Source organism: Lederbergia citrea (assembly GCF_018343525.1).
Lineage (GTDB): Bacteria > Bacillota > Bacilli > Bacillales > Bacillaceae_C > Lederbergia > Lederbergia citrea.
This window is the reverse complement of record NZ_JAGYPH010000004.1, coordinates 288,356-346,026: the sequence shown is the minus strand read 5'-3', so window position 1 is coordinate 346,026 and position 57,671 is coordinate 288,356. Positions and strand designations below refer to the sequence as shown.

General features: G+C 38.1%; 54 protein-coding genes (2 of these 54 running past the window's edge). 48 read left to right on the top strand and 6 right to left on the bottom strand.

What is annotated here, in order from left to right; all coding sequences use genetic code 11:
- Window positions 1–182: the beginning of a hypothetical protein gene (locus KHA88_RS18800; protein WP_249306240.1), read on the bottom strand. It extends 223 nt beyond the left edge of the window; the window shows 182 of its 405 coding nt (coding positions 1–182); it begins with the start codon at window positions 180–182; its stop codon lies beyond the left edge, outside the window.
- A gap of 169 nt (window positions 183–351) precedes the next feature.
- On the opposite strand from KHA88_RS18800, the gene KHA88_RS18795 reads away from it, so the two are divergent.
- From KHA88_RS18795 to KHA88_RS18760, 9 genes are all read left to right on the top strand, one after another.
- Window positions 352–960 (top strand): methyltransferase, encoded by a 609-nt coding sequence (locus KHA88_RS18795; protein WP_213099523.1) that lies wholly within the window; start codon window positions 352–354, stop codon window positions 958–960.
- Window positions 961–1,035: 75 nt separating this feature from the next.
- Window positions 1,036–2,262, top strand: a complete 1,227-nt coding sequence (locus tag KHA88_RS18790) for an amidohydrolase (RefSeq protein WP_213099524.1) — start codon at window positions 1,036–1,038, stop codon at window positions 2,260–2,262.
- Between the two features lie 367 nt (window positions 2,263–2,629).
- A complete protein-coding gene (locus KHA88_RS18785; RefSeq protein WP_213099525.1) occupies window positions 2,630–3,406 on the top strand; it encodes an amino acid ABC transporter substrate-binding protein in 777 nt (258 codons plus the stop codon).
- Between the two features lie 73 nt (window positions 3,407–3,479).
- Complete coding sequence (locus KHA88_RS18780) at window positions 3,480–4,139, top strand: amino acid ABC transporter permease (RefSeq protein ID WP_213099526.1); 660 nt, start codon at window positions 3,480–3,482, stop codon at window positions 4,137–4,139.
- A 15-nt stretch (window positions 4,140–4,154) separates the two neighbouring features.
- Window positions 4,155–4,895 (top strand): amino acid ABC transporter ATP-binding protein, encoded by a 741-nt coding sequence (locus tag KHA88_RS18775; protein ID WP_249306290.1) that lies wholly within the window; start codon window positions 4,155–4,157, stop codon window positions 4,893–4,895.
- 309 nt (window positions 4,896–5,204) lie between these two features.
- The gene (locus KHA88_RS18770) at window positions 5,205–6,152 is read left to right on the top strand and encodes an alpha/beta fold hydrolase (protein ID WP_213099527.1); all 948 of its coding nucleotides are present in this window, start codon (window positions 5,205–5,207) and stop codon (window positions 6,150–6,152) included.
- A 79-nt stretch (window positions 6,153–6,231) separates the two neighbouring features.
- Window positions 6,232–6,414 (top strand): hypothetical protein, encoded by a 183-nt coding sequence (locus tag KHA88_RS18765; protein ID WP_213099528.1) that lies wholly within the window; start codon window positions 6,232–6,234, stop codon window positions 6,412–6,414.
- Between the two features lie 44 nt (window positions 6,415–6,458).
- On the top strand, window positions 6,459–6,587 hold the full coding sequence (locus KHA88_RS21075; protein ID WP_249306236.1) for a DUF6254 family protein: 129 nt from the start codon (window positions 6,459–6,461) through the stop codon (window positions 6,585–6,587).
- 46 nt (window positions 6,588–6,633) lie between these two features.
- Window positions 6,634–6,948: a DUF3892 domain-containing protein gene (locus KHA88_RS18760; RefSeq protein WP_213099529.1), complete on the top strand. Its 315-nt coding sequence runs from the start codon at window positions 6,634–6,636 to the stop codon at window positions 6,946–6,948.
- Between the two features lie 44 nt (window positions 6,949–6,992).
- Here the strand turns inward: KHA88_RS18760 and KHA88_RS18755 are convergent, their stop codons facing one another.
- Window positions 6,993–7,157 carry a hypothetical protein gene (locus KHA88_RS18755; protein WP_213099852.1) on the bottom strand — a complete coding sequence of 55 codons (165 nt, stop codon included), beginning with the start codon at window positions 7,155–7,157 and terminating at the stop codon, window positions 6,993–6,995.
- Window positions 7,158–7,275: 118 nt separating this feature from the next.
- On the opposite strand from KHA88_RS18755, the gene KHA88_RS18750 reads away from it, so the two are divergent.
- Window positions 7,276–8,127 (top strand): mechanosensitive ion channel family protein, encoded by an 852-nt coding sequence (locus KHA88_RS18750; RefSeq protein WP_213099530.1) that lies wholly within the window; start codon window positions 7,276–7,278, stop codon window positions 8,125–8,127.
- Window positions 8,128–8,146: 19 nt separating this feature from the next.
- On the opposite strand, the gene KHA88_RS18745 is transcribed toward KHA88_RS18750, so the two are convergent.
- Window positions 8,147–8,551: a YuzC family spore coat inner layer protein gene (locus KHA88_RS18745; RefSeq protein ID WP_213099531.1), complete on the bottom strand. Its 405-nt coding sequence runs from the start codon at window positions 8,549–8,551 to the stop codon at window positions 8,147–8,149.
- A 277-nt stretch (window positions 8,552–8,828) separates the two neighbouring features.
- Here KHA88_RS18745 and deoR point away from each other — a divergent pair, with 277 nt between their 5' ends.
- The 9 genes from deoR (at window position 8,829) to KHA88_RS18700 (ending at window position 19,007) form a co-directional block, all read left to right on the top strand.
- Window positions 8,829–9,770 carry a DNA-binding transcriptional repressor DeoR gene (gene deoR / locus KHA88_RS18740; RefSeq protein ID WP_213099532.1) on the top strand — a complete coding sequence of 314 codons (942 nt, stop codon included), beginning with the start codon at window positions 8,829–8,831 and terminating at the stop codon, window positions 9,768–9,770.
- Window positions 9,771–10,006: 236 nt separating this feature from the next.
- Window positions 10,007–11,188 (top strand): NupC/NupG family nucleoside CNT transporter, encoded by a 1,182-nt coding sequence (locus KHA88_RS18735; RefSeq protein ID WP_213099533.1) that lies wholly within the window; start codon window positions 10,007–10,009, stop codon window positions 11,186–11,188.
- A 40-nt stretch (window positions 11,189–11,228) separates the two neighbouring features.
- Window positions 11,229–12,533 (top strand): pyrimidine-nucleoside phosphorylase, encoded by a 1,305-nt coding sequence (locus KHA88_RS18730; RefSeq protein ID WP_213099534.1) that lies wholly within the window; start codon window positions 11,229–11,231, stop codon window positions 12,531–12,533.
- Between the two features lie 15 nt (window positions 12,534–12,548).
- On the top strand, window positions 12,549–13,211 hold the full coding sequence (deoC, locus tag KHA88_RS18725) for a deoxyribose-phosphate aldolase (protein WP_213099535.1): 663 nt from the start codon (window positions 12,549–12,551) through the stop codon (window positions 13,209–13,211).
- Window positions 13,212–13,358: 147 nt separating this feature from the next.
- Window positions 13,359–13,610 (top strand): DUF3949 domain-containing protein, encoded by a 252-nt coding sequence (locus KHA88_RS18720; protein WP_213099536.1) that lies wholly within the window; start codon window positions 13,359–13,361, stop codon window positions 13,608–13,610.
- A 156-nt stretch (window positions 13,611–13,766) separates the two neighbouring features.
- Window positions 13,767–15,266: an amidase gene (locus KHA88_RS18715; RefSeq protein WP_213099537.1), complete on the top strand. Its 1,500-nt coding sequence runs from the start codon at window positions 13,767–13,769 to the stop codon at window positions 15,264–15,266.
- 158 nt (window positions 15,267–15,424) lie between these two features.
- Window positions 15,425–16,738 (top strand): branched-chain amino acid transport system II carrier protein, encoded by a 1,314-nt coding sequence (brnQ, locus tag KHA88_RS18710; RefSeq protein WP_283247457.1) that lies wholly within the window; start codon window positions 15,425–15,427, stop codon window positions 16,736–16,738.
- 263 nt (window positions 16,739–17,001) lie between these two features.
- Window positions 17,002–17,814 (top strand): ABC transporter ATP-binding protein, encoded by an 813-nt coding sequence (locus tag KHA88_RS18705; RefSeq protein ID WP_213099538.1) that lies wholly within the window; start codon window positions 17,002–17,004, stop codon window positions 17,812–17,814.
- Between the two features lie 8 nt (window positions 17,815–17,822).
- A complete protein-coding gene (locus KHA88_RS18700) occupies window positions 17,823–19,007 on the top strand; it encodes an MFS transporter (RefSeq protein ID WP_213099539.1) in 1,185 nt (394 codons plus the stop codon).
- Window positions 19,008–19,108: 101 nt separating this feature from the next.
- Here KHA88_RS18700 and KHA88_RS18695 read toward each other — a convergent pair whose 3' ends face one another.
- On the bottom strand, window positions 19,109–19,726 hold the full coding sequence (locus KHA88_RS18695) for a YktB family protein (RefSeq protein ID WP_213099540.1): 618 nt from the start codon (window positions 19,724–19,726) through the stop codon (window positions 19,109–19,111).
- 157 nt (window positions 19,727–19,883) lie between these two features.
- Here KHA88_RS18695 and KHA88_RS18690 point away from each other — a divergent pair, with 157 nt between their 5' ends.
- The 4 genes from KHA88_RS18690 (at window position 19,884) to KHA88_RS18675 (ending at window position 26,309) form a co-directional block, all read left to right on the top strand.
- Window positions 19,884–22,151 (top strand): UvrD-helicase domain-containing protein, encoded by a 2,268-nt coding sequence (locus tag KHA88_RS18690; protein WP_213099541.1) that lies wholly within the window; start codon window positions 19,884–19,886, stop codon window positions 22,149–22,151.
- 153 nt (window positions 22,152–22,304) lie between these two features.
- Complete coding sequence (locus KHA88_RS18685; RefSeq protein ID WP_213099542.1) at window positions 22,305–23,270, top strand: 2-hydroxyacid dehydrogenase; 966 nt, start codon at window positions 22,305–22,307, stop codon at window positions 23,268–23,270.
- 21 nt (window positions 23,271–23,291) lie between these two features.
- On the top strand, window positions 23,292–24,743 hold the full coding sequence (locus tag KHA88_RS18680) for a PstS family phosphate ABC transporter substrate-binding protein (RefSeq protein WP_213099543.1): 1,452 nt from the start codon (window positions 23,292–23,294) through the stop codon (window positions 24,741–24,743).
- A 168-nt stretch (window positions 24,744–24,911) separates the two neighbouring features.
- Window positions 24,912–26,309 (top strand): HEAT repeat domain-containing protein, encoded by a 1,398-nt coding sequence (locus KHA88_RS18675; RefSeq protein WP_213099544.1) that lies wholly within the window; start codon window positions 24,912–24,914, stop codon window positions 26,307–26,309.
- 45 nt (window positions 26,310–26,354) lie between these two features.
- Here the strand turns inward: KHA88_RS18675 and KHA88_RS18670 are convergent, their stop codons facing one another.
- Window positions 26,355–27,188, bottom strand: coding sequence for an AraC family transcriptional regulator (locus KHA88_RS18670; RefSeq protein ID WP_213099545.1), 834 nt, complete (start codon window positions 27,186–27,188; stop codon window positions 26,355–26,357).
- Window positions 27,189–27,462: 274 nt separating this feature from the next.
- Here KHA88_RS18670 and KHA88_RS18665 point away from each other — a divergent pair, with 274 nt between their 5' ends.
- Window positions 27,463–28,293 (top strand): amidohydrolase family protein, encoded by an 831-nt coding sequence (locus KHA88_RS18665; protein WP_213099546.1) that lies wholly within the window; start codon window positions 27,463–27,465, stop codon window positions 28,291–28,293.
- 19 nt (window positions 28,294–28,312) lie between these two features.
- Here the strand turns inward: KHA88_RS18665 and KHA88_RS18660 are convergent, their stop codons facing one another.
- On the bottom strand, window positions 28,313–29,353 hold the full coding sequence (locus KHA88_RS18660) for a LacI family DNA-binding transcriptional regulator (protein WP_213099547.1): 1,041 nt from the start codon (window positions 29,351–29,353) through the stop codon (window positions 28,313–28,315).
- 270 nt (window positions 29,354–29,623) lie between these two features.
- On the opposite strand from KHA88_RS18660, the gene KHA88_RS18655 reads away from it, so the two are divergent.
- From KHA88_RS18655 to KHA88_RS18540, 24 genes are all read left to right on the top strand, one after another.
- Complete coding sequence (locus tag KHA88_RS18655) at window positions 29,624–30,892, top strand: ABC transporter substrate-binding protein (RefSeq protein ID WP_213099548.1); 1,269 nt, start codon at window positions 29,624–29,626, stop codon at window positions 30,890–30,892.
- A 61-nt stretch (window positions 30,893–30,953) separates the two neighbouring features.
- A complete protein-coding gene (locus KHA88_RS18650) occupies window positions 30,954–31,904 on the top strand; it encodes a carbohydrate ABC transporter permease (protein ID WP_213099549.1) in 951 nt (316 codons plus the stop codon).
- Window positions 31,905–31,918: 14 nt separating this feature from the next.
- Entirely contained in the window at window positions 31,919–32,773 is an 855-nt protein-coding gene (locus KHA88_RS18645; protein ID WP_213099550.1) for a carbohydrate ABC transporter permease, read from the top strand.
- A 91-nt stretch (window positions 32,774–32,864) separates the two neighbouring features.
- Window positions 32,865–34,184 carry an alpha-L-fucosidase gene (locus KHA88_RS18640; protein ID WP_213099551.1) on the top strand — a complete coding sequence of 440 codons (1,320 nt, stop codon included), beginning with the start codon at window positions 32,865–32,867 and terminating at the stop codon, window positions 34,182–34,184.
- A 117-nt stretch (window positions 34,185–34,301) separates the two neighbouring features.
- Entirely contained in the window at window positions 34,302–35,177 is an 876-nt protein-coding gene (locus KHA88_RS18635; RefSeq protein ID WP_213099552.1) for a sugar phosphate isomerase/epimerase family protein, read from the top strand.
- A gap of 252 nt (window positions 35,178–35,429) precedes the next feature.
- Window positions 35,430–35,768 (top strand): UxaA family hydrolase, encoded by a 339-nt coding sequence (locus KHA88_RS18630; RefSeq protein ID WP_213099553.1) that lies wholly within the window; start codon window positions 35,430–35,432, stop codon window positions 35,766–35,768.
- A complete protein-coding gene (locus KHA88_RS18625; RefSeq protein WP_213099554.1) occupies window positions 35,755–36,915 on the top strand; it encodes a UxaA family hydrolase in 1,161 nt (386 codons plus the stop codon). The genes KHA88_RS18630 and KHA88_RS18625 overlap by 14 nt, the downstream gene beginning before the upstream one ends.
- A gap of 14 nt (window positions 36,916–36,929) precedes the next feature.
- The gene (locus KHA88_RS18620) at window positions 36,930–37,745 is read left to right on the top strand and encodes an SDR family NAD(P)-dependent oxidoreductase (protein ID WP_213099555.1); all 816 of its coding nucleotides are present in this window, start codon (window positions 36,930–36,932) and stop codon (window positions 37,743–37,745) included.
- The gene (locus KHA88_RS18615) at window positions 37,742–38,515 is read left to right on the top strand and encodes an SDR family NAD(P)-dependent oxidoreductase (RefSeq protein ID WP_213099556.1); all 774 of its coding nucleotides are present in this window, start codon (window positions 37,742–37,744) and stop codon (window positions 38,513–38,515) included. The genes KHA88_RS18620 and KHA88_RS18615 overlap by 4 nt, the downstream gene beginning before the upstream one ends.
- Before the next feature lie 30 nt (window positions 38,516–38,545).
- Window positions 38,546–39,439, top strand: a complete 894-nt coding sequence (locus KHA88_RS18610) for a fumarylacetoacetate hydrolase family protein (protein ID WP_213099557.1) — start codon at window positions 38,546–38,548, stop codon at window positions 39,437–39,439.
- 6 nt (window positions 39,440–39,445) lie between these two features.
- Window positions 39,446–39,868 (top strand): L-fucose mutarotase, encoded by a 423-nt coding sequence (fucU, locus tag KHA88_RS18605; protein ID WP_213099558.1) that lies wholly within the window; start codon window positions 39,446–39,448, stop codon window positions 39,866–39,868.
- Between the two features lie 26 nt (window positions 39,869–39,894).
- Entirely contained in the window at window positions 39,895–41,139 is a 1,245-nt protein-coding gene (locus tag KHA88_RS18600; RefSeq protein WP_213099559.1) for an alpha-L-fucosidase, read from the top strand.
- Between the two features lie 160 nt (window positions 41,140–41,299).
- Window positions 41,300–42,565, top strand: a complete 1,266-nt coding sequence (locus KHA88_RS18595) for a Gfo/Idh/MocA family protein (protein ID WP_213099560.1) — start codon at window positions 41,300–41,302, stop codon at window positions 42,563–42,565.
- A 57-nt stretch (window positions 42,566–42,622) separates the two neighbouring features.
- Window positions 42,623–43,342 carry a GntR family transcriptional regulator gene (locus KHA88_RS18590; protein WP_213099561.1) on the top strand — a complete coding sequence of 240 codons (720 nt, stop codon included), beginning with the start codon at window positions 42,623–42,625 and terminating at the stop codon, window positions 43,340–43,342.
- Between the two features lie 75 nt (window positions 43,343–43,417).
- Window positions 43,418–44,581 carry an SIS domain-containing protein gene (locus tag KHA88_RS18585; RefSeq protein ID WP_213099562.1) on the top strand — a complete coding sequence of 388 codons (1,164 nt, stop codon included), beginning with the start codon at window positions 43,418–43,420 and terminating at the stop codon, window positions 44,579–44,581.
- A gap of 1 nt (window position 44,582) precedes the next feature.
- Window positions 44,583–45,434 carry a tagatose-bisphosphate aldolase subunit GatY gene (locus KHA88_RS18580; protein WP_213099563.1) on the top strand — a complete coding sequence of 284 codons (852 nt, stop codon included), beginning with the start codon at window positions 44,583–44,585 and terminating at the stop codon, window positions 45,432–45,434.
- Between the two features lie 9 nt (window positions 45,435–45,443).
- Window positions 45,444–46,373, top strand: coding sequence for a 1-phosphofructokinase (gene pfkB / locus KHA88_RS18575; protein WP_213099564.1), 930 nt, complete (start codon window positions 45,444–45,446; stop codon window positions 46,371–46,373).
- 28 nt (window positions 46,374–46,401) lie between these two features.
- Entirely contained in the window at window positions 46,402–47,322 is a 921-nt protein-coding gene (locus tag KHA88_RS18570; RefSeq protein ID WP_213099565.1) for an ROK family protein, read from the top strand.
- A gap of 122 nt (window positions 47,323–47,444) precedes the next feature.
- Window positions 47,445–49,742, top strand: a complete 2,298-nt coding sequence (locus KHA88_RS18565; RefSeq protein WP_213099566.1) for a helix-turn-helix domain-containing protein — start codon at window positions 47,445–47,447, stop codon at window positions 49,740–49,742.
- Window positions 49,743–49,971: 229 nt separating this feature from the next.
- Window positions 49,972–50,943, top strand: a complete 972-nt coding sequence (locus KHA88_RS18560; RefSeq protein ID WP_213099567.1) for an ABC transporter permease — start codon at window positions 49,972–49,974, stop codon at window positions 50,941–50,943.
- An 11-nt stretch (window positions 50,944–50,954) separates the two neighbouring features.
- Complete coding sequence (locus KHA88_RS18555) at window positions 50,955–51,851, top strand: carbohydrate ABC transporter permease (protein ID WP_249308731.1); 897 nt, start codon at window positions 50,955–50,957, stop codon at window positions 51,849–51,851.
- Between the two features lie 78 nt (window positions 51,852–51,929).
- Complete coding sequence (locus KHA88_RS18550; protein ID WP_213099568.1) at window positions 51,930–53,585, top strand: extracellular solute-binding protein; 1,656 nt, start codon at window positions 51,930–51,932, stop codon at window positions 53,583–53,585.
- Window positions 53,586–53,675: 90 nt separating this feature from the next.
- Window positions 53,676–55,580 carry a right-handed parallel beta-helix repeat-containing protein gene (locus KHA88_RS18545; RefSeq protein WP_213099569.1) on the top strand — a complete coding sequence of 635 codons (1,905 nt, stop codon included), beginning with the start codon at window positions 53,676–53,678 and terminating at the stop codon, window positions 55,578–55,580.
- Window positions 55,581–55,622: 42 nt separating this feature from the next.
- A protein-coding gene (locus KHA88_RS18540) for a glycoside hydrolase family 95 protein (RefSeq protein ID WP_213122625.1) crosses the window boundary here: on the top strand, window positions 55,623–57,671 show its 5' portion. 324 nt of this gene lie beyond the right edge of the window; the window shows 2,049 of its 2,373 coding nt (coding positions 1–2,049); the start codon lies at window positions 55,623–55,625; the stop codon falls past the right edge of the window.

Here is a 57,671-nt window from a genome sequence, read left to right as displayed (position 1 = left end):
AGTTTGTAACCATTTAATATGACTTCTCCTTTATCGTCGGCCCCAATATGATTATCAAGGTAATCATGAAATATCTTCTTTAATTGATTCATCTCTGCTTCGATTTCTTTTTTCTTCTTATTAAGTTCGTAATAATTTGTTAGCATTTCTCCTGTTACTTGCGACACCTTACTATTTTTCAATATTCTCCCTCCAATAACACTTAGATGGTCTATCTTATTGTGTTACGTAGTGAATTATTACAGATAAGGTAGAGCTGTTTAATGCAACGAATCGACAAAATTCGGGGCGTGACAGGCACCCCCCGAATGTTATAATTAATTTATGTTGCTCTTGAATGGGAGTGTGTGAATGAAGGAACAGTTTTATGATGCGTTGCTGAATGTTAAGACAGTTGGGGACCAGAGGGGATTCAATCAGTCTGTGCATTATTATCGTTACGAGCCTACGCCATATAGCGCTCTTGAAACTTTATTTAGTGACTATGTTTTGAATAGCAATGATCGGATTGTTGACTTTGGGTGTGGAAAAGGAAGATTAAACTTCTACATTAATTATTTATTTAATGTGTCTGTTGTTGGGGTAGAAATGAATGAAGCTTTCTATCAAGAAGCGGTAAATAATCGAACTAGTTATTTGAAGAAGATGAAAAAGAGTGAAGGCAAAATTCACTTCCAATGTTGTTTAGCACAAGATTACGAAATTGACCCATTAGACAATCGGTTTTATTTTTTTAATCCGTTTTCCATCCAAATTTTTATGACGATTATTAACAATATTCTGCTTTCGGTAGAAAAATCGGAACGGGAAATCGAGCTGATTTTATATTATGGATCAGATGATTATATCTTTTTTTTAGAAAATCATCCTTCTTTTGAATTGAAAGAGGAAGTTAAACTGCCGGATTTATATGAATATAATCCTTATGAAAGATTTTTAATATATCGATTGGTATATTAGAGGCATCGCCCCATTCCAGTGCCTAAGGAGAGTCAATTATACACTATTAATATTTTTGGGAAAGAAGGGATAGACATGTTGTTGAATTCATCTTATTGGTTAACGAATGTAAGATTAGAACAAAGTTATGTGTTAGAAGATGGGCAGGTTGCTGAGACCAATACTGAGATTTGTCATCTAAGAATCGAAGGCGGTACTATTGCTGAGATTATTGGGGCTGATAAGGAGTTGCAAAGCAATCTTCCAAAATACAACTGTAATGAATTATTAATGTTGCCTTCTTTCGAAGAGGCACATATTCATTTGGATAAAACTTATTACGACGGACCTTGGAAAGCAGTTAAGCCTATATCAAGTATCTTCGAACGAATTGAACAAGAGAAGATATTATTGCCAAAATTATTACCAATGGCAAAACAACAAGCCGAAAGCATCTTAACACTTATACAAGGATTTGGTGCGACACACGTCCGTACCCATTGTAATATCGAGCCTGTGAGTGGACTACATCGTTTAGAAGCAACCAAACGGGCTCTTGATACGTTCTCCGGTAAAATTTCATCTGAAATTGTCGCTTTCCCACAGCATGGACTGCTTCGTTCGGATTCCGTCCAACTCGTAAAACAATCTTTGGCAGAGGGGGCAACACATGTAGGCGGGGTAGATCCATATTCGGTTGATGGAGACATTGAGAAGTCACTACAGACTATGGTAGAAATGGCGGTTCTGAACAATGCTGGCATCGATATTCATCTGCATGATGGCGGCGAAGCCGGAAAACAAACTTTAATGAGGTTGGCTGATTTAACCGAAGAAGCTGGATTATTAGGAAAAGTGACTGTTAGCCATGCTTTCTGGTTTGCAGGAGCAGAGCCGGAGGAAGCTGAAGCTGTAGCTGAACGCATGGCATCGCTTCGAATGTCCATAGCTTCAACAGTTCCGATTGGCAAAACGGCAATGCCGCTTCCGATGCTGCATAACAAAGGTGTAAAAGTAAAGTTGGCTACAGACAGCCTTACGGATCACTGGTCTCCTTTTGGAAATGGAGATCAATTGGAGAAAGTAGGGCGGTTCGCAGAATTGTACGGTCGTTCTGATGAATTGTCGTTGTCTCAGTCTCTAGGATTTATTACAGACGGGATAACTCCGCTCGATGACAAAGGTGAGCAAGTATGGCCAAAGATTGGAGACGCAGCAAACTTTATATTGGTGCATGCAGGTTGCTCGGCGGAAGCAGTGGCACGTAGATCGCATCGTCAAGCAGTATGGTATGAAGGGCGACTAGTGAGTGGTTCATTGTAACTATACATAATTATATGGAAAAAAATAAGCAGCTGCCTCTCTTCATCTGTTTTGAAGAGAGGCAGCTGCTTATTAGAATTCTTTTATAGATAATAAGTGCAAATTCGAACTGATAAATTCCTTTATTAAGGGCATAGAAAATAGATTGTCGAGCATTATGTTTTGTGATGAGAGCGCCTGAATTTTTCGGTTATGGTTGGAAATAGCTAAATTGAGGGGGTTACAATCCTTGTGGTTTCCCCCTATTTAGAAAGGTTATATAAAAACAAAAAATTAGGGTATTAAACCTACATGAATTATGTTATTCTACTAATATGGTAACGTACTAAAGTAAAATGATAACTAATTAAAGGTGGTTTTATACAATATGAAACGTTTGGCGACTATTTTCCTGACCATAGCAGCGGTATTCTCGCTCCTAGTAGGATGCTCCAAATCGGGCGGAAAAGAACAAGACAACACACTTGTGATCGGGATCGATGATAAATTTGCACCAATGGGATTCCGAGATGAAAATAACGAAATTGTTGGTTTTGACATTGACTATGCTAGAGCTGCTGTAGAAAAAATGGGATATACGCCTAAATTTCAACCAATCGACTGGAAAACAAAGGAGTCTGAGTTAAGTAGTGGGCGAATTGATCTTATTTGGAACGGGTATACCATTACGGATGAGCGTAAAGAAAAGGTTCTTTTCACAAAGCCTTATTTGAAAAATGCACAGGTAGTTGCTACCCTGGCTAAATCAGATATTACTAAACTTGATGATTTATCAGGTAAGGTCGTCGGGCTTCAATCTCTTTCGTCTGCCGCAGATGCATTGAATAGTAATCCAGTTATATCCAAGATTAAGACAGTTACTGAGTTTGCTGACAATGTATTAGCATTGACTGATCTAAAGACAGGACGTATGGATGCGGTCGTTATTGATGAGGTTGTCATTGACTATTATATGTCAAAAGAGAAGGATACTTTTAAGTTGTTAGATGAATCACTTGCACCCGAAGAATATGGGGTAGGTGTGAAAAAAGGTAATGAGAAATTGTTGCAAAAGCTTCAAAAAGCTCTTGATGAGATGAATGAAGACGGCACAGCAGCTGAAATTTCGCAAAAGTGGTTTGGAGAAAATAAGGTATTAAAGTAAATAGAGTAAACAAATAGAGGACAAACAGGATTTCCTTTGGAAACCCTGTTTTGTTTTTGGAGGAATCATTTTCATGTCCTTAGATTATATGAACTCAATTCTTAAGCCCCTGCTAGAAGGGGCACAGGTGACTATTCTCTTGTTTTTGATTGCCATTGTGGTGTCCATTCCACTTGGTTTCATACTTACTCTGGCAGTTAGAAGCAATATCAAACCAATATCCTTGTTTGCCCAGGGCTATATATATTTGATGCGGGGTACGCCACTTTTGCTGCAGCTGTTGTTTATTTGCTTCGGGTTGCCACTACTCCCTGTGATTGGGGAATATTTGGTACTGGATCGCTTTGTCGCCGCCTCTTTAGGCTTTATTTTGAACTATGCTGCCTATTTTGCAGAGATCTTCCGCGGTGGTCTTCTGGCTATTGATAAAGGTCAGTATGAGGCTTCCCAAGTGCTCGGTTTGAATAAATGGCAGACCACAACGCGGGTCATACTTCCACAAATGTTTCGCATCGCACTTCCCGCCGTTTCGAACGAATCAATCACACTCGTTAAAGATACGGCGCTGCTCTACGCCGTTGCTGTACCGGAATTGTTACACTTTGCTCAGACTGCAGTGAACCGTGATTTTACGATTGTGCCTTTCTTCTTGGCTGGTCTCATTTATCTATTCATCACGCTCTTATTAACAATGCTCTTTAAATGGCTCGAAAAACGGTATAAATTTGACTAGGAAGAAGTGATAAATATGGCTATCATTGAAGTATCCAACCTCAAAAAATCATTTGGTAAGCTTGATGTACTGAAGCAGATTACTTTTGATGTAAATAAAAACGATGTGATTGCGGTGATTGGTCCCTCAGGCTCTGGGAAAAGCACGATGCTCCGCAGTTTGGTCCATCTCGAAGAAATAAACGATGGTAGTATCTTCGTATCCGGCGATTATCTTGTAAGGGACGGAATTTACTCCAAGCCGCAGGAGATTAAACGGATTACCACCAAGATGGGAATGGTCTTCCAACATTTTAATCTCTTCCCGCATCTCACGGTTACAGAAAATCTTGAGCTTGCTCCCAGAATGAAAAAGAAGGAGTCGTTAGAGGTTATCCGACGACGAAGCACTGAGCTCTTGCAGAAAATTGGCCTCTCTAATTGGGCAAAAGCTTATCCGTCAACACTCTCTGGCGGTCAAAAACAAAGAGTGGCCATTGCTCGGGCACTTATGACGAATCCCGAAATTCTATTGTTTGATGAGCCTACATCCGCATTGGACCCGGAATTGACAGGTGAAGTATTGCAAGTAATGAAGGACCTAGCCGAAGAGCAAATGACGATGATTGTGGTGACGCATGAGATGGGATTCGCCAAAGAGGTGGCGAACCGGGCTATTTTTATGGATAATGGAGAGATTATCGAATCCGGTCATCCAGCCGAGTTGTTTACGAACCCCCGGTTTGACAGAACGAAGGCCTTCTTGAGTCGAATATGAAATAATTCGTGACTCAGCATTATCCAATCTTGATTCTTTCATAAAAAGGCAAGAGCCATTCGATTTATAACTGCGAAATATAAAGAATATTTCAGGAGTAAGCACAGTTTACTCATGAAAAATGATGACTAGACTAATAATAATCAAATTCCTCTCTCGACTGATAAGCGACAGAGGTTTTTTCTTTTAATCAGTGAATCCCGACTACATAAACCTATGATGAAGAACTACCTCAGAATCTCTAGCAATTTGGAAATAATAAATGAAGGTCCGGTGTGCACATTGCGAATATGGAAAAAATAGAAAGAAGTGAAAACCATCAATTCTTTAGAAGAAGTAAAAATAAACGGAATAAAACAGTGGATTTATATTCGAAGTAAAAATATTAGCAATCCCATTATTCTTTTTTTACATGGTGGTCCTGGTGTGTCACACATTTATTGTATAAAAAAATACTTCGAAGACTTAGAAGACCATTTTGTGGTGGTAGATTGGGATCAACGGGGTTCGGGAAAAAGTTACTCAGAAAAAATACCTAAAGAAACCTACAATATCAATCAATATATTGAAGATGTAAGAGTTTTGGCTGAGTTATTAGCCACACGTTTTAATAAAGATAAGATATTTCTTGCATGTCATTCTTGGGGAAGTATTATTGGCCTTTTGGCAGTTCATAAATACCCACATCTTTTTCAATGTTATATCGGTATTGGTCAAGTAGTTAATATCGTTGAAGGAGATAGTGAAGCTTTTAATCATGTGTTAGAACAAGCTAAGTTAAAGAACGATGACCTAGCATGTAAAATGCTACAAAAAATTGGTCCACCACCCCATGATTCGCTTTATAAATCAGTAATGTTTCGGATTTTTCTTCATAAATACGCAGATGTTAATTTTAAAGAAACATTGCTTTTATGGAAAGACTTCTTTATAGAAATGCTTTTTTCTAAGGAATACAGCCTAATGGATAGTGTTAAATGGCTGAAAGGCATTAATTATTCAGGTAAGAGAATGAAAAAAGAAATGCTTTCTATTAATTTTATCGAGCAAATTAAAAAAGTGAAAGTTCCCGTCTATTTTTTGGCTGGAAGATTTGATTATATAACACCGAGTTCTTTAGTAGAAGAATATTATAAAATCATCGAAAGTCCATATAAAAAAATGATTTATTTTGAAAATGCAGCCCACAACTTACATTTCGAGGATACTGATAAATTTATTCAAGTTTGCTGCGACATTGCAAAGAGGCATGCGTAGGAGTGATACCTGTGCAAAAAGCCATGACGTATAATTCCACTTTCACTTCTTATACTAAAGGAAAGAAGGAGGGATACTGATGGCGAAGCGGACGAAGAAAAACGACGCAGATCAAAAGAACAAAAAAGGCTTTGATTCCAGCAAAACTGATTCCGAATTCTCCAAGGAATTTGGCAGTGCAAATGCTAATCGTGCACATAAAGAAAAGGCTAAAAAAGAAAAAGCGTTCAAAAATCAAGGTGAATGGAACGGGATGCATTGATTTTTCCTCTTTCAATATAAAGAAGAAAAGGAGCATATATCGAGATGACGCAATCTAAACGACAAGCAGAACGTCAATGGAAAGACCGAAAACAATCGCAAAATCCACATGGCAAGGTCCAGTCTTTTGAGCAACTTGCTGAAGATGCGGGAAAAAATGAATCTAATAAATAATCCTAAATAAATTAATGTCAATATCTTATCTTTAGGAGGTGTAGCATTGGAACCGGAACATTTTGAGAAAATCTACAACTCGTATCGCGAACAAAGCCAACAACAGGTAAACCTTGAAACAGCGCAAGAGAATACTTCAGGAAAAGAAGAAATTATTGCAGTTAGAAAAAATAATGATGGTGATATCATCGCTTTTAAAACGAAAACGGGGCGTGAATTGGATTATCTGACTGCCCTAGATGAAGCGAAAGCAGGGAATATCGCTCATATTGATGTATTTCATAAGTATGGCAGGGATATCATCCGGAGCGAACCTGATGGGATAAAAGAGAATAATTTAGATAACCTACCATCATTTTAAAAAAATAAATAGCCCCCCATCATCTTATCCGGGGGGCTATTTGTTTACAAATTGTTATTTTGTTGTTCAATTTCGTCATGGGCAAGCATTTCGTTTCCTCTTTCAACGGCGCGCTCTTCGTCAACGGAATCACCTGGGACTACGTTATTTAAGTTTGCTTGAATAAGCATTTTCTCCTCATTCACCACGGGGTTTTTTCTCTTCTTCATATTTTTCACTCCAATCTTCATTCCTAATAGCCTTTACAAATTCAAGTACTTCATACGAATAAAAAAATTAGTATCATTCATGTATGTATAGTGTTTTAACACTCAAGGAGCTGTTATGATGAAAGGGTTTTTTGACATTGATTTTTCAAGTATTCAAACATACTTTGTATCCTTAGCCTTATCAATAATTATTACTTATTTAATGATTTTTGTTATTAGGAAGCTATTAGGACAAATTTTTAAACATACGAGTATCATGGAAGATAAAAAGAAAGAAACGATAGAGAGTGTGGTTAAAAATACATCCAGATATATTTTAGCGATCATTATATTGATTGTAGCGATTAAACCTTTCGTTGTTGGCTTAAAAGAAGTTATTTTAGCTGGAGGAATCATTGCAGCTGTTATTGGTTTTGGTGCACAAAAATTAATCAATGATTTGTTGAGTGGCATTTTTATGATTTTCGAAGGGACGATTAAACGAGGGGACTTCATTCATATTAATGGAGAACCAGATGGTGGTACAGTTGAGGAATTAGGATTTAGAATTGTAAAGATCCGTTTAATCAATGGGAAATTAGTGACAATTTCTAATGGGGAAATTAGAGAAATTGTGAATGGCTCCGTTGAAAAAAGACGTATTTTCGAAAGTATCATCGTTTCTTTTAATCAAAACCCTGGGATTGTTAAAAACTTATTGCAGGAAGTTTGTGATGAGCTAAACCAAAAACAGGAACAATATTTAAAAATAGATAAAGAAACCGGCGAATTTGTGGAAATGTATCGAGTATATGGCTTACACTCGCTTGATGTTAGCCCACTTGGTTACAAGTTTTCCATCGTCGCAACCGTTAATGATACAGATTATTTAATCGCTTCTTTGGAAACAAAAGAAATTTTAGCTCAAAAGCTATACGATAACCAAATTAAAATGGCAGAGCAATTTATTAACAGAAATCAATCGCATTAAGTATCTTTCACAATTCAATTCAATGTGCATACCAGGGCAAAGCCAACCGTATGGTACAACAATCTCCTTCGTGCTTAGCATTGCTTAAATCAACTTTTATTCCATCAGGACTAAAACTGGTTTTGACTTTAATGGTTATACCGGTCGATAATATCAATTCAATCACTTTCTTTTGATTTGACTTTTGAGCAGCATCCATAAGGTTCCTCGCAAAACTTGGCGAAGTAGTAATTTTATTTACTAATAACGTTGCCTGATTCAAAAGTTCTTGGTATTTTTGAGCTGATTGATGAAGCTTCTTAATATCAACTGGTGGGTACATGCTTTGGGGTCTTAAAAGATGGGGAGGCATATATTGGGCAGGTAATGGAAAACCCCTCCATGGATACCAATTAGGATAAGTGTAATTGGGAATATTATACAAAGTGATTACCACCTATAAAGAAGATTTTTTATTATCATATTTAACAATGTGTATCATGGTGAGGAAAGAAAGACCAGCAATCATAAACGCTGGTCTTTTCTTGATTATCGAGAAAATCCGGTTATAAATGCAAAGATTCTCCCATATAAGAGTATTTACAAAAAAGAGAAAAAAGATATAGTAGTAATTAAAAGATCGATATCGTTTGAAAGCCATCCGACATTAATCGACAAAAACCGGGTGGTGACAGGCACTTTTAAAAAGGGGTAGAAAAAAGATGACGAGTGATAAGAAGCGGCTGGTTATTGAGGTGGCGCGCCTTTATTATCAGTTTGATTATACGCAGCAGGAGATTGCTAAGAAGCTAGGTGTTTCAAGGCCAACTGTTTCTCGATTACTTCAACAGGCGAAGGATCAAGGGTTTGTTAAAATTAAGATTATTGATCCATTTACGAATAATAATGAGCTATCAAAATCACTGCAAACAAAATACCATTTGGATGAAGTAAAAATTGCGTATGCAACAGTAGAAGAAGATCGCGAAATACTGCAAGTGATGAGTGAAGTTACGGCAAAATATTTATATGAAGTCGTTAAAGATGGAGATGTACTAGGTGTAACTTGGGGCACGACGATGCATAGAGTGGCCCTTCAATTAAAACAAAAACCGGTAAAAGGTGTGGAAGTCATCCAGTTAAAAGGCGGGGTTGGTCACTCACATGTGAATACGTATGAATCAGAAACGGTTTATTTATTTGCAGAAGCATTTAATACCATTCCACGCTATTTGCCGCTCCCAGTAATCGTTGATAATCCGATGGTTAAGGAAGTAATTGAATCAGACCGTCATATGAGTCGGCTCATCGATTTAGGAAAACAAGCGAATATAGCTATTTTTACCGTAGGCCCGGTAGATAATGAAGCTCCTTTATTTCGTTTAGGATATTTGTCCCCAGAGGAAAAATCTTTACTTCAGTCGGAAGCCGTTGGTGATATTTGTTCTCGTTTTTTTACACGGGAAGGGGATATTTGCAGTCCATCAATCAATGAACGGACGATCGGTATTGAATTAGAGGAATTGAAACAAAAGGAAAATTCAATCCTCGTTGCTGGTGGGACCCGCAAAGTAGAAGCCATTCATGGTGCTCTATTAGGAGGTTATGCCAACGTCTTTATTACTGATCAATATACGGCACAATCGTTGTTATTGCATGAATGAATTCTTGGCATAAGTAAAGGTAAATAAGGAAATAGTAAGAGAGTCAGCTTAGAAGTCTAGGTTGATTCTTTTTTTTATCCATTCTTTTGAACATTATTTCATAAGTGTTGCACATTTGTTCAAATGGGTGTTATAATCTGTTTATACGTTTAAGGATGACGGCCGTCTCCATGACTATGCTCTTTTTTATGTTGGCTTGAAAGCGATAACACTTATACTTCGATGGAGGAAACATTATGAATATCGTCTTTTACCTTACTGGACTTTTACTCGTGTTCGTTGTCGGTTATTTATGCAGTTATAATCGAAAGAACATTCGCTATAAATCAATTGCTATTATGCTTATTACACAACTGGTTTTAACATTTATTTTACTTAATACAAAATTAGGAATTGTCTCAATTGGATTTGTTTCTGCCTTATTTTCAAAGCTCGTTGACCTTGGGATTACGGGTGTGGACTTTGTTTTCGGTGGAATAGAAAATGAAGGCCAATTTACCTTTTTCTTAAATGTTTTGTTACCAATTATTTTTATTTCTGTTTTAATTGGGATATTAAATCAATTTAAAATCTTGCCTTTTATTATTAAATACGTTGGAATTATTTTAAGTAAGTTAAATGGCATGGGGAGATTGGAAAACTATATCGCCGTGTCGTCTGCTATCCTTGGCCAGTCAGAAGTATTCTTAACAGTGAAAGACCAAATGGATGATATTTCAAAAAGACGTTTATACACGTTATGTACATCTGCGATGAGTGCAGTTAGTGTTGCCATCGTCGGAGCGTATATGGAGTTAATTGAACCGCGTTACGTCGTTATCGCAATTGTATTGAATATCTTGTCGGCTCTTATCGTGGCTAACATCATTAACCCGTATGAATTATCGGAAGAAGAAGATACGCTAGCTATAGAATCAAGTAAAAAATTATCGTTCTTCCAAATGATTAGTGAGAGCATTATGGATGGATTTAAAGTTGCGATCATCGTGGCCGCGATGTTAATAGGATTTATCGCATTAATGAATGGTATTGATTATATATTCACGCTCGCATTTAATGTATCTTTCCAAAAGATCTTAGGATTTGTATTTGCGCCAATTGCATTTATAATGGGGATCCCATGGGCTGAAAGCGTTAATGCCGGGAGTATCATGGCGACAAAACTTGTGACAAATGAATTTGTTGCGATGTTAAGCTTTAAGGAAATTGCAGCTGGATTATCACCAAAAGCAGTTGGCATAGTATCTGTTTTCCTCGTAAGTTTCGCTAATTTTAGTTCAATTGGAATCATTACTGGAGCAGTAAAAGCCCTAAGTGAGAAACAAGGGGATGAAGTGGCAAAAAATGGCCTGAAATTACTGCTTGGTTCGACAATAGCTTCGGTTCTTTCTGCAACGGTTATCGGGCTATTTTTATAATAAATATAGATAAATCATTAAAAATAGGAGTGATGAGAGCATGCGTATGGTCGATATGATTGAAAAAAAGCGTGATGGGCACGAGTTAACCAAAGAAGAAATTGCTTTTGTAATTAAAGGGTATACAGATGGAACGATTCCTGACTATCAAATGTCCGCATTCCAAATGGCTGTCTATTTTCAAGGGATGACAGCAGAAGAAACAGCTGAGTTTACAATGGCGATGGTGGAGTCTGGAGACCAAGTAGACCTATCCGCAATCGAAGGCGTAAAGGTTGACAAACACTCGACAGGTGGAGTTGGTGATACAACGACGCTTGTACTGGCACCTCTTGTTGCTGCACTTGATATACCGGTTGCGAAAATGTCTGGTCGTGGACTAGGTCATACAGGCGGAACGCTAGATAAGCTTGAAGCAGTCCCAGGTTTCCATGTGGAAATTACTGAAAAGGAATTCTTCGATTTAGTAAATAAAAATAAAATTGCGGTCATAGGTCAATCTGGTAACTTAACACCTGCAGATAAAAAGATTTATGGTTTGCGTGATGTGACGGCAACAGTTAATTCTATTCCATTAATTGCGAGTTCCATTATGAGTAAGAAAATTGCTGCTGGATCTGACGCGATTGTGTTAGATGTAAAAGTTGGTGCTGGTGCATTTATGAAGGATTTACCGATGGCACGTGATTTGGCTAAAGCGATGGTTGAAATCGGCAATAAGGTTGGTCGTCAAACAATGGCGATTATTTCTGATATGAATCAGCCACTTGGATATGCGATTGGAAATGCTTTAGAGGTAAAAGAAGCGGTGGAAACCCTTCAAGGAAAAGGGCCTGAAGATTTACATGAACTTTGTTTAACTCTAGGCAGCTATATGGTACGTTTAGCAGGTAAAGCGGAAACGACGGAAGAAGCGCGGAAAATGTTAGAAGAAGTGATTGAAAATGGGAAAGCACTTGAGGTCTTTAAACTATTTTTACAATCGCAAGGCGGAGATACGTCCGTGATTGATGATATGACAAAACTTCCAACGGCACGCTTCCAAATAGAGGTTCCAGCAAAAGAAGCAGGCTATGTATCGCAAATCACCGCTGATGAAATCGGCACAGCAGCAATGATTTTAGGTGCAGGACGCGCAACAAAAGAGTCCGAGATTGATTTAGCAGTTGGCCTTGTGTTACACAAGAAAATTGGTGATCAAGTGGAAGTTGGCGAATCGATTGTCACGATTCATAGCAATACCGAAGATGTGGAGTCGGTAAAAGAAAAAATTTATCACGCTTATGAAATGTCGACTTCAAAAGTAGGACCTGCTACACTAATCCACGATGAAATCACAAAGTAAGGGAGAATGATGATATTGAATAAGGCAAAAATGATCGACCATACATTATTGAAGGCAGATGCAACGAAGCAAGGGATTACAACATTAATCGAAGAAGCAAAGGAATACGGATTTGCTTCTGTATGTGTGAATCCAACTTGGGTTTCCTACGCAGCTGAAAAATTACAAGGGACAGAAGTTTTAGTTTGCACAGTGATTGGCTTTCCGCTAGGTGCATCGACATCAGCAGTAAAAGCATTCGAAACCAAAGATGCCATTGCAAACGGAGCGGGCGAAATCGATATGGTCATTAATATCGGCGCATTGAAAGACAAAAATGATGCGTTAGTGGAAGAAGATATTCGCGCAGTAGTCAACGCTGCAAATGGAACATTAGTAAAAGTAATTATTGAAACATGTCTTTTAACTGATGAAGAGATCGTACGTGCATGTGAGCTTTCTGTAAAAGCAGGAGCAGACTTTGTTAAAACATCTACAGGTTTCTCAACAGGTGGAGCAACAGTGGAAGATGTCGCTCTTATGCGTAAAACAGTTGGCCCAGATATTGGTGTGAAGGCATCAGGTGGCGTTCGAAGTGGAGAGGACTTTGATGCTATGGTCAAAGCTGGGGCTACACGAATCGGTGCAAGTTCTGGTATTAGTATCGTAAAAGGCGAAGTATCAGACTCCAATTATTAAAAACATAGAAAGAGCTGTTCTAGGCGTACTTAGAACGGCTCTTTTTTTATTGAAACATAAAAATTGGGAGGAATTAAAGTGAAACTTATTAATTTCACAAACGTAGTAATATATTATTAACGAGTCATCCAAAAGGAGGAATCTATAATGGAATTTCTCATTGTCATTGGTTCGGTTCTTGTTATTTATTATCTTATTTTAATTCCGGTGCAATATAGAAACATTGCGGCAACAAGAGAGTCATTGAAAAAATCTCATTTAACTCATAATGAAATGTATGAAAAAATGAGTTTTGAAGAGCAACAACTTCAATTTAATCTGCAAGGAAATCTATTTAACTTACCTGCTACTTTGATTGCACAGCTAATTTATTATATTCGCCATCGGGATGATAAATGAAGTGCTTACCTTAAGAGTATTACTAAGAATAAACACCAATTGGCATGGGGTATACCGTGTGTTGATTGGTTTTTTTGAGTTGTAAATTCAGGTTCATTGGCTAGTTCGAACTTCAATGCTACAATTAAAGTAAACAGATTATAATGAGGTGTAAAAATGGATCTCAAAACATATTTGACATTAGATGCCACTGATATGGCGGAATTCATTCAAAAGAAAGAAATAGCGCCGAGTGAATTCATAGAATTAAGTTTTCAACAATTAGAAAAAGTGAATCCAAAGCTAAACGCAGTGACACATGCTCGAATGGAAAAAGTAATGGAAGAAGCAAAACGAATGACCATAGAGCACCGCCCGTTTGCAGGGGTACCGATATTATTAAAAAATATATCGCAATCTTTAAAAGGCGAAGCGATTACTTCAGGATCCTCATTATTTAAATCCATGATTTCAGAACATGATTCTAACTTTGTGGCTAAGGTTCGAGAGGCAGGGTTTTTATTTTTAGGTCATACAAATACACCTGAATTTGGATTGAAAAACATTACAGAGCCGGTGTTGCACGGACCGACGAGAAATCCATGGAATCCTGAGTACTCGCCTGGCGGTTCGAGTGGTGGGGCAGCGGCGGCGATTGCATCAGGAATTGTTCCGATGGCAGGTGCAAGTGATGGTGGTGGATCGATTCGAATTCCTGCTTCTTTTTCCAGTTTATTTGGACTTAAGCCGACAAGAGGAAGAACACCTGTAGGTCCAGGAGTTGGCCGCCAGTGGCAAGGGGCATCCATCGACTTTGTACTTAGTCGGAGTGTACGGGACAGCGCGGCCATGCTAGATGCGCTTCAAGTCGTTCAGCAAGAGGCGGCATTTCAAACACCATTACTCACAGGAAATTCTATAGATGCAATGAATGAACCTTTTAAGAAGCGTTTAAAGATTGCTTTTACAACTAAATCGCCAGTTGACACACCTGTTTCAGAAGAGGCGAAATTAGCAGTTGAAAAAATAGTGAGATGGTTAGAAAAAGAGGGACATATCGTTGAGGAACAAGAAAACGATGTAGACGGGGTTCAATTAATGAAGGATTATTTTCTTATGAATAGCGGAGAAATTTCTTCAGTTGTTGAACAATTGGAAAGATCAATTGGGCGATCGATTACAGCGGAAGACGTTGAAATCGAAACGTGGATGCTAAATGAAGCCGGAAAATCAGTGTCTGCGGCTAAATACTCGGCAAGCCTTGCATCATGGGATACAGCTGCCGCACAAATGGCCAATTTTCATAAAACGTATGATTTTTACATAACACCAGCAACGGCATTCACAGCACCTAAAATCGGTGAGTTAACGCATTCTAATGCTGACCAAGAACGCCTGCGTGCACAGATGAAGGAAGCTCGTAACAGTGAAAAACAACAAGAATTAATATGGGATATGTTTTTACCGAGTTTAACGTACACACCTTTCACTCAACTAGCTAATTTAACAGGACAGCCTGCTATATCCGTTCCGGTTCACCTTTCAAACGAGGGTCTGCCATTAGGTGTCCAGGTTATGGCACCAAAAGGCGGAGAAAGACGTCTTTTACAGCTAGCCGCACAGCTTGAGCAAACTGACTTATGGGTGGGAATAAAAGGCAACCCGATATTTGCATGAAAAAAATTGGAGTCTTCATTTAGATGAGGACTCCGTTTAAGTTTGGGGCAAACCAAACGAAAGAGACTAAATGTCTCAATATTTTTCTTTATCGACAAGAATGTTTATAATGGAAATTGCATGTTTATTTTAAAAATCTAAAAGTAGGAGTTTGTATCTTGAATCAATCGCAGAAATTATCCATACAGAAAAATATAACGGTCGGACTTATGCTGTTTGCACTTTTTCTTGGGGCAGGAAATATTATCTTCCCACCCAAACTTGGGCAGATGGCAGGTGACAATTTTGCTATTTCCATGATCGGATTTCTCATTACAGGCGTGGGGCTTCCTTTATTAGCGGTTATTGCCATTGCTAAATCTGGTCGAGATCTCGAATCAATCGCAGGCCGGGTGCATCCTATTTTCGGCGCCGTTTTTACAATGATTGTTTATTTATCAATTGGCCCGTTTTTCGGAATTCCACGCACAGCAACTGTTTCTTATGAAATTGGAATTGTGCCATTTTTGCCAGAAGCAATTAAGAACACCGGATGGACCCTCGCATTGTTCACCATTATGTTCTTCATTATCACGATCCTTTTTGCAATGAATCCGACCAAACTTGTCGACCGTATTGGTAAAATACTGACACCAGTTTTATTAATTGTTATTGCACTTCTTGCACTCAAAAGCTTTATAACACCAATGGGGCCGATGGGAGCCCCGATCGATTCTTACGTGGGCAACGCTTTTTTTGAAAGTTTCGTCCAAGGGTATTTAACGATGGATGTCATCGCTGCTCTTGTGTTCGGTATCGTTGTCATCAACGCTTTAAAGAATGAAGGGGTACGAGAAAGTAAATCACTTATTAAAGCTACCGTCATTGCCGGCGTGATCGCAGCAGCAGGTCTTTCCCTTGTTTACCTCTCACTTGGGTATATCGGAGCGACAAGTATCGAAGCAATCGGAGTGCAGGAAAACGGAGGGGCTATTTTAGCGCTCGCTTCTAAAGTTCTTTATGGACCATCAGGGACGATAATCCTTGCTCTTACTATCATGTTCGCATGTTTAACAACATCAATCGGGCTTGTCTCCGCATGTGCTCAATATTTTGAGAAATTGATGCCGAAAATTTCATATACGACATTTGTTTTCATTTTCGGAGGATTTAGCGCGTTTGTAGCGAACGTCGGGCTAACGAAACTCATCCAAATTTCGGTCCCGGTATTGCTTATGGTTTATCCGCTCGCCATCGTTCTTATGCTTCTGTCTTTCATTGACAAATCATTCGAACGTTCGCCGATCGTTTATTCACTTGCCCTGATTGGGACTGCAATCGTCAGTATTTTTGATGGACTGAAAGCTGCGGACATACTAATCCCATCCATTGACAACATACTTTCCATCTTACCGCTCTACGAACAAGGAATCGGCTGGCTCGTACCGGCAATCGTCGGTGGCCTAATCGGATTACTCCTCCGCCCAAAATAATTCGGGCCGTGCCTGTCACCGCCCGAAATTTGTCGATTTTTGTCACCGGTCAAATAATTGTATAGTTGATAAAATAGCAGGAATCAAAAGCGATTCCTGCTTTTGGTATTCGGGTCGTGCCTGTCACCACCCGCTTTTTGTCGAATGGTGTCTGATGATAAATACCGAAGATGAGTGAAAGGAATTGCGGGTGGACTGAATAGTCTGTTAAATTTAAACAGAATTCATTAGTTTATCTACATAATGCAAACGGGGTGTTTATTATGGAGAAGATTGTATCTTTCAAAAATGTATCATGGCGAAGAAGCGGGCAAGAAATTTTGAGCGAGATAAACTGGGATATGGAACAAAATGAGCGGTGGGCGATTCTTGGTTTAAATGGATCGGGAAAAACTTCCCTCCTCAATATTGTAAACGGTTATTATTTTCCATCTGCAGGAGAAGTGACGGTGCTTGGGAATCGATTCGGAAAAACAAGTTTACCTGAACTTCGCAAGGAAATTGGCTATGTCAGCAGTTCATTAGAGCGATTTGCTCAAGTACTGGACTATGAAACGGTCGAAGAAATCGTTGTGAGTGGGAAATTCGCTAGTTTCGGATTATATGAGCAAGTTTCAAAAACGGACTGGGAAAAGGCTGATGCATTAATAAATAGTTTTCGTTTAGATTATTTGAAAGGGAAACCTTATCATCTTTTGTCACAAGGCGAAAAAAGAAGAGTGTTAATCGCTAGAGCTTTAATGAGTAGTCCTAGAATTCTCATTTTAGACGAGCCATGTTCAGGATTAGATATTCTTTCCCGTGAAGAAGTCCTATCATTAATGAAAGAGATAAATTGCCAGTTGATTTATGTGACGCATCATATTGAAGAACTTGTTAATGAAATTACTCATGTTCTCCTTTTACATAACGGAAAAATAGTTGCGGCAGGACCGAAAGAGGAGGTTGTGAAAGACGATTTATTATCAACAACTTTTCAAATACCTGTAAGTGTGCGCTGGGAAGAGGGACGGCCATGGCTAACGGTAAATAGAGAAATGGCCGAAAAAAGCGAACTCGTGAAGAGTAGAAAATAGGGGAAAATATGAACATTATAAAAGATTTTAAAGCATTTTTAAAAATAAAAGGTGCTTGGTATTTGCTTCTGGGCTTATTTTTGTATGGAATTGGTCTAGGAATATTAGCCCCAATGAATGCTGTTTACATGAGCGAAGGGATAGGTTTGACTAAAGGGGAAATTGCGACGATTTTCTCAGTTTCAGTGTTACTGAATATGGCGATCACAATCTTAATTGGTTTTATTAGTGATAAAATGAAACGCAAAAAGCCACTTCCTATTTTCGCATTAATATTGTGTATGTTTGGCCTAATTTTGTATATGCAAGCAGATACTTTTTTGGGAGCCTTGATTGGAATGGTCATTGCTGTAGCACCTTCGGGTTTAATCATGGGTCAAATGTTTGCGATGGCGCGTAATCATTTTATGCAGCTAGCTCCGGGGATTTACGAGATGGCCCAAATTTGGCTCCGTGCGATGATGAGTGTGGGCTTCTTTGTCGGTTTGCTTGTAGGAGCTAATTTGTATTTAGTAGCAAGCTTTCAAGGGATTTTATGGGGGAATTTTTTAGGTTACTTTCTCCTTTTTGTCCTTTTGCTGCTTTATAAAGAATATGAACCAGTGGAGATAAATTCAAGCAATACTAAAGGAGAAACTTTTTCTTTGGTTATGCTCCTTGCTCTTCTGCTTCTTGGTTGTGCAGATTCACTAAGAGGACTTTACTTGCCACTCGTTGTCGTAGATTTATTTGAAAAACCACAATTAATGTCTTATTTATGGAGTGTGCAAGCTGTATTTGAATTGCTCTTTATGACGTTCTCCGGATATTGGGCGATGAAATTTGGAAGTAAGAGGATTATTTTGCTCAGTAGTTTTTGTGCGATCGTCACATACTCGATCTATAGTACGAGTCCGCCTTTGTTTGTTTTCTTCCTCGTCCAACCGCTTTACTCATTTTATGTGTCCGTTTTATTCGGGGTGGCCATGGGCTACGTGCAAAGAATGTTCCATACGAAAATTGGTTTCGGATCGAGTCTATATGTATTTCTATTTCAAATGGCATCCCTCATTGGATACGTATTGCCGTTTATTGTAGAAGGCTACAAACCACAAATCTTCATTATCCCAACCGCCCTCGTCGGAGCAGGCATCCTGCTGATGATCGGCCTGGCAGCCTATAACCGCCAAAAACAAGCCCCACTCACAATGTGACAAATTCCGACAAGTGACAGGCACCACCCGGTTTTTGTCGAAGTGTGTCATTGAAAAAGAAGCAGGAACCTGAATGAATTAGGGTTCCTGCTTCTTTGTTTTTATTTGTAGGCCAGTTTGTATATGGGGATGAGTGTTTCGAATGTTTCCTTCGCTAGGTTAATAAATTGATCGCCGTCTTTCAATAGCGGGTCATTGGCGTCTATATGGCGGCCGATGAGAAATTCTGCTTTTTTGACATCACGAAAACGTTCGAGTGATGTCTTCAAATTTAGGTCTGCCATTGAAACGGCGTCTTTTTTCATATGATCTAGTGACACAACGAAATCCTCTGGAATTGTCTGCTTCAACGTCTTAATATTCTTGAGGAATTTCTTAGCTATTTCCTGTTTACCAGGCAGTTCATATATAAATGCCAGCCAAATAAAAACGTGGTCGTCAAAAACGCCGATTTGAAAATGTGGATGTTGTTTATAACCCCGTTTGTTATTAGCAATGGCCAGCCATGTATCTTTCGGTGGGTTGACTGTCCGTCTTGCGTGTCTTGCGATATGTAAAAACATCTCGGTTCCAATCATCGCGGAAAGATCATTGGTTAAAATGTCACCGATCATCTTGAATTTCGGCTGAATCCTTTCTTGTATCGCTTCCATTCTTTCCTCGAGACCTTCTATATGAAAAGTATCAAAATCCTTTTTTTCGAATCCAAAAAATAACATGTTTATCATTCCTTCTTGAAGATTTATTCATTTTCTGATCATATCATCTCTTAATAAAACAAAGAAGTAAATAAATCGAGTCTTCGGGTTAGGGCGAACATGATATAATCGTATCAAAATGAAAGTTTAACATGATCGAATAGGGAGTTTTACAACCATGGAATTAACAGATAAACCACGCTTTTTTAAGCTGCCTGCAGGTGCGAACTCACATCAGCTGCCGTTTGCAGAAATTGCTGAAACTGAAACGAGCAAGGAAATCGTGAAATCTTCGGAGTCAGATGCGTTTTATTTTAGGGGTCTTGAACAACAAGGCATTAAATTGAATCGTTCACAAATTGATGCGGTTCGAGAGGTGAGCGGCCCGCTACTAATTTTAGCTGGTGCTGGAACAGGCAAAACGTCTGTACTTGTGTGCAGAACAGGATATTTGCTTCGTGTTGAACAGGTTGCTCCGCAAAACATATTGCTCATGACATTTACGAAAAAAGCTGCAGACGAAATGAAAGAAAGAATTGCTTCTCTGCAAGACGTTGAAAAGCGACAAGCAATACAAGTGGAAGTCAGAACCTTCCACTCCTTCTTTCTTCAAATATTAAGGCATTCAGGTTATCGTCACGAAATGGTGACAAATGACAAGTTTAAACAAATTATCTTAAAGAAAAAGATGAGAGAGCTCGGATTAGCAGATGAAATCCAGCCCGAGTCAGTGTTATCACTGCTATCCTTTTATAAAATGAACGGAAAGACTATAAAGAATATGCCTGAAAAATCACAGGCTGACAAAGAGATTAAACAATTGGCAGCTTTTTATGAGCAATGGAAAAAAGAAAATAATAAACTTGATTTTGATGATGTTTTGACAGAGGCATTTTCACTGTTAAAGCATGACGAACGTTTGCTAAAAACATTACAGCAGCGGTTTCAATATGTGATGGTTGATGAATTTCAAGATACGAATCCACTGCAGTATGAGTTGATTAAACTCATCGTCGCCCCGCAAAACAACCTATGTGTGGTGGGAGATGATGATCAAACAATCTATGCTTTTCAGGGTGCAAAGAATGATATTATATTGAATTTTGATCGCCAATATCCTGAAGTGAAAACGGTCGTTCTAACGATCAACTACCGGTCTACTTCGCCAATTGTTGGCCTGGGAAATGCGGTTATCCGCCAGAACAAAGAACGGAAAGAAAAGCAGCTTCAGTCGACGCGAAAAAGTAGTGTCGTTCCTATCTATTTCCGGCCATGGTCAACGGACGAGGAAGCGGAATGGATCGCGGAGGAGATTCGAAGGAAAGTGAACGAAGGCGGCAGTCAATTTAAAGATATCGCCATTCTCCATCGGACCGCAAGTAACAGCAGGGCTATATTTGAACAATTAGCGCTTGATGAAATTCCTTTTTTTGATTATGGGATGGGTGGCCATTTTTTCTATGAACATAGCAGCGTGAGTCCAGTGCTTGCCTATATGCGCTTGGCGCTTAATCCACTTGACTGGCATGCATTTGAAACGATTTTGCCAACTTTGTATATTCAAAGAGAATCAGGTATGCAGCAAGTACATGCTGAACAAATTCGCAATCCCAGGCAGTGCCTCATTGATCATCTCGTTGTGATGCGATCCCTCAAGCCATACCAGCTCAAGTCGATTGAACAAAAAAGGAAATTACTTCAACAGTTACCCTCATTAGAGCCTAAAGAAGCAGTGATGAGGATTCGCCGGCAATTTTTCGATAAGTATCTGGAAACGAATGATCGCCAAACGGATACAACCCAAAAGGAATCGATGAAGGAACAGTTAGATGAACTTGAAGCCTCTGCCAACCGCTTCGAAAAGTTGGCAGATATGTTGAATTTTATTAAAGACATGAAACTGCGTCATGAACAAATGAAGAATGTCGCCAATGATCCTGAAGCTGATGTTGTAAAATTGATGACCATTCATAAATCGAAAGGTCTCGAATTCCCAGTTGTATTCTTTATTGGAGCATCGGAAGGTATCGTACCTCATGTTACCGCAATTGATGTTAAAAAATATGAAGATATGAAACTAAAAATAACTGCGGAGGCTGAACAGTTTAAGGCTCTTGAAGAGGAGCGTAGACTCGCCTATGTTGCGATTACTAGAGCCAAAGAAGAGCTGTACATTAGTTCACCAGTCTTTTATCGCGGTAAAAAAATCGAAGTATCAAGATTTATCAAGGATGTTTTTACTTTAGAGGAAAAAACAACAACGTTGAATCGGACCGGGAAAGTAAGAGAATCATCTATGGAAAAACGCAAAGTGTACGCATGGATTTGCACGTCAAGCAACTGTATTGCCTGGCAAAGGATTGAGTCACATGAAGAGGCGGTCCAACTAAGTAAAAATTGCCCACTATGTTCTTCGCCGATGGAAAAAGGCGAAAAACATGTGTAAAAAAAATGATTTGGGCATGGATTTAAAACTAGCAATCTCAGAAGAAATTATTTGTAGGTTACCGCTTTTCTTCCAATGTTGTCAGCTCTCCTAATCAACGATAGAATAAATATATCTATATTATTCTGAAAAATGGAAGAGGAGGAAGATAGAATGAAACCTAAAGTATATGTAACCATGCCAATCCCTGAAGATGTAAGACATTATATGACAGAGCATTGTGAAATCCGCCAGTGGACGGGTGAGAAACCGATACCGCGCGAAACTTTACTACAGGAGCTTAACGATATAGAAGGACTATATACGTCAGGTGGAAGCATTGATGAAGAATTACTTAATCATGCGCCACATTTAAAAGTAGTTAGTAATGTATCTGTTGGCTACAACAATTTTGATGTAGACGCAATGAAAAAACACAATGTCATAGGAACCAATACACCTTATGTGCTGGATGAAACGGTTGCTGATTTGACGTTTGCACTCATTTTGGGAACTGCCCGACGAATCCCCGAATTGGACCGGCTCGTTAAAGATGGAAACTGGAAACCATCAAAGGATGATCAAGAGTATTTCGGAATCGATGTACATAGTTCCACGATCGGAATTATCGGTATGGGCAGAATTGGCGAGGCGATCGCTGGAAGAGCTAAATTTGGATTCAATATGGATGTTCTTTATTACAACCGAAATAGAAAGCCGGAAGCGGAAGAGACGTTTGGTGCTGAATATAATGATTTAGAATCTCTTTTAAAAAAATCAGATTATGTTGTTTTACTTACGCCGCTCACTCCAGAAACCCATCATCTAATCGGCGAAAAGGAATTTAAGCTGATGAAAAAGTCAGCATTTTTCATCAATGTTTCCCGTGGCCAAACCGTTGATGAGCAAGCCCTCATTCAGGCTTTACAAAATAAAGAAATTTACGGTGCCGGACTTGATGTATTCCAAAAGGAACCTGTTGAAAAAGATAATCCTTTGCTCAAAATGTCTAATGTTGTGACAGTTCCTCACATTGGATCCGCCACTGCCCAAACGAGAGAAGCAATGACCATGCGTGCTGCGGAGAATGTGGTTGCTGTGTTAACAGGGAAAGGGCCAATTGACCCAGTAACAGAATAAGTTAACATAGGGAGCTAAATTATGGGGTATAAATTAAGAATTTGGCTATTTTATTGCGGTATCTTGCCATTTGCATTTTCCTTCGTCACCTTATTTGTAATGGGTGATATGAATATGCTTCCGGTAATTACTTGCGCAATGCTTATAACCGGTTTAGCCGCAGGTTTTTTTGCGGCCAGTTCTAAACAACTGCCTGCCAATGTGAGTGCACGTTACTTTCCGGTAGTTTTACCAACCGGTTATACACTTGTTCTCTGGGCTATTTTTATGTTAATTAGCGGTGGGTTCTACGGAAATTCATTATGGGTAATATACGTCCTTCTTCACCTGCCGTTTGTGCCCATTGGTTTTATCGCTTCTTTTTCCGGGATAGGAATTTTATATTTTCTTGCACCTTTAGCGTATAATGCAGCTTTTCTTCTCGGATTTTTATTGAAAGAACGGATACGTAAACCAAAACCAACTGGAAACATAAATAAAAAACAATTGCTGTCATTTTCTTTCGTCATTATTCTAGCGATAGGAGTAGGGAGCTTTGTCCAATGGCACCGAAGTCAGACTGTCCTCCCTTCATATGGATTTGAATATGGAGGTGGATATTCAAGCACCGATTTATGGCCATATGATATTTCTAATCCGGAAAATCAATTGCCAAAGCTTTCTGAACCCGCCACATTTACTATTAAAGATAAATATCTGATTTTAGATGGCGCTGAAGCTGCTTTTCCAGTATATTCTGCATTTGCTCAAGCCGCCTATAAAGATATGAATTTGGAAGGTTCCGGTGAGTTTGTCAGTTTTACCAATACAATCTATGCATATGAACGGTTATTAGATAGAGAAGTCGATATTTATTTCGGAGCGGAGCCATCTGCCGATCAGTTAAAAATGGCAGAGGAGCAAGGGCGAGAATTGATCATGACTCCTATTGGGAAAGAAGCGTTTGTTTTCTTTGTCAATCAAAAAAATCCAGTTGATCATTTGCAAGTTTCGGAGATTCAAGGGATATATTCAGGCGATATTCAAAATTGGAATGAGGTTGGAGGGAATAATGAGAAAATCATTGCTTTCCAACGACCAAAAAATTCCGGCAGTCAAACCTTATTAGAAAAAATTATGGGGGATAAGCGGCTTATCAAGCCTTTGAAAGAAGATGTTCCAGAAGGCATGGGTGGAATTATAGAACAAGTAGCGGACTACCGCAATTATGAGAATGCCCTCGGCTTTTCATTCCGTTTCTTTGCTACAGGCATGAACAAAAACTCTGACCTTAAATTTCTAGCTATCGATGGAGTAGAACCTAATAGCGACAATATTTCAAGTGGGACGTACCCATTCACAGCCAATCTTTATGCTATCTCATTGAAGGATAATCCTAAGGCGACAGTTGAGCCCTTTCTAGAATGGATGCAGGGTCCACAAGGGCAGAAATTAGTCGAGGAAGTTGGATATATTAAATTGGAAGAACAATAAGACATCTAAATCAGAGCGCTTGATTTAGGTGTTTTATTTTTCTAATTTCCTTAATGCACTTAGAACATCTTAGTATTGTGCTAATGTTCATTAACATTGTCTATGTTCATTTCATTCAGAGTTCGTATAATTTGAAATAGATTACACAACGCTAGGAGGATGGAATAGATGGGACAGGAACCAGTATTATTGACTGATGAGCAAATGCAAGAATTTATTACGAGAGGATATCTTGTGTTGAAAACCGATTTCTCTCCAGATTTTCATGAGAAATTAATGGGAAAATTGAACCATGTTTATAATGAAGAGGGAAATCCAGGCAATAACTTGCTCCCAAGAGTGCCAGAACTGCAAACAGTTTTTAACCATCCAGCCATTGATGGAGCATTACAAAGTGTCATCGGTCCCAACTATTTGATGCATACACACCGTCATGGTCATTTTAATGCTACTCCTAAACCAGGTGGCTGGCATAAAGATAGCTATTGGGGATATTCCAGAATGCGTAATCACCATCCATGGTGGGCAATGATCATGTATTTTCCTCAAGATACGCCGGTTGAATTGGGTCCTACAGGTGTCATGCCGGGAACACAAAACTACGAAACTCGTATTTTTAAAGAGGATAATTTGAAAGAAGAAGCACTCGCAAGTGGTGAGGCAGGAACATTTATTTTAATTCATTATGATATTTGGCATAGGGCTACAGCTAACACACTTGGGGAGCCGCGCTACATGTTGAAGTTTGAATTCATGAGAACGGAAGCTCCTACTGCTCCAAGCTGGAATAATGAAAATCCAAATTGGATAACGCCTACATCCGCCAAGCAACTTTTCTATCAGCATGATGATATGTGGGAGGAAACATGGAACTGGCTTTCTGGAAAAGTGGGCAGTATTGCAGAAACGAAACAAGAATCGGATATTGAGCAGCTTTCTGCAACATTAATCGGAGATAATGAACCAGAAGCAATCAATGCAGCCTATCAATTAGCGTCTTCTGGGGATGAAGGTCTTGTTGTCTTAGAAGAAGTACTATATTCTGAGCAATTAAAAGATTCACGTCTTGCAGCATATGGACTATCCATCGCAGGAGAGAAGGCTGTGCCAATTTTAGAAAAGGCGTTGGAAAGTAATCAAGCTTACACAATTGCACATGCTGGATTCGCGCTAGGTGAGCTACGCCAGCTTGCATCGTCAGCTATTCCAAAATTAACAAGATTAGTGAATCATCCTTCTTCTTATGTAAGAACTACAATCATTGATGCAATCAGTATGATTCAAGAGCCTGCAGATGAAGCAGTAGCTGGATTAATTCAAGCATTGAAAAGTGAAGACGTTCAAACGAGATTTTCAGCAGGACTCGCCCTGTGCCGTTTTGGCGCAGAAGCAAACGCTGCTGTTCCTCAGCTTACAAAAGCATTAGAGGATGAAGATCGATATGTACGGGGCCACGCTGTAGAAGCACTTAACTATATTAATACCGATGCTGCAAAAGATGTATTAATAGAATACCTGCTTGCATCGAGATGGTGTCCGACGACCAATCCATCAAGCACTTTTTAAATATATGAAAAGGAGCAGACGTCGAACTGCTCCTTTTTCCTTATGTCATTTTTTATGTACAATCATTTCTCGATATTGTGATGGTGCAAAGCCAATTTGTTCACGAAACATGCGAGAAAAATAAGAAACTTCAATACCGACCATATCAGCGATCTCAGAAATGCTTCGGTTTGTAGTGGCAAGTAGATGGCGTGCCCTTTCCATCCGCAGCTGATTCAAAAAGCGAATAGGTGAAGTACCGGTAAACTGTTTGAACAGTTGAATAAAATAATTCGGATGAAATCCTGCTATAGCAGCCATTTCTTCAATCGATAAACTTTCAGCCAAATGTGCTTCCACATAGTTGATGACATGGTCAATCTTTTCGAAAGAAGGATTACTAAAAGACTGGGATTTTACGTGCCCGCCATTTTCGAGCATTAAAGCAATCAATTGCAGTAAAATAGCATGAATTTCAAATAAGGAAGCGATTGAATTTTCTCCATTTAGCCGAATAAGCTGCTCAAATTGTTCTTTTATTTTCTCAGGATGCTTTACTTTGATAAAAAGGGGAGCTTCCACTAAATCGTATAAGTGTGCTTCTCCTACTTTTGCACTGAAATGGCACCAAAATTTATCATATGTATTACCAGATGTAATTCCATATGATTGCTTTGTACCAGCCGGAAGCAAATAAAGTTCACCAGGATTTGGGTAATATACTTGCCCGTCCACTTTCACAAATCCTGTCCCAGATTGGATAAAATAAAATTTATTAAATTCGGGAATGAAATCTGTTTCTCCCCATGTTGTTGGCACTTTGGTACGCTGAACAATTAATACATCAAGCTGAGCGTTTGCAATATATTTTTTTGAAAAATATGTTTCGTTTTTAACCATTGAACTCTACCACCTTAATCAAAACGGTATGCTGAAGAATTCGCCAACCCGCCATCTCGTTCCTGCAATTTTCAAAATATAGGTATAATTGAGTGGCTTTTTAAGCGACCGTGCGGGGCAGGCAATATTAAAGGTGGGGAGTAACTGTAAAGCTTCCTAAATGAGGACCATAATTGATAGAGCAGTAGAAACAAAAAGCATTGACATTTAAATCCAATATTGTTAATGTTCCCGGTAACATAAAGTCTTAAATATTATAAAAAGGGTGAATTAAATGAGAATTGATGCACATCAACATTATTGGAACCTTGATAATAAACATACTGATTGGCCAACTCCTGATTTAACAGCGATTTATCGCAATTTTCTTCCCGAGGATCTTGAAGCACATTTAAAACAACATAGTATTGATAAAACGATTGTTGTCCAAGCTTCTCCTGATTTGGATGAGAATGAGTTTTTATTAGATTTGGCGGGGCATCACGACTCAATCGGGGGCATCGTTGGGTGGATTGATCTGTCATCTGAAGAATTTCCCGAGCATTTTGCCCGCTTGAAAAGCAATCCGAAATTTGTCGGCATAAGGCCAATGCTGCAAAGTATGGATGATGATCAATGGATATTAAGGCCTGAGGTAAAGAAGAATATCAAGATATTAATAGAAAATGATTTCCCAATTGATATATTAATCTATCCCAAACATCTTCCGTATATAGTAGAACTTTTAGAAGAGTTCCCTAAATTAAGAGCCGTTATTGATCATTGTGCAAAACCTAATATAAAGGATCAACAATGGGGTTCATGGGCAGATGGAATGAAAAAGGTTTGTAAGTTTGATTCAGTTATGTGTAAGCTATCTGGGCTTGTTACAGAAACAGATCATCAATCGTGGAAGATAAACGATTTTAAACCTTACATAAAGCATGTAATAAACTGTTTTGGTACGAGTCGCATTATGTTTGGCAGTGATTGGCCTGTATGTATTCTTGCTGCGTCATATGATGAAGTTGTAAAAATCGTGACTGAACATTTACCTGAAAATTTGACTGTAGAAGAAAAGGAATTGTTATTTGGAGGAAATGCTAAAAAGTTTTATAAACTGTAAATAAAAATAACGAGGCTCCCTAACGGGGGGCCTCGTTATTTTTATCAATTTCGTGGAGTGAAGACTTCCTAATATGAATCTCTGCCGGAAGCACGATTTTTCTCGGCATTTCCGGAGCAGTATTTTCAATCCGCTCAATCAGCATTTGCATTCCCATATAACCAAAATGATATGAAGGCTGTTCAGCGGCCGTTATAAAAAGTTCACTTTCAGTATAATTAGGAAGTCCATCGTAACAAACAACCGCGATATCTTCGGGGACCTTCATATTGTATTTTATTAGGAACTTAACAGTATCGACCCCAATAAAGTTGCTAGTAGCAAAGATGGCAGTTGGACGCTCATTTTCAGGTAAATCAAGCATTTTTTTTATAATTTTTGAAATATCACTATCCTGTAAAAAATGACTTTGATGGATTAAGTTACTGTTAATCTCTAAACCATGGGCTGTAAGAGTATCACAATATGCTTGATGGCGTTCTCTTGCAGTTGCGACATCCAATGGTCCGTTGATTATAGCAATCCGCTTATGACCTTGTTTTATAAGATGTTCCAATAATCTACGAGTAGTTGTTTCATTATCACTAAGTACTTGATCGCATTTCAGGTCCTTGATGTGCCGATCTAATAACACAAAGGGAATATTATATTTTGTTAGTGTTTGAATGTTTTTCTTGGAAGAATCGTTTGCTGGGGCAATCAATACGCCATCAGTTCCAGCAGATATAAGCATATCAATATATTTTGACTCTTTTTCCAGATTTTCATCACTATTGCAAAGCATTAATTGGTAGCCCATTTGCATGGCTTTATCTTCGGCCCCGCGTGCCACACTCGTAAAAAATGGATTAGCAATATCTGTAATCATCAACGATAATATTTTTGTTTTTTTGGAAACTAAACTTCTTGCTGAACTATTAGGTAGATAATTTAATTCTTTAATAATCGCTTCTACTTTTTCACGCGTTTTTACACTAATTTTATCGGATTTATTGATTACTCTTGAAACTGTCATAGCGGAGACATTTGCTTTTTTTGCGATATCATAAATTGTTACCATTATAAATACTCCTTTCCTGCCCAATTGAATTTTATGAAAATTTAGAGTTGACACATATATTACATGATGTTATTATCTGGTTATCAGTAACAACATTATAACATCATTCTTTTTAAAAGAGGTGGTTTATATTTTTTAAAATGTAAGGGCTTACCTAAATTATCTAGTTTCTATAATTCTAGCAGAATTTCACGTAGGTTAAAATACACGTTATTTTTTATCACTAATTTTTGGATTATTGGGAATATAGGAAAAAAGGAGGATGACATTATGAGAAAAGCACTATTAAGTTTGCTTTTATTTGTACTTTTGCTTTCTTTAGCAGGATGTGGTGGAAAAGCTGATTCCGCTTCATCTGAGAAAAAAGGCGGGGATGTTGTTGAATTGACATGGCAGTTCTGGGGTGGGGATGCAGACCGAAAGGTATGGAAGGAAATAGCAAACCAGGTAACTGAAGAATATCCAAATATTAAAGTTAAATTACAAATAGACGATTGGAATACATATTGGACGAAATTAAAAACCCAATTAGCCAGTGGTACCATTTCTGATATTGTAAGTATTCGTAGTCTAGAAGTTCCCGTATATGCAGAAAAGGGCGTATTTGAGCCGTTAAATGGTTTCATAGACTCCTACCCAGAAGTGGATATAGATGATTTTAATGAAGGAATCCTAAAAGGGATGTCTTATGAAGATGAGATTGTTGCTCTGCCTTATGATTTCGGTGCGCCAACACTATATTACAACAAAGATTTATTTGATAAACAAAATGTGCCGTACCCAGATGAAAATATGACTTGGGATGATTTTCTAGATCGTGCTAAAAAGTTAACACACCCTGAAGACCAGGAATATGGATTTGTGACATCTGGAAGTTTATGGGATGCCGTCCCTTGGATATGGCAACTTGGTGGTGATTACGTAACGGAAGATGGGAAGTATACATTAAACGAACCAGAAACAGTACAGGCATTCGAGTTTTTGTCTGATCTCGTATTTAAACATAAAGTTTCGCCTTCTGCGGAAGAATTATCCACAAGTCCGGCAAATGAACGTTGGCAAGCTGGAAAAGTCGCGATGATCATTGATGGGCCATGGAGTTTAGTAAGTTATAAAAAATTTAATAATTTTAAATTTGATGTATCGACATTACCAATAGCTCCAACAGGAGAAAATGTAAGCTTATCTGCTGGTTCAGGATTCGGTGTATCTGCAAAGTCAAAACATAAAGAGGAAGCATTTAAGGCCATATCAGTTATTACAAGTAAGGAAAACCTGGCAAAATTGGCCGAGGCTGGTCGAGCATATCCCGCAAGAGATTCTGCGGTTGTCAAGTTTGAAGAGAGCAGTGGCCTAGAGCATGTAGAAATGTTTAAAAAACAAGGTGATAATTCAAGACCTTATAAAACAACTCCAAAATTTACTGAAGCCGAAAATATTATTAAACAAGATTTAGAATCGATCTTCTTTGGAAAGTCAGAAGTTGAGCCGGCCTTAAATAAGATTCAAGAAAAACTTGATAATGAAATTAATAAATAGCAAATGAACTAGGCAGGTTATAAACCGCCTAGTTCATAGCCTATAGATTAGAGGTGTTGGAATGTCAACTTCAAATATATCAATTGAAACCAAAACTAGTAAACGAATCCCAAAGTCTATTTCTAAGACCGATAAAAGAAGGAAAATAATTCAAGGCATAACCCCTTATCTGTTTCTATTACCTAATATAATCGGTTTTCTAGTTTTTACTGCTATACCAGTGATAGCATCGATTGCGATCAGCTTCTTTGAGTGGCCTTTACTCGCAAGTCCTAAGTTTGTAGGTCTCGAAAATTATATCAAGCTATTTACAGAAGACGACGAATTCGGCAAAGTTCTCTTAAACACCTTTTATTACGTAGTGCTTCTATTACCAATTAATCTGATCGTGTCTGTTGGTTTTGCAGTTTGGTTGAATTCAGTTTTAAGAGGAGGTGCACTATTTCGTGTCTTGTTCTTTATGCCTGTATTAGCACCGATGGTAGCCTCAGCCCTCATCTGGAAATGGCTATATCAGCCTGATTACGGACTAATCAATGGTTTTTTGAAAACAATAGGTGTACAAGGGCCTAACTGGTTGGGGGATCCTAAATATGCAATGCTATCCATTGTGATTATGAGTGTATGGGCAGGATTTGGTTATAATATGGTCATTTTCATTGCAGGCTTGCAAGGCATACCTGATACGCTTTATGAAGCTGCATCTATCGATGGAGCAAATAAATGGACACGTTTTTGGAAAATAACGTTACCTATGCTTTCACCGACATTGTTTTTTGGTATTATCATGACGCTTATTACATCATTTCAGGTTTTTGACCAAGCGTTTATTATGACTGGTGGAGGTCCGCTGAATTCTACAAATACGATTGTTTATTATATTTTCCAAAATGGATTTGAGTTTTTCAAAATGGGCTACGCATCTGCAATAGCTTGGGTATTATTTGCAATCATTTTCTTAGTAACATTTTTTCAAATGAAATTTCAAAAGCGTTGGGTTCATTATGAATGATGGGGGGACAAATGATGGAGAATAGAGACACAAAAGCAAATACTACCTTATCGAAAACTTTACCCATATTAAATTACATTTTACTTTTAATGGTAGGTTCTATATTTTTAATTCCATTTTTATGGATGTTAGCTACATCTGTCAAACCACCTAATGAAATATTTAGTATCCCACCAAAATGGTTCGGTAATAAATTCGAATGGAGAAATTATGCAGAGGCGTGGGAATACTTTCCTTTTCTAAGGTTTTATTTAAATAATATTATAATTTCAGTTACTTCTGTTTTTCTAGTATTGTTGACGTCATCTCTAGCAGCCTATGCGTTTGCTAGAATGCAGTTTCGAGGGAGAGACACATTATTTCTACTCTACCTTGGTACATTGATGATACCAGGACAGGTAACGATCGTCCCATTATTTATGTTAATGAAATACTTGAATTGGGTTGACACTTATCAAGCGTTAATTTTACCTGGTTCATTTACTGCATTTGGTACATTTTTGCTAAGGCAATTCTTTCTATCAATTCCCTTTGAATTAGAGGATGCAGCAAGAATAGATGGCTGTTCACGGTTAGGGATGTACTGGAGAATTATATTGCCATTATCTGGTCCAGCCCTTGTAACACTGGCAATCTTTACTTTTATTTCACAATGGAACAATTTCCTATGGCCATTGATTGTTACAAACTCGGATACAATGAAAACACTTCCACTAGGAATAGCTATGTTCCAAACGCAAAATGGAACACAATGGCATCTGATGATGGCAGCATCAGCTATAGCTATCATTCCAATACTAATTTTGTTTATATTCGCTCAGAAGTACTTTATTAAGGGCATAACTCTCAGTGGTATGGGTGGACGATGACCAAGTATACTTAGAATGATGAACTAGTAGATGAACTAAAAATATTTAGTTTTTCTTATAAATTACTATTAAATCTAGGAGGTAAGGATTTATGACTACTGTAAGCGAAATCACAAAAACCGCCAACTGGCCAACAAACTATGGAGACCCAGCATGGTTATTACATGATCGATTTGGATTATTTATTCACTGGGGTCTGTATTCAAACGCTGCCAGGCATGAATGGGTAATGAATCGGGAGAAGATTCATCCGGATACATACAATAAATATTTTAAATATTTCGATCCGGATTTGTATGACCCAAAAAAATGGGCGCGTGCTGCAAAAGACGCAGGAATGAAGTATTTTGTAATTACTACGAAGCATCATGAAGGATTTGCGCTATGGGATAGCGAATTAACAGACTATAAAGCTACTAATACACCGGCAAAACGTGATTTATTGTTAGAAATGGTAAACGCATTTAGGGAAGAAGGGCTAAAAGTAGGATTCTATCATTCTGTCATTGATTGGCATCATCCAGAGTTCCCGGTTGATGGACTGCATCCTCAAAGAGATGATGAGGCGTTTAAGGCGAATGCAACAGAAAGAAATATTGAAAAATATGCAGAGTATTTGCATGGACAAGTCCGAGAATTATTAACGAACTATGGAAAGATTGACTACTTATGGTTTGACTTTTCTTATCCTGAGCGAAGTTGGGGTTGGGCAACTGGTAAAGGAGCGGAAGACTGGCAGTCCGAGAAGTTGGAGAAGATGATTCTAGAATTACAGCCAGATATCATACTAAATGATCGTTTAGATTTAGGGCGTGGCGTTGTAACGCCAGAACAATATCAACCAAGTGAGGCGGTAACCGAGGATGGACAACCAGTCATATGGGAAGCATGCCAAACGCTTAATGGAAGTTGGGGATATGATCGAGATAATCTTGATTGGAAATCGGGTGATGTGTTAATAAAAATGCTAATTGACAGCGTTTCCAAAGGCGGGAATCTATTACTAAATGTTGGGCCAAATGCTAGAGGAGAATTTGATCAAAAATCTCTAGATAGTTTGAGTGAGATTGGCAAATGGATGAGAGTGAATTCCCGTTCTATATATGGTGCAACAAACAGTGAGTATACTGCACCATTAGATTGCCGATTTACTCAAAAGGGAAAGCGTCTATATCTCCATATCTTCTCGTGGCCGTTTAGACATATACATTTGGAAGGACTTGCAGGGAAAATAGATTATACTCAATTTTTGCATGATGCATCCGAGATACAATATAAAGAACATGATCCTAATGAAGAACTTACTCATATATCTACCCGTGTAAAACCGGGAACAGTAACATTAGAACTTCCTGTGCAAAAGCCTGATGTTGCAGTTCCGGTTGTAGAAATCTTTTTAAAAGAAGACTAACAAACTAGCATTAACACGGAGAGAATGGACCCCCTCTGTGTTAATGCTAGTTCTTTCAGACAAAAAAATCATAGTAACTACTTGCAGCTAAGTTTTTTTAGAGGTGGGATTAAGAATATGAAAATCGGTTTAAGTACATATAGCTTACTAGGTGCACTAAAAACAGGCGAAATGAATGTTCTCGATGTTGTTCAATGGATTGCGGACAATGAAGGAGAGCACATGGAAATTGTTCCATACGGATTTACATTAGTCGATAATCTTGAACTTGCCGATGCGGTTCGCAATAAAGCGGAAGCAGTGGGCATTGAACTATCAAACTATTCCATGCCAGCTAACTTTGTTCAAGAGACCGATCATGAATTTGTGGCAGAAGTGGAAAGGTTAAAGAAACATGTGGATTTGATCCATCGTATGGGTATTAAACATATGCGCCATGACGTAACGGCATTTACACTTCCCCCCGAAAAAATAACAATTGAATCGTTTGAAAAAAATTTACCATTAATGGTAGAAGGAAGTAGACAAATCGCGGATTATGCCGCTGAATTTGGAATAACTACAACGATTGAAAACCATGGTCAATGTGTACAGGCAAGTGACCGAGTTCAGCGCGTACTGTTAGAGGTTGATCGTCCTAACTTTAAAACAACTTTAGATGTCGGAAACTTTATGTGTGTTGATGAGGACCCAATTGTTGGGGTTAAGAGAAACTTACCTTTTGCATCGCTCGTTCATTTTAAAGATTTTTATGTCCGCCCATATTTCCATGATCCAGGGAATGGTGATTGGTTCAAAACGGCGAATGGAAATTTCTTAAGAGGTGCGATTGTTGGACATGGTGACATTAATATTAGAGAGATTGTAAAACTTATTAAAGAATCTGGATATGATGGCTATATTACAGTTGAATTTGAAGGAATGGAAGACTGTAAGAGAGGATCTAAAATAGGAATGGATAACTTAAGAAGATTTTGGAATGAGGTTAAATGATAAGATTCTAAAGGGACGGATATATCTACATGCAAAAACCGGATGTTAAATAGTTGTAGCATTAACAAAGAAGGAATTTATTCTTCTTTTTTAATGCTAATTTAATATATTCGTAAAAAGAAAAGTAATAAAATCAGGAATAGTTAAAAAATTAATTGACCTATTGATCAATTGTTTGTTATTATTCTGTTATCGGTAACAATTATCTTTTACAATATTATTATAAGGTTATTTTTGAAAGGAGATTACAAAATGTCTGAACGGACTTATCAAGAAGGAATAACGTCTATCGTCATGGACGAAAAAGATAATGTTGCAACCTTACTAAAAGATTTTAAAAAAGGTGAACTTTTGACATATACGAAAGAAGGAAAAACTTTCGAGATAGCTTTAAAACAAGACATAAATTTTGGTCATAAAGTGGCGATTACTAATATTCACCCTCATGAAGAAGTGATCAAATATGGAGAAGTCATCGGTGCTTCCACTATTGAGATTCAAATTGGAGAGCATGTACATGTTCATAACATCGAAGGCATCAGGGGTCGAGGAGATAAAAAAGAAGGAGGTAAAGAACATGCAAACGTTTAAAGGGTATCGGAGGGAAAATGGCAAAATTGGCATAAGGAATCATCTTTTAATTCTTCCGACAGTTGTTTGTGCGAATCAAGTTTGTTCAAGAATTGAACAACAAGTACCGAATTCTGTTGCCATCCCTCATCAACACGGGTGCAGTCAAGTTGGTTCAGATAAGGAAAGAACGCATAAAGTGCTTGTCGGTATGGGGAAAAATCCAAACGTTGGAGCAGTATTGATTGTCAGTCTTGGCTGTGAAGTCATCAATGCCGAAGAAGTAAAAGCTGAAATTGAGACTACTGGTAAACCAGTTGTATGGATTGATATTCAAACTGAAGGCGGTTCCATTAAAACGATACAAAAAGGGATTGAGGAAGCTCAAAAACTGATGAAGCTCATTGAGGATACTCCAGTAGAAGATGTACCTGTTTCAGAACTGATCGTAGGCGTGAAATGTGGAGGATCTGACTTCACTTCCGGTTTGTGCAGTAATCCTGCACTCGGGAAAGCGGCTGATCTCATTCTTGGTGAAGGTGGAACGATTGTCATGGGTGAAACAACCGAAATTATTGGAGCTGAACACCTCGTTGCCGCCAAAGCAGTGAATCAAGAAGTGAAAGATAAACTATATGAAAGTATTAAACAATTTGAAAATGAAATCGAGCGCATGGGTGTTGATATGCGTGGTGGGAATCCAAGCCCAGGCAATATTGAAGGCGGTTTATCTTCCATTGAAGAAAAATCACTCGGATGTATTAGTAAAGCTGGTACAGCTCCACTTGAGGGAGTAGTTGATTTTGCTGACGAAATTCCGGGGAAGGGCTATTATTTTATGGATTCTCCAGGAAACGATATTGAGTGCGTAACAGGTATGGCAGCAGCTGGAGTTCATGTCGTTTGTTTTACAACAGGCAGAGGGACCCCGACAGGGAATCCAATTATCCCTGTCATTAAAATAACTGGAAATGAACTTACTGCAAAACGGATGGCAGATAATATGGATGTAGATACAAGTGCTGTTTTGCAAGGGAAAGAAACATTAGATGAAGCTGGTAACAAGATTCATCAATTTATCCTGGATGTAGCGAATGGTGAACAAACAAAAGCTGAGATTTTAGGGCATGCCGAATTTAGTATTAGCAGAATTGGAATTAGCTTGTAGGGGAGGAATACATTATGAAAAGACTTGAAAACCGTGTGGCCTTAGTAACGGGTGGCAGTCGGGGTATTGGAGCGGCCATTGTGGAAAGACTTGCAGAAGAAGGGGCACATGTTGCGATTAACTACACATCTCCAAGTTCCTTTGAAAAAGCTGAAGCATTAAAAAATGAAGTCCAAGAGAAGTTTAATATTCGTGCAATCGTTGTCAAAGCTAATGTCGGAGTTAAGCACGAAGTTGACCAAATGATCGACGAAGTGGAAGAGAAGCTTGGATTCATCGATATTCTTGTGAATAACGCTGGTATCGCACCATTCGAACCATTTATGAAGCTATCTGAGGAAAAATGGGATCAAACGTATCAAACGAATGTAAAGTCCATTTTCCTTACATCTCAAAGAGCAGCCAAGAAAATGATCGAAAAACGGTACGGTAAAATCATTAATATTACATCAACGGCGAGTTTACTTGTGACGAGCCCTGTCATTCCGCATTATATTTCATCGAAGGCTGCAGCCAGTCATTTGACGAAAGCTTTAGCGATTGAGCTAGGAAAATATAATATTAATGTAAATGCAGTTGGACCAAGTACGGTTGCAACGGATATGTGTCATGATTATTTGCAAGATGAAGAGATTCTTAAAAAGGAAATCCAGGCTAACCCAATGAAAAGACTCGGTACTGAAAAGCAAATCGGCGATGCGGTCGTCTTTTTAGCGTCTGATGAGGCAATGCAAGTGAACGGACATCTACTCATGGTAGATGGTGGTCTAACGGTAAAAGCCGCTCAGCCAGAAGACCATATGGAAGCGGAACGGGAGTTAATATTATGAGATTAGACGGTAAAATAGCATTAATTACTGGTGCTGGCAGCGGCATTGGAAGAGCTACTGCACTTCTTTTCGCTGAAAAAGGTGCGCATGTGATTGTAAACGATGTACATCAAGAAAATGGTGAAAAGACGGTTGAAGAGATTACTAGTCAAGGTGGAAGTGCATCATTCTTTCATGCTGATGTGACGATCCCTGAATCGGTACAAGCTCTTGCAAACTATGTCATCCAAGAATTCAAACAGATTGATGTTTTATTTAATAATGTTGGAATGAGCAATGTTGGTCGTTTAGACGAGGTTGAACCGGAAGTATGGGATAAAGTCATGAGTGTGAATGTAAAAGGGGTCTTTTTACCATCTAAGTATATTATTCCCCATATGATGGAAAAGAAGAGCGGATGTATTATTAATATGTCTTCCTGTGCCGCTGAAATGGGCTTATCTCAAAGAGCGTTATATTCTGCGACTAAAGGAGCGATTCTCTCACTGACAAAGGCGATGCAAGTGGACTATGCCCCTTATAATATTCGCGTGAATGCATTACTTCCGGGAACGATTATGACACCATTTGTAGAAAATTACTTAAAAACATCGTACAGCGATCCTACGGAAGCAATTGACAAAATTAAGACAAGACAGTTAAGTGGTGAATTAGGAAGACCAGAAGATGTGGCAAGTGCGGCTCTATTTTTAGCATCTGACGAGTCGAAATTTATGATGGGATCTCCACTTTATATTGATGGTGGAGTTATATTCGGAAAGAACGCATAATAGCTAAAACATTTAAAGGAGAAGATTAATATGAAACTATTAACTTTCGAAGATAAAGGTGTACATAAACTAGGGGTAAAAACGGAACAAGGAATTATTGATGTTTCAGCTTCAGCAAAGAATGGTGTTAATTTTGATATTCAAACAGATATTATGTCTGTTATTGCTGGAAATAAAGCTGAAGTTTCGAATCTTCAAGATTTTATCGATCATGCAATGACAGAAAAGAAAGCTGTATTTGTAAATGAGGATGAAATCACTTGGGGACCTAGCGTAACAAAGCCCCACAAGATTATTTGTGTAGGATTAAATTACCGAAAACATGCAGATGAAACGAACGCTCCATATCCTGAAGTACCAATCCTATTTAATAAGTTTGATAACACGTTAACTGGCCATAAAAGTGAAATTCCAGTTCCAAAAGTAACGAAAAAATTAGATTACGAGGTAGAATTAGGCATCGTAATTGGAAAGAAAGCAAAGTATATTTCAGAAGACGAAGCGCTTGATCATGTGTTTGGTTATTGTGCAGTGAATGATCTATCAGCTCGTGATTTACAACTTAGAACGCCTCAATGGTTACTCGGAAAAACATGCGATAAATTCAGTCCGGTAGGTCCTTACTTAGTTACAGCAGATGAAGTAGGAAATCCTAACGATCTTTCCTTAAAAACATATGTAAATGGCGAAGTAAGACAAGATTCCAACACATCCGATATGATTTTCAATTGTGCTGAAATCGTCAGCTACATCTCTCAATATATGACACTCGAGCCAGGGGATATTATTTTGACGGGAACACCTGAGGGGGTAGTGCTAGGTCTTCCGGAGGATCAGCAAGTATATTTACAGCCGGGTGATGAAGTAACGGTGGAAATCGAAAAATTAGGTTCACTTACAAATTACTTTGTTGAGGAAAAGTGATTAGCTATGCTTAAGGGAATACCTTCTATTATTTCACCAGATTTAATGAAAGTACTGATGGAGATGGGGCATGGTGATGAAATCGTATTGGCAGATGGGAATTTTCCGTCTGCCAGCCACGCTCAGCGCTTAATTCGTAGCGACGGGCACGGCATACCTGAACTATTATCTGCTATTCTACAGTTTCTGCCGTTAGATACATATGTCGAACATCCTGTTGGGGTTATGGCTGTCGTTCCGGGTGACACCGTTCAACCAACGATTTGGAAAGAATATGAAAATATTATACATGAGCATGAGCGTTCATTCCCTATCGAATACATCGAGCGATTTGAATTTTATGAACGCACAAAAAAAGCCTTTGCTGTTGTCGCAACTAGTGAAAAAGCGCTTTATGCAAATATAATTTTGAAAAAAGGCGTAATCTAAATATTTGATTAGACAAGGTGAGGAATATGGAAACAACAAAACTAGCACTCCCGACAGAAGCGCAAATTGCGTGGCAAAATCTTGATCTAGGAGTCTTTTGTCACTTCGGTATTAATACTTTTTGTGATCAAGAATGGGGAGAAGGGAAAGATTCTCCGGAATTATTTAACCCGAAGGAATTAGATGCAGCCCAATGGGTGAAGCTTGCCAAAGATGCCGGATTTAAATACTTTATATTAACTGCTAAGCATCACGATGGATTTTGTCTCTGGCCAACCGCAACCACAGACTACTCGGTAAAATCGAGCCCGTGGAAAAATGGGCAAGGTGATGTCGTTCGTGAGTGCGCTGAGGCTTGTAAAAAAGAAGGAATTCATTTTGGAATTTATTTATCTCCTTGGGATCGTCATGAACCATGTTACGAAGATGTCGAAGCATATGATGATTTTTACAGCGAACAGCTCACAGAACTATTGGCACAGTATGGACCAATTGTGGAAGTCTGGTTTGATGGGGCTGGGTCAGAAGGCAGAGAATATAACTGGGAAAGAATGATCGGGATCGTAAAAAAACATCAACCTGATGCAATGATTTTTAATATGGGACAGCCGACCATCAGATGGGTAGGAAATGAAGAAGGTCTAGCGCCATATCCTTGCTGGAATACGGAAAGTGCAGCGAAAATTAGTATGTTTTCAGATGAAAAGGTTAACTGGCTTCCTGGCACACCAGATTGGCTCCCTGCTGAATGTGATGTTCCGATCCGCAAGCTACACTGGTTTTGGCATCCAAACGATGAAGATAGCTTACGATCCTTGGATGAATTGATGCATATTTATTACAATTCTGTTGGACATGGAACAAACTTATTATTAAATGTTTCACCTGATGACCGCGGATTGATACCTGAGATTGATGCCGAGCGCCTATTGGAATTCGGCGCTGAAATCAAAAGAAGATTTTCTCATCCTTTAGGAAGCGCATCAGGAACCGAAAAAGAAATAGAATTAACATTAGAAAATGAAACTAGCATTGATCATGTTATCTTAAGGGAAGACATTACTTTCGGTGAGCGAGTACGGAAATTTGAGGTCGAAGCTTACATTAATGGAGAGTGGATTTCAATAGTGGAAGGTACGGCCATCGGCCATCGCTATATTAAACAATTTACACCCGTAAAAACAAAGAAGTTGAAATTAAAGGTGATGGAATCAGTTGAATCTCCAAAAATCATAGAGTTTGCATGCTACTATGCTGACGTAGAAAAATAAAGAGATTGTAAAAGGCGAGCTAATAAAATTTATGGTTCGCCTTTAAAAAAATCACATATATCAAAGTATAAAATTTCCCTTGATAAAACTGAAGTCATTGATATAATTATTTTAACTGGTAATGACATCATGATATAATGAACATGAAAAGAGGGAAACTATGATCACAGCAGCTTTAATTGGAGCAGGTAACAGAGGGATGCAAGCATATGGTTCATATGCTTTAAAATATCCTCATGAAGTTAAGTTTGTTGCCATTGCTGAACCAAATGGAGAAAAACGAAATAAATTTTCGGCACTTCATCAGATTGAGAGTTCAATGGCTTTCGAATCATGGGAAGAGTTGCTTGAGAAAGATAAATTTTGCGATGCTTTATTAATTTGTTCTCCGGACCGCTTTCATTACACGCAGGTCATGAAAGCGATTAAAAAAGGCTATAATATTTTACTAGAAAAACCGATGTCACCAAATCCGCAAGAAACTCTGGAAATTGCGAAAGAAGCCACTGACCAAAATGTTCTGCTTAGCGTTTGTCATGTTTTGAGATATGCACCTTTTTATCAAGAATTGAAATTATTAATTGACAGCAAAGTGATTGGTGACATTATGTCCATACAATGGAATGAGAACGTGGGCTATTACCACCAGGCTCACAGCTTCGTTCGTGGAAATTGGCGCAATACCGAAGAGTCCAGCCCGATGCTTTTACAAAAATGCAGCCATGACCTTGATATGTTGCAATGGTTAATTGGTTCAAGCTGTCAAAGTGTGTCCTCATATGGAAGCTTATCTTATTTTAAAGAAGAGAATGCACCAGAAGGTTCTACGATGCGCTGTTTAGATGGATGTAAAGTGGAAAAGGAATGCCCGTATTCAGCAATTAAATGGTACTTGCATGAACGTGATGAATGGCCAGCTAATGTTGTATCCGTTTACCCGACGATTGAAAGCAGATTAAAGGCTCTTCAAGAAGGACCTTATGGCAGATGTGTTTATCGCTGTGATAATGATGTAGTTGACCATCAAACGGTGAATATGCTGTTTGAAAATGACGTAACAGTTGCATTCACAATGAGTGCATTTACGAAAGATCAATGCCGCACATTCAAAATAATGGGAACGAAAGGCGAAATTGAAGGTAATGACTGGAAAAATGAACTGATTGTAAGAAGCTTTTCAGGAAAAACAGAAGTTATTACGCCTGAATCTATTAGTGGCGGTCATATGGGAGCAGATACGAGCATCATGAGTGATTTTATTGCCCGTGTTGAAAGAAAAGAAAAAGAAAGTTTAACATCTGCCCTTGTTTCTGCACATAGCCATTTAATTGTTTTTGCTGCGGAAGAATCAAGGCTTTCAGGTAAAACAGTTGATTTTCAAACGTATGTTAAAAGTTTAGAGAAAAGAGAAGAAGTTCCGAGCTAAGATTTCTAATATCTTGTAGTATACTAAGGTAAAACAAACGCTTTAAAGGAGAAATAAATGATCGCGAAAGACAACAGATTGCCCCTTTATTATCAACTGATGGATATTCTTGTAGGGAAAATTGAATCTGGTGAATTAAAGGAACATGACAAGCTTCCTTCCGAGCGGGAATTATGTGATCTATATAATGTAAGCCGCACGACTGTCAGGCAAACGATGCAAGAGTTAGAAAAAGAGAAATTGATCTATAAGGAACATGGAAAAGGCAGTTTCGTCTCGCCAAAGGTGATTGATCAAAGTCTCGTTAAGTTTTACAGTTTTACTGAAGAAATGAAGAACATCGATAAAGAGCCATCAACCAAAGTACTTAAATTTGAAACTATCCATTGCGATGGTAAATTGGCAAAAAAGTTGGAAACAACGGAAAATGATCTATTGTACAAAATTACGAGGCTACGGTTGGCTGACGATGAACCGATGATGTACGAAACATCTTATTTGCCCGTTAATAGATTTCCGAATTTATCAAATGCCGATTTAGAAAAAATTCCGATGTATAATTTGTTTCGCGACAAATTCGATGTAATGATTACAAAGGCGAATGAGCGATTTCAAGCAGTTATGCCAACTGATGATGAAGCACAACTCCTAAGGATCGACAAAGGAGAGCCAAGTCTCTTAATTGAAAGGACTACATTTGAAAATAACTCAGTGATCGAATATACAGTTACGATTGCAAGAGGAGACAAATTCTCGTATTCGGTTGAGTTAAAGTAGATTTTTTTCGGAATCTACTTTTGTTAACTGGTAGTGACGACACTATATGATGCTAAAAGGAAGGGATGAGAAAGAATGAAAAATTACCAAGAAGAAAAATCTCATACAATGAGAGAGATTGAACAACAGCCAGCATTATGGGCAAAAGCAGTAAAACAATTCGCTCCGATTAAAGGAGAAATGGACCAGTTTTTGCAAAATCTCGAAACGAAATATGATCGTGTAAGAGTGATTTTTACAGGTGCAGGGACAAGTGCATTTATCGGTGAAACAATTTATCCACATGTTCGCGGGGAAATTAGAAAAAGAGGCTGGGAAGCGGAATGCATTTCAACGACAAATTTAACCGCGACACCTAATTACTATTTAGATCGAGACATTCCAACTGTAATGGTCTCATTCGCTCGTTCGGGGAACAGCCCTGAAAGTATTGCGGTTGTTGAGCTTGCTGAAAAGTTAATTAATGATTTCTATGAGATTACGATTACTTGTAATAGCGATGGTGCTTTAGCAAAAAGGAAAAGAGCACAAGATGAACAGCTGGTATTGCTTCTTCCGGAAGAAGCGAATGATAAAGGACTTGCTATGACGAGCAGCTACTCAACGATGATGTTAACAGCGCTTTACTTGTTCAGTGGAGACAAAGAAAAATTTGAAAAAGATATTGTTGATGTAGCTAAAGCAGGCGAAGAAATGCTGGAAACTTGTAAAGAAGTCATTCCCCAGCTAGTAAAAGAGCCAATTTCAAAACTCGTATACTTAGGAGCGGGCGTTTTTGAAGGCTTATCACGTGAATCTGCATTAAAGTTCCTAGAGCTTACAGCTGGAAAATTCCCAACGATGTATGACACAACTCTTGGCTTCCGTCATGGTCCAAAATCAATCCTTAATAAGGAAACGATGGTTGTCGTTTACTTATCAAATGATTCATACACGAGAAAATATGATCTTGATATGTTAAAAGAGCTGTTTGCAGAAACTAATCGTGGACCACTTGTTGCGATTTCAGGAAAAGTAGATCCGGTCGTAGCAGAGTATAGTGATTTACAAATTACTAATTCCTTACTCGAAGAGAATGAAGATGTATGGCTCGCATTCCCTAATGTGATCTTTGCACAAAGCTTTGCTTATGAAAAATCTTTGCACAGCGGCATTTCTCCGGATAATCCTTCTCCAGATGGTGTAATTAACCGTGTGGTTCAAGGTGTACAAATTTACCCTTATGGGGAGGAAAATTAACATGGCAATTTCAACGAAGAATCTTTTACTAGAAGCTCAAATCGGCAACTATGCAGTGCCTGCATTTAATGTTCATAATTTAGAGACAGCAAAAGCTGTTCTTGAAACAGCTGAGGAACTGCAATCTCCTGTTCTTCTTGCCGCAACGCCCGGAACGATTAAATATATGGGTGAGGAATTCCTGGTTGGTATCATGGAAGCTTCCCGAAAAAGATACGGTATTCCTTTTGAAGTTCATTTGGATCATCATGAAAACATTGATGATATTAAGAGATTAGTAGATGCAGGTGTTCGCTCTGTCATGATTGATGCTAGCCATCATCCATTTGAGGAAAATGTAAGAATTGTTAAAGAAGTAGTGGACTATGCTTCAAAGCGTGGTGCATTCGTGGAAGCAGAACTAGGCCGTTTAAGTGGGATTGAAGACGATATGAGCGTTGATGAAAAAGATGCCATCTACACGAATCCACAAGAGGCAAGGGAGTTTGTTGAAAGAACTGGCATCGACTCATTGGCGGTAGCCATTGGCACTGCGCACGGTTTGTATAAAGGCGAGCCAAAGCTGGATTTAGATAGATTGAAAGAAATACGTCAAGTTGTTGATATTCCACTTGTCCTTCACGGTGGATCTGGACTTCCCGACGAACTTGTTCAAGAAACAATCAGAATGGGAATTTGTAAGGTAAATATTGCGACTGAATTAAAAAATGCTTTCGTCGCAAACTTGAAGCAACATTTTGTTGATCACCCTGAAGAAAACGATCCGCGCAAATATTTTAAAGAAGCAATTTCAGGTCTGAAGCAAGTTGCGGCAGATAAAATAGCGATGTGCCAGAGTGCACAGAAAGCATAGGTCGTATCAATGATTGTTACAGTCACTTTAAACCCAGCAATAGACGTTTCCTATCGTGTGCCTCGATTTCAAATTGATAAAGGTCACCGTGTAGAAAACGGGAGCAAAACTGCAGGTGGCAAAGGGTTAAATGTGTCACGTGTCTTGAAACAATTAGGTAGTGAACCGCTTTGTACCGGATTTTTAGGGGGAGGGAGCGGTGCATGGATTGAGAAAAAGCTAATTGATGAAGAACTTAAGCATTCCTTTGTTCAAATAGATGAGGAAACTAGAACATGTCTAGCTATGATTGATGAACATGGTGGAACCCAAACTGAATTGATGGAAAAAGGGCCAGTCGTGAATGAACAGGAAATAGAAAAGTTCCAAGTTTCCTTCAAACATCTCCTAGAGGAGGCGACGATGGTCGTTGCCTCTGGGAGCTTGCCAGCGGGGCTACCTCCAGATTTTTACCGTGAAATTGGTGAATGGGCTAGGGCTGCGAATATTCCATTTCTTTTAGATACGAGCGGGAAATCATTGGAATTAGGAGTCGAAGGGAAACCATTCTTGATCAAGCCGAATAAAGAGGAACTATGTCAATACACTGGTAAATCCGATCTGACTTTCCAAGAAATGATTGATGCAGCTAAAGGTATTTGTGCCAAAGGAGTAGAATATGTACTCATCTCCTTAGGTGCAGAAGGAGCATTACTTGTTGGTCATGCAATCACTTTACGTGCGGAAATCCCTGTTGTATCGGTTATAAATCCTGTAGGTTCTGGCGACAGCATGGTGGCGGGAATGGCTTTTGCCTTACATAATCATTATGACTCAGTTGAATGTTTAAGATGGGCTTGTGCCTGTGGAATATCAAATGCATTACAAGCGACAACTGGGACAATTGATCCGCAAGTTGTCCGGAAGCTATTATCTCAAATAAAGATTTCTACTTTGTAGAAAATCGAGGAAATAAAGGGTGAATTCAATGAATTATAGTGCTTGTTTTGATATTGGAGGAACTTTTATTAAATATGGAGTCGTTTCTGAAGAGGGAAAGGTTTTACTACATGGACAAACGGAAACCCCTCAGGAGGACACGCCAAACAGAATTCCTGACATCCTCACTGAAAAAATCCAATATTTTAAAACACATTATCCAATCAAAAACATAGGCATTTCATCTTGTGGATTAGTTGATGGCACCGAAGGTAAAGTCCTTTTTTCATCTAATATAAAAGGCTATTCAGGTCTTCGCTTAGCAGATATTGTAGAAGCGAGGACAGGACTTTCCGTAGCTGTTGAAAATGATGTAAGAAGCGCTTGTTTAGGTGAAATGTGGCTTGGGGCTGCTAACGGGAAGAAAGACGTTGTACTTCTCACGATTGGTACCGGAATTGGCGGAGCGATTGTCATCAACGGTCAATTAATGCGGGGGGCAGGTAATTTGGCTGGTGAGCTGGGCCATATGTCGATTGTTCATGACGGTGAAAGCTGTCCTTGTGGAGGACGTGGATGCTTAGAACGATATGCATCAACATCGGCGTTTGTTCGCTATTATCAAAACCTTGCCGGTAATCAACTAGAAGACATTAGAGGAAAAGAAATCATGGAGCTTGTGCACAAAAATGATCAGGCAGCCCTTGATGCTTATCAGCTTTTTATCGATTATTTATCGACTGGACTTGTTAATATTGCTCATTTTTATAACCCTGAAATCATTATTATTGGCGGGGGAATCACTGCGCAAGGTGATAGTTTCTTAGCTGATATTCGAGAGAGCTACAATCAGAAAGTAATGGAGCTATACAAACAGTCAACGAGACTGGAACTGGCTGAATTACATAATAACGCTGCATTATTTGGAGCTTATGCAGCAGTAAATTATAAAACTAGTAGAACAAATTAGATTCATGTTACCCATAACATGAATCTTTCTTTTGGAAGTAAAACCCATTACAGCGTTTTTAATGGTTATGCTAAAATAAAACATATCTGTTACTAGTATTGGCTTGTGAAAGGGAGTCAGAAATGTTCAATTACTTCGATAAAATCCATGTCTTCAGGAAATTCTTACTATCCTATATATTAATCCTCATCATACCATTATTGGCAAGTTTTCTAATCTATCAAATTAGCGTTCTTAAATTTAAAGAACGTGCAATGGACACTAGTAAAAGCCTGTTAAATCAAACGATCAATGTCATTGATCAGAAAAACGATGATGTAGAGAAATTTGTATACCAAATGTCATTAAATCCTGATGTGAAACAACTAATGTACCGGAATTCAAATACCGATAAAAATGTTTCTTACGATATTTATAAAGTTCGTGATAGCCTTTCTCCGTATTTGTACACAAGCACATTCTTCAGAAACTTTTATATATACTTTAATCAAATCGATGTCATTGTATCTCCTGAATCCGCGTTCATTCGACCAAAGGATTATTACAATATCCATAAGTATAATGCGCTAAGTTTTGAAGACTGGAACAAAAGTATCAACAAAACATACCTTTCGCGTTATTATCTTCCCGCTACTGAAGTGAAGATGGGGAAAAATAAAGAGTCGATTATTACGTACGTCCAATCCATTCCCTTTGATAGTAAGGCGAACCCAAAAGCGAATATTGTAATGATGATTAATGAAAAAGAAATTACGTCTTTTTTAAATAGAATTTCGTCCCGATACGCAGGAGCCGCTTTTGTATATGATGACCAAGGGAGAATAATTGCTAGCGACCATTTAGATAAAAATATGATTTCTTTTAATAAATCTTCTGGAACCTATTCCATTCAAAACAAGAAATTCATGTATATTGAATCGAAGTCCAACAATAATAATTGGACATATGCAGCAATTATTTCTAAAGAAAAACTATCAGAGGATGCAAAGTTTATCCAAACAATCAGCTCTCTGATTGCTTTTTTTACTATTATTGTAGGTATATTTATTGCGATACTTTTTTCATATAAGCAAAGTATCCCGTTAAATCGTCTTTTAGGAATTATGCCGCTGTCAGAAACAAGAAAAATAAAAGATCCATATGATTTTTTACATAGTAATGTGGAAGAAATGATCGCTAATAATGATCATCTAAAGGATCAAATCCAGAACCAACTGCCTATTTTACAAGATTCAGTAATAAGAAAATTAGTAATTGGGGAGTTACCTTCTTCAAAAGAGGCGATGATGTTAATTGACCAAGCCAAGCTTCCGTTAAAAGGGAACTTTGGCTACGTTGGCGTCGTCCAAATTATTCATATGTTAAAAGCAATGGATAAGGAAATGTTAGAAGAAATGAATGTAGCACAACTGGTGATTCAAAATGAATTAACGGACCTATTCGATGGAGAGGCGCTTTACTGTAATTTTGATGTGGATCAAGTTGTATTCCTTTTATCATACGATCATAAGCCTTCTATTCAAGAGGCACAGAAGGTAGATGAGGCGCTGGAGTCATTAATAAAGCGGTTAGAAGAGAAGTATAGCTTAAAAGTGAATATTGGTTTAGGACGTCCCTTTGAACAAAATACAGATATCCACCAATCATATGAAGAAGCGAGCATCAGTTTACCATTTATACAATCGTTGGACGACGAAGCATCAGTTTATAAATATGAAGATCAAAACCCAGAGGGAAATATTGACTATTATTATCCAATTGAGTTAGAGCTTCGTCTGATCAACGCAGTAACGAGCGGGGATACAGATGAAGTCCAAGAATTGTTCGATAAAGTTTATAGTGAAAACGTAGAACAAAGGGTGCTAACGCAATATATAGGTAATCAACTATTGGCATCCTTGAATGGTACAATCTTAAGAATTCTAGCGAAAAATACACAATTAAATCAAGTTGCAGTAGAAGATATTTGTAATCGTATTGAGGAATTGATAGGTAAAAAAATAGATTTTAAAGAGGATTTCAAACATATAAGAGGAATTTTTACAGAAATTACTCAGAGTATTCATGAAAGAAAGTTTGTCGGTGGCCAACAAGTTATTTATAAATTGAAAGAATGGATAAAACAGAACTTCAGTGATCCGGATTTAACGTTGTACAAAATAGCTGAAGGTGTTGGGTTTCCGGAGAAAATGGTCCCATCAATATTTAAAGAACATGTTGGAGTAAATATTTCAGATTATATAGAAGACGTCCGAATAACCTTCGCAAAATCAAAATTAATACAAACAAATGAATCAATTGAAGACATTGCGGAACAATCGGGATATAATAGTGCTCATTCCTTTAGAAGGGCTTTTAAAAGAAATACTGGATCTACGCCTTCAGAATATCGAAAAATGATGAAAATTGTAGAAGAATAAGAAAACTATCCGCTTACATTTAATTGTACTATGTTATTTTATTGTACGTTATATTATTCAAACATCGCCCAAACCCTTGATGATATAGGGTTTGGGCGATGTACGTTTGTGAAAAAAAGTAACTTTTCTTTTTTTTTCTATTCAATTATGATAGCGGTAACACAGGAAACCGGATGGTTATAAAATCCTCCGATGTTTTGTGAAAGCGCTCGATAAATGGGGGGGTAATATGAAAGCAAGTACAGTGAATCAACCAGGTATAAAAAAAGTAGGTGTTAAGAATACTACTATTTCTAGAACATCTGCGTGGAAAAAAATTAGGAAACACTGGCAGCTATATTTTTTAGTTGCGATCCCATTAGTTTTCTTAATTACATTCAAGTACGTTCCGATGGCTGGTATTGTAATCGCTTTTAAAGATTACAGCGTTGTAAAAGGAATTGCTGGAAGTGATTGGGTAGGGATGAAGTATTTTAAATACTTCTTTGATAGCCCGAATTTTGCTTTATTAATAAAGAATACACTTGGATTAAGTATTTACGGTTTAATTGTAGGGTTTATATGTCCAATCATTTTGGCTTTAGCCTTAAATGAAGTAGCAAATGCTCGCTTCAAAAAGTTTGTACAAACGGTTACATATGCACCTTACTTTATCTCTACTGTAATTATGGTTTCGATTATTATTCTATTTTTATCCCCTTCAGCTGGATTAATAAACAATATTCTCGGTTTTTTCGGAATCGAAGCTAAAAACTTTTTAGGGAATCCAGCTTATTTCAAATCGATCTATGTTTGGTCTGATGTTTGGCAAAATACCGGGTACGCAACCATTATTTATTTAGCCGCACTAGCTGGGGTGGATACAGAATTATATGAAGCTGCCAAGGTAGATGGTGCAAATAGATTCCAGAAAATTATGAATGTAGACATTCCAGGGATCATGCCGATCATCATTGTGTTGTTAATTCTAAATGTTGGTAACATCATGTCGTTAGGATTTGAAAAAATCTATCTATTACAAAATCCATTAAATATCAATTCTTCCGAAGTAATTGCGACCTATGTATATAAAGTAGGATTGCTTGGAGCTAACTTTAGCTTTGCAGCAGCTGTAGGTTTATTCAACTCTATAGTCAACTTCATTTTGATTATTTCAGCTAACTCTATTTCTAAACGATTCTCGTCATCTAGCTTATGGTAGGAGGGAAGCACATGAAATCCATTGCAAATACAAGAATAAGAGAATCGATGATCGATCGTATTTTTATAGGAGCTATTTACATTTTCTTAAGTTTAGTTTTAATAGCCGTTTTATATCCGCTAATTTATATTGTTAGTGCTTCTTTCAGTAGTCCATCAGCTGTGACAGCCGGTCGCGTATGGCTACTTCCGGTAGATCCGACAATATTAGGGTACAAAACGATATTTAAGAACCCGCAAATTATTCAAGGGTTCTCGAATTCATTGTTCTATACAGTTGCAGGAACATTTATTAGTGTAAGCATAACGATTATGCTAGCATACCCACTTTCTAGAAGAACGTTTTATGGACGTAAATTCATTATGCTATTACTTGTGTTTACGATGATTTTTGATGGCGGGTTAATTCCTTTGTATCTAGTTGTGAAAAACTTGAATTTAATTGATACAATCTGGTCATTATTATTGCCTTCCGCACTTGCCGTTTTCCAAGTAATTATTGCTCGAACGTTCTTCCAATCAACCATTCCGGAAGAATTAGTAGAAGCAAGTGAAATGGATGGCTGCAGTGACATAGGTTTTATCTTTAAGGTTGTTTTACCTTTGGCTAAGCCAATCATTGCCGTTCTTGTGTTGATGTATGCGGTTATGAAGTGGAATATGTACTTTGATGCATTGATCTACTTAAAATCAGAAGAGTTGTTTCCACTTCAAATTATCTTAAGAAGCATCTTAATCTTGAATGCAGATACATCAGCAAATATTCAAGAAATGTTGAAAATGCAAGGGTTAAAAGAATTAATGAAATACTCCTTAATTGTAGTTTCAAGTTTACCAGTATTAGTTTTGTATCCTTTCGTACAGAAGCATTTCGTTAAAGGAATGCTAATTGGTTCTGTAAAAGGTTAATTAAAGTGAGAAGAGTTTTCTAAGACCCGTAACGTTGGTAGTTTAATAAAACGTTAAGAAAAAAAAGGAGATGTTTTTATGAAAAAATTAGCATTAATGAGCCTTACGCTGTTATTATCAGCGGCCTTGTTTTTAGCAGGATGTGTTCCTAGCAAGAACCAACCGTCAAGTGGTAAATCAAATGAGAATTCAGATCCAAATGGTCCGGTTGAGGTAACTATCTTTACACCAAAGTTTGCTGATTCTAAGGATTTTAGCGAAAATGAGTTTACAAAAATGGTGGAAGAAAAATTTAATATGAAAATAAAGTGGGAGTATGCCAACCAAGATGCGGCAAAAGAAAAACGTCAATTGTCATTAGCTAGTGGTGACTATCCAGATGCTTATTTGTTAGTAACATGGATTGATAATATTTCAAAAGTAGAAGCACAAAAGTATGGTAAAGAAGGCGTCTTCCTACCTTTAAACGACCTAATTAAAGAACATGCACCGAATATTCAAAAGGGAATGGAAGAAGTTCCTTATTTAGAAAAAGGCATGACAGCTCTAGATGGTAATATTTATGGATTGCCTTTATTAGGCGAATGTTACCATTGTTCAAGATACGGAAAAATGTGGATCAATACAGAGTGGTTGAAAAACTTAAATTTAGAAATGCCTAAAACAACTGAAGAATATAAGAAAGTATTAGAAGCATTTAAGAACGACGATCCAAATGGAAATGGTAAGAAGGATGAAATCCCATTGAGTGGAGAAAGTACAATGGTAGGAGATAACCCAATCCAATTTTTAATGGGTGCTTTTATACCTAATAATGGGAAGAATTATATTAACGTTAACGATGGTAAGCTCTCATTAGGTGCAATGCAGCCTGAATGGAAAGACGGACTAAAATACGTTCAATCATTATACAAAGAAGGTTTAATCGATCACGGTACATTCACTCAAAATGCAGAAGCTTTAAAACAATTGGGGACTCCTGAAGGTGAAGCAAAACTGGGGGCGTTTGCGGCAAGTCACTCTGCCATCGGTGTAGATTTAAACTCCGAACATTCAAAGCACTATGATGTTGTTCCTCCTCTAAAAGGTCCTGATGGCGCACAGTATACATCATCTGATTATGGCAGTGTAAATAATTTTGCTTTCGCAATCACTGATAAGGCGAAAGGGAAAAAAGCCGAAGCGTTAATAAAATTAGCAGATTACTTGTATTCAGAAGAAGGTACAGTTGCAATGACATATGGAAAAGAGGGTGTTCATTGGAAGAAAGGTGGTCCAGAGGACATCGATTTAAATGGCAAACAGGCAAAATACGCAATTATTCCTCAAGATCCTAATATGAAAGAGGAAGATAAAGTTGAATACGCGTGGGGAGAAAGAGGTCCAATATTACAAACTAGAGCTCTTAGAGACTCAATTGGTACGGCAACGGATGAATGGTCACCAGAAGGTTTTGAACGAAGATTATTCAACGCTACGAAAAAATATGATGGATTTGAACCGGAAGAACAATTTAATGCCCAAGCAGCTTGGATTGCCCCTGAAGATGCGGAAGAAGTTGCATTATTACAAACGAATATTAATAAATATATCGAAGAAAACATGGTGCAATTTGCTACAGGTTCAAAAAATATTGATAAAGAATGGAATAGCTATATTGATGGCTTTAAAAATTTACAAGTCGATCGTTATTTAGAAGTCTATCAAAAAGCATATGATTTTGAGAAAGAATAATTAAACATAATAAAAAAAATACACTGAGGTCTTGTACTGATGTGTATTCTTTTTTTGAAGTGAAATTGATTAAGTATAGAGGTGCCATAAATGACACGAATCATTGATGTAAAAGATTACGGCGGAGAAGCAAACTCTATAAAAGATCATTCTCCAATTGTTTATTCTATGTTACAAGAAATAAAACAAATAAAAGACGATATTATAATTTCTTTTCCAGAAGGAATCTATCATTTTTACCCTGATCATGCACCGAAAAGAGCTTTTCATACGTCGAATACGGATACAATACGTCACCCTGTGAAAACAGTTTGTTTTTTAATTGAAGAACTGGAAAATGTGACGATTGAAGGGAATGGCTCCATGTTTATTTTTCATGGAGACGTCATGGGATTGGGGATTTTCCATTCGAAAAATATCCATATTCAAAATTTATCATGGGATTATGAAGTTTCAACCCTATCGGAATTAATGGTACAAAGTACAGGTGAAGAACAGGAACTTTTTTATGCAGACTATTACCTTGAAGAATATATTCCCTATGAAGTAAGTGAAAATGGGCAGTCATTTTACTGGTTGAGTGAAAAGAGTCCTTATTCAAAGGAATATTATTGGAAAGAAGAAGGCTCCAAAAATGATATGGTAATTGTCGGATTCGACGAAGTGAGTGGAGTAAAAAGAAGGTTTGCGGTCAATGAAGGACCATTTGCAAATACACGCTTAAAAATTGAGGAATTAAGCAAAGGGAAGATTCGTATTTATTATGATCAAGCTCTTCCAAGCGCCATTGCTCCTAATCGAGTATTTGAATTTTGTAAAGTAATTGACCGCAATACGGCAGGAGCCCTTATTTGGGAAAGTGAAAATATTTGTTTATCAAATGTAACGATCCATTATTTGCATGGTTTTGGCTTTTTAGTTCAAATGAGTGGCGATGTTTCTTTTGAGTCGGCTCAATTCATTCCAAATACCGCTATGGGGAAACATGGGTCAAGCTTCGCCGATTCTATCCATGTTTCGGGAGCCAAGGGGAAAATTACGATTAATGATTGTACTTTCGAACATCCACATGATGATCCCATTAATATCCACGGTACGTTCACGAGGGTACAAAAAATAATCGATGAAAAGTCACTGGAGGTCATCTATGCACACCCGCAGCAAGCTGGATTCCCGCAATATCATATTGGTGATAAAGTCGTATTTTTTAATCGAGCGACAATGGGGGATGAATTCGAAGAAGAGTATGAAGTGACTAATGTTGTTCATCCCGGAAAAGATGGAAATGACCTGCAAACGATGCAAGTAACAGTGAATAAAAAGCTGCCATTTGAGCGGGTTAAAAATGAGGATAATGAATTTTTATATGTCATGGAGAATGTGACTTATACACCAGAAGTCGTGATTACTAATAATAAGTTCGCCCATGTTCCGACAAGAGGAATCCTCTGTACAACACGCCAGAAAGTGTTAATTGAGAATAATAATTTCCAAAATATTACGATGAGTACGATCTTTATTTCAAATGATTCGAATGATTGGTATGAATCAGGTCCTGTTAGAGATATGACTATTCGTGGAAATACATTTCGCGTGACCCCTGTGGATGATTGGAATTATCGAAAACCTGCAATCTATATTCACCCGATTGCATTAGGAGAGAAAAATTCTCCCGTTCCGATTCACAAAAATATTACGATTGAGAACAATATATTTTACATGCATCATGAATATGTAGTTTCAGCAGAGAACGTAGAAAACCTAATTATCCAAAATAATAAGATTGTGAATATGCGCAGCAACAAGCTAGACAAAGAAAATAAAAAGAATGTATTTTTTGAATTTGACACATGTAAGAACGTAGTAATATCAAATAACACATATCAACGTCTGCAACAGGTCTATGCTAGAATGAAGCGGATGCATGAAAGCGATTTAATGATTGTCGAAGATTTAACGATGGTACTGGACTCAAATGTTCTAGTAGACCGATAGAAATGAGAATATACAATAACGAATAGAATGGGAGATTGCCAATTGAATCTTTTATCGTATAAAAAAGCGGCCAATTTTTGGACAGAAGCTTTGCCATTAGGGAACGGAAGATTGGGAGCGATGCACTTCGGAGGTGTCGAGGTTGACCAATTTCAGTTAAATGAAGATACATTATGGTCAGGTCCTCCTAATAGAGAAAAGCAGTATGATGACAGGGAATCCCTAGAAAAAGTAAGAAAACTGATTGATGAAGAAAATTATGAAGAAGCAATAGATGAAACAAAAAATATGTTTGGTCCGTTTACTCAAGCGTATATGCCACTTGGGAATCTAAAAATTCAATATCTTCATGGGGATGTAGCCCGTAAGTATGAAAGAACGTTAAATATTGAAGAGGCCATATCCTCTGTAAAATATACAGTAGGAAAAGTGGAATACACTCGGGAAGCCTTTATTTCCCATCCCCACCAAGTGTTAGCCATTCAACTGACTAGTTCAGTTGAAAAAAGTTTAAACGTAAATATCACATTAGATAGTTTATTAAAATATAGAACCTTAAACTCAGAAGAAGAAGTGGTATTACAAGGAATTTGCCCAGAAGTTTGCGCACCGACATATTTCCATGAGAATGAGCAACCAATCATCTATGGTGAGTTTGGCGAAACTAGAGCGATTCATTTCGAGGGTAGATTAGGTGTAGTAGTAGAAGATGGGCAAGTAGATTCCGAGAATGGAAGACTTTCTATTCAAAATGCTTCGAAAGCAGTTCTCTATTTTTCAGCTGCTACATCATTTAACGGTTTCGATCAATTACCCGGGAAATATTTTGGCGAATTGACTCGAAAAAACGAAGAGATTCTTGCAAAAGCAATGAGTTTTTCTTATGAGCAATTAAAAGAGGAACATGTTCAAGATTATCAGAATCTTTTCAAGCGTGTGGACTTCTCGTTAGATTATGATAAACCGCAAGAAGAACTTGATACGGATGATAGAGTGAGAAAATACGGCGCTGATGATTTGGGAATGTCCGAGCTACTTTTCCAATACGGCCGCTATTTATTAATAGCATCTTCAAGAGAAGGTACACAGCCTGCAAACTTACAAGGAATTTGGAATGACTTAACACGCGCTCCTTGGTCATCCAATTATACGTTAAACATTAATGCAGAAATGAATTACTGGCCTGCAGAGGTGACAAACCTAGCTGAGTGCCATCGTCCATTGCTAAAAGCAATCGAAGAACTCTCGGTTAATGGCGAGAAAATGGTAAATGAAAGATATGGATTAAAAGGGTGGACGGCGCATCATAATACAGATTTATGGAGACATGCCGATCCTGTAGGGGATGACCGCTACGGAGATCCAGTTTGGGCGTTCTGGCCAATGTCCGGTCCATGGTTATGCCGACATGTATGGGAGTATTACTCGTTTTCTCAAGATAAAGCATATTTAGCCGAAGAAGCATTTCCTTTAATGAAAGGTGCTGCGGACTTTTGTTTAGATTGGCTGATTGAGGATGAAAACGGCTATCTCATTACATCGCCTTCTACTTCACCTGAACATCTTTTTTTCGCTGATAATGGTCAAAAAGGATCGGTGACAAAAGGTGCAACGATGGATCTGCAAATCATCTGGGACTTGTTTACGAATTGTATTGAAGCAGCGGCAGTACTCGATATTGATGATGCATGGGTTCAACAAGTCAAAACAGCGAAAGAGCGCCTGCATCCTATGCAAATCGGTAAATATGGACAACTACAAGAATGGTTGATTGATTATGAAGATGTCGAGCCACATCACCGCCATGTATCCCATTTATATGGCGCCTACCCGGGAAATCAAATTACTGAGGGACCATTCATGGACGCTGTGAAACAATCGTTAAATAGACGTGGAGATGAAGGAACTGGCTGGAGTCTTGGCTGGAAGATTTGTCTTTGGGCTAGATTGAAAGACGGAGAGAGAGTAAATGAGTTATTTAAGCAGTTATTTAACATTGTAGAAGCTAAAAGAGAAGTGTTTGTAGGCGGGGGAATTTATCCAAACCTACTTGGTGCACATCCACCTTTCCAAATTGATGGAAATTTCAGC

Excerpts from the sequence above, each read along its gene's own strand:
- KHA88_RS18615 (WP_213099556.1), top strand. The coding sequence starts at position 37,742 with ATGAGATTAGACGGTAAAATAGCATTAATTACTGGTGCTGGCAGCGGC.
- KHA88_RS18565 (WP_213099566.1), top strand. The coding sequence starts at position 47,445 with ATGTTCAATTACTTCGATAAAATCCATGTCTTCAGGAAATTCTTACTA.
- KHA88_RS18570 (WP_213099565.1), top strand. The coding sequence starts at position 46,402 with ATGAATTATAGTGCTTGTTTTGATATTGGAGGAACTTTTATTAAATAT.
- KHA88_RS18620 (WP_213099555.1), top strand. The coding sequence starts at position 36,930 with ATGAAAAGACTTGAAAACCGTGTGGCCTTAGTAACGGGTGGCAGTCGG.
- KHA88_RS18600 (WP_213099559.1), top strand. The coding sequence starts at position 39,895 with ATGGAAACAACAAAACTAGCACTCCCGACAGAAGCGCAAATTGCGTGG.
- KHA88_RS18670 (WP_213099545.1), bottom strand. The coding sequence starts at position 27,188 with ATGGTTAAAAACGAAACATATTTTTCAAAAAAATATATTGCAAACGCT.
- KHA88_RS18765 (WP_213099528.1), top strand. The coding sequence starts at position 6,232 with ATGGCGAAGCGGACGAAGAAAAACGACGCAGATCAAAAGAACAAAAAA.
- KHA88_RS18685 (WP_213099542.1), top strand. The coding sequence starts at position 22,305 with ATGAAACCTAAAGTATATGTAACCATGCCAATCCCTGAAGATGTAAGA.
- KHA88_RS18715 (WP_213099537.1), top strand. The coding sequence starts at position 13,767 with ATGGATCTCAAAACATATTTGACATTAGATGCCACTGATATGGCGGAA.
- KHA88_RS18785 (WP_213099525.1), top strand. The coding sequence starts at position 2,630 with ATGAAACGTTTGGCGACTATTTTCCTGACCATAGCAGCGGTATTCTCG.
- KHA88_RS18645 (WP_213099550.1), top strand. The coding sequence starts at position 31,919 with ATGGAGAATAGAGACACAAAAGCAAATACTACCTTATCGAAAACTTTA.
- KHA88_RS18680 (WP_213099543.1), top strand. The coding sequence starts at position 23,292 with ATGGGGTATAAATTAAGAATTTGGCTATTTTATTGCGGTATCTTGCCA.
- KHA88_RS18545 (WP_213099569.1), top strand. The coding sequence starts at position 53,676 with ATGACACGAATCATTGATGTAAAAGATTACGGCGGAGAAGCAAACTCT.
- KHA88_RS18550 (WP_213099568.1), top strand. The coding sequence starts at position 51,930 with ATGAAAAAATTAGCATTAATGAGCCTTACGCTGTTATTATCAGCGGCC.
- KHA88_RS18650 (WP_213099549.1), top strand. The coding sequence starts at position 30,954 with ATGTCAACTTCAAATATATCAATTGAAACCAAAACTAGTAAACGAATC.
- KHA88_RS18735 (WP_213099533.1), top strand. The coding sequence starts at position 10,007 with ATGAATATCGTCTTTTACCTTACTGGACTTTTACTCGTGTTCGTTGTC.
- KHA88_RS18755 (WP_213099852.1), bottom strand. The coding sequence starts at position 7,157 with ATGAAGAAGAGAAAAAACCCCGTGGTGAATGAGGAGAAAATGCTTATT.
- KHA88_RS18665 (WP_213099546.1), top strand. The coding sequence starts at position 27,463 with ATGAGAATTGATGCACATCAACATTATTGGAACCTTGATAATAAACAT.
- KHA88_RS18625 (WP_213099554.1), top strand. The coding sequence starts at position 35,755 with ATGCAAACGTTTAAAGGGTATCGGAGGGAAAATGGCAAAATTGGCATA.
- KHA88_RS18700 (WP_213099539.1), top strand. The coding sequence starts at position 17,823 with ATGAACATTATAAAAGATTTTAAAGCATTTTTAAAAATAAAAGGTGCT.
- KHA88_RS18660 (WP_213099547.1), bottom strand. The coding sequence starts at position 29,353 with ATGGTAACAATTTATGATATCGCAAAAAAAGCAAATGTCTCCGCTATG.
- KHA88_RS18690 (WP_213099541.1), top strand. The coding sequence starts at position 19,884 with ATGGAATTAACAGATAAACCACGCTTTTTTAAGCTGCCTGCAGGTGCG.
- KHA88_RS18555 (WP_249308731.1), top strand. The coding sequence starts at position 50,955 with ATGAAATCCATTGCAAATACAAGAATAAGAGAATCGATGATCGATCGT.
- KHA88_RS18640 (WP_213099551.1), top strand. The coding sequence starts at position 32,865 with ATGACTACTGTAAGCGAAATCACAAAAACCGCCAACTGGCCAACAAAC.
- KHA88_RS18780 (WP_213099526.1), top strand. The coding sequence starts at position 3,480 with ATGTCCTTAGATTATATGAACTCAATTCTTAAGCCCCTGCTAGAAGGG.
- KHA88_RS18675 (WP_213099544.1), top strand. The coding sequence starts at position 24,912 with ATGGGACAGGAACCAGTATTATTGACTGATGAGCAAATGCAAGAATTT.
- KHA88_RS18705 (WP_213099538.1), top strand. The coding sequence starts at position 17,002 with ATGGAGAAGATTGTATCTTTCAAAAATGTATCATGGCGAAGAAGCGGG.
- KHA88_RS18750 (WP_213099530.1), top strand. The coding sequence starts at position 7,276 with ATGAAAGGGTTTTTTGACATTGATTTTTCAAGTATTCAAACATACTTT.
- KHA88_RS18730 (WP_213099534.1), top strand. The coding sequence starts at position 11,229 with ATGCGTATGGTCGATATGATTGAAAAAAAGCGTGATGGGCACGAGTTA.
- fucU (WP_213099558.1), top strand. The coding sequence starts at position 39,446 with ATGCTTAAGGGAATACCTTCTATTATTTCACCAGATTTAATGAAAGTA.
- KHA88_RS18720 (WP_213099536.1), top strand. The coding sequence starts at position 13,359 with ATGGAATTTCTCATTGTCATTGGTTCGGTTCTTGTTATTTATTATCTT.
- KHA88_RS18590 (WP_213099561.1), top strand. The coding sequence starts at position 42,623 with ATGATCGCGAAAGACAACAGATTGCCCCTTTATTATCAACTGATGGAT.
- KHA88_RS18610 (WP_213099557.1), top strand. The coding sequence starts at position 38,546 with ATGAAACTATTAACTTTCGAAGATAAAGGTGTACATAAACTAGGGGTA.
- KHA88_RS18795 (WP_213099523.1), top strand. The coding sequence starts at position 352 with ATGAAGGAACAGTTTTATGATGCGTTGCTGAATGTTAAGACAGTTGGG.
- KHA88_RS18655 (WP_213099548.1), top strand. The coding sequence starts at position 29,624 with ATGAGAAAAGCACTATTAAGTTTGCTTTTATTTGTACTTTTGCTTTCT.
- pfkB (WP_213099564.1), top strand. The coding sequence starts at position 45,444 with ATGATTGTTACAGTCACTTTAAACCCAGCAATAGACGTTTCCTATCGT.
- KHA88_RS18595 (WP_213099560.1), top strand. The coding sequence starts at position 41,300 with ATGATCACAGCAGCTTTAATTGGAGCAGGTAACAGAGGGATGCAAGCA.
- KHA88_RS18695 (WP_213099540.1), bottom strand. The coding sequence starts at position 19,726 with ATGTTATTTTTTGGATTCGAAAAAAAGGATTTTGATACTTTTCATATA.
- KHA88_RS18585 (WP_213099562.1), top strand. The coding sequence starts at position 43,418 with ATGAAAAATTACCAAGAAGAAAAATCTCATACAATGAGAGAGATTGAA.
- KHA88_RS18790 (WP_213099524.1), top strand. The coding sequence starts at position 1,036 with ATGTTGTTGAATTCATCTTATTGGTTAACGAATGTAAGATTAGAACAA.
- KHA88_RS18775 (WP_249306290.1), top strand. The coding sequence starts at position 4,155 with ATGGCTATCATTGAAGTATCCAACCTCAAAAAATCATTTGGTAAGCTT.
- deoR (WP_213099532.1), top strand. The coding sequence starts at position 8,829 with ATGACGAGTGATAAGAAGCGGCTGGTTATTGAGGTGGCGCGCCTTTAT.
- KHA88_RS18560 (WP_213099567.1), top strand. The coding sequence starts at position 49,972 with ATGAAAGCAAGTACAGTGAATCAACCAGGTATAAAAAAAGTAGGTGTT.
- KHA88_RS21075 (WP_249306236.1), top strand. The coding sequence starts at position 6,459 with ATGACGCAATCTAAACGACAAGCAGAACGTCAATGGAAAGACCGAAAA.
- KHA88_RS18635 (WP_213099552.1), top strand. The coding sequence starts at position 34,302 with ATGAAAATCGGTTTAAGTACATATAGCTTACTAGGTGCACTAAAAACA.
- KHA88_RS18630 (WP_213099553.1), top strand. The coding sequence starts at position 35,430 with ATGTCTGAACGGACTTATCAAGAAGGAATAACGTCTATCGTCATGGAC.
- KHA88_RS18580 (WP_213099563.1), top strand. The coding sequence starts at position 44,583 with ATGGCAATTTCAACGAAGAATCTTTTACTAGAAGCTCAAATCGGCAAC.